The sequence below is a fragment of the Bacillus mycoides genome, assembly GCF_001757995.1.
Classification (GTDB): domain Bacteria; phylum Bacillota; class Bacilli; order Bacillales; family Bacillaceae_G; genus Bacillus_A; species Bacillus_A mycoides_B.
On record NZ_LXLV01000025.1, the window covers coordinates 1 to 57671 of the forward strand.

General features: G+C 33.5%; 63 protein-coding genes and 5 pseudogenes (1 of these 68 running past the window's edge). 59 read left to right on the forward strand and 9 right to left on the reverse strand.

The genetic code is table 11. The features are described from left to right. Nucleotides 1-5: 5 nt before the first annotated feature. The gene (locus tag BWGOE10_RS33965; RefSeq protein ID WP_367890491.1) at nucleotides 6-89 is read left to right on the forward strand and encodes a hypothetical protein; all 84 of its coding nucleotides are present in this window, start codon (nucleotides 6-8) and stop codon (nucleotides 87-89) included. A 63-nt stretch (nucleotides 90-152) separates the two neighbouring features. Here BWGOE10_RS33965 and BWGOE10_RS09750 read toward each other — a convergent pair whose 3' ends face one another. After that, nucleotides 153-1331, reverse strand: a complete 1179-nt coding sequence (locus BWGOE10_RS09750; RefSeq protein WP_070142094.1) for an MFS transporter — start codon at nucleotides 1329-1331, stop codon at nucleotides 153-155. Between the two features lie 305 nt (nucleotides 1332-1636). Between BWGOE10_RS09750 and BWGOE10_RS09755 the strand changes: the two genes are divergently transcribed. From BWGOE10_RS09755 to BWGOE10_RS09840, 19 genes and pseudogenes are all read left to right on the forward strand, one after another. Then, complete coding sequence (locus tag BWGOE10_RS09755) at nucleotides 1637-2065, forward strand: NfeD family protein (RefSeq protein ID WP_002012470.1); 429 nt, start codon at nucleotides 1637-1639, stop codon at nucleotides 2063-2065. Nucleotides 2066-2067: 2 nt separating this feature from the next. Continuing rightward, nucleotides 2068-3030, forward strand: coding sequence for an SPFH domain-containing protein (locus BWGOE10_RS09760; protein WP_070142077.1), 963 nt, complete (start codon nucleotides 2068-2070; stop codon nucleotides 3028-3030). Between the two features lie 193 nt (nucleotides 3031-3223). Further along, nucleotides 3224-3433, forward strand: a pseudogene (locus BWGOE10_RS29755) (stage II sporulation protein P); the annotation flags it as partial. A 172-nt stretch (nucleotides 3434-3605) separates the two neighbouring features. After that, nucleotides 3606-5078, forward strand: coding sequence for a 4-hydroxyphenylacetate 3-hydroxylase family protein (locus tag BWGOE10_RS09765; RefSeq protein ID WP_070142079.1), 1473 nt, complete (start codon nucleotides 3606-3608; stop codon nucleotides 5076-5078). A gap of 149 nt (nucleotides 5079-5227) precedes the next feature. Next, nucleotides 5228-5974: an IclR family transcriptional regulator gene (locus BWGOE10_RS09770; protein ID WP_070142080.1), complete on the forward strand. Its 747-nt coding sequence runs from the start codon at nucleotides 5228-5230 to the stop codon at nucleotides 5972-5974. A gap of 16 nt (nucleotides 5975-5990) precedes the next feature. Beyond that, on the forward strand, nucleotides 5991-6539 hold the full coding sequence (locus BWGOE10_RS09775) for an FAD synthetase family protein (RefSeq protein ID WP_070142082.1): 549 nt from the start codon (nucleotides 5991-5993) through the stop codon (nucleotides 6537-6539). A 28-nt stretch (nucleotides 6540-6567) separates the two neighbouring features. Continuing rightward, the gene (gene nbaC / locus BWGOE10_RS09780; RefSeq protein ID WP_070142084.1) at nucleotides 6568-7107 is read left to right on the forward strand and encodes a 3-hydroxyanthranilate 3,4-dioxygenase; all 540 of its coding nucleotides are present in this window, start codon (nucleotides 6568-6570) and stop codon (nucleotides 7105-7107) included. Next, nucleotides 7092-8129, forward strand: coding sequence for an amidohydrolase family protein (locus BWGOE10_RS09785; protein ID WP_070142086.1), 1038 nt, complete (start codon nucleotides 7092-7094; stop codon nucleotides 8127-8129). The genes nbaC and BWGOE10_RS09785 overlap by 16 nt, the downstream gene beginning before the upstream one ends. Beyond that, on the forward strand, nucleotides 8107-8565 hold the full coding sequence (locus BWGOE10_RS09790; protein ID WP_070142088.1) for a RidA family protein: 459 nt from the start codon (nucleotides 8107-8109) through the stop codon (nucleotides 8563-8565). Before BWGOE10_RS09785 ends, BWGOE10_RS09790 begins: the two co-directional genes overlap by 23 nt. 12 nt (nucleotides 8566-8577) lie before the next feature. Then, nucleotides 8578-10047, forward strand: a complete 1470-nt coding sequence (locus BWGOE10_RS09795) for an aldehyde dehydrogenase (protein WP_070142090.1) — start codon at nucleotides 8578-8580, stop codon at nucleotides 10045-10047. A gap of 127 nt (nucleotides 10048-10174) precedes the next feature. Continuing rightward, the gene (locus BWGOE10_RS09800) at nucleotides 10175-10948 is read left to right on the forward strand and encodes a 2-keto-4-pentenoate hydratase (RefSeq protein WP_070168323.1); all 774 of its coding nucleotides are present in this window, start codon (nucleotides 10175-10177) and stop codon (nucleotides 10946-10948) included. Nucleotides 10949-10977: 29 nt separating this feature from the next. Then, nucleotides 10978-11877, forward strand: coding sequence for an acetaldehyde dehydrogenase (acetylating) (locus BWGOE10_RS09805; protein WP_070142096.1), 900 nt, complete (start codon nucleotides 10978-10980; stop codon nucleotides 11875-11877). Then, nucleotides 11864-12889: a 4-hydroxy-2-oxovalerate aldolase gene (gene dmpG, locus BWGOE10_RS09810; RefSeq protein WP_070142098.1), complete on the forward strand. Its 1026-nt coding sequence runs from the start codon at nucleotides 11864-11866 to the stop codon at nucleotides 12887-12889. The genes BWGOE10_RS09805 and dmpG overlap by 14 nt, the downstream gene beginning before the upstream one ends. A gap of 3 nt (nucleotides 12890-12892) precedes the next feature. Then, entirely contained in the window at nucleotides 12893-13681 is a 789-nt protein-coding gene (locus tag BWGOE10_RS09815; RefSeq protein WP_070142100.1) for a 2-keto-4-pentenoate hydratase, read from the forward strand. A 21-nt stretch (nucleotides 13682-13702) separates the two neighbouring features. Then, nucleotides 13703-13897 carry a 4-oxalocrotonate tautomerase gene (locus BWGOE10_RS09820; RefSeq protein WP_070142102.1) on the forward strand — a complete coding sequence of 65 codons (195 nt, stop codon included), beginning with the start codon at nucleotides 13703-13705 and terminating at the stop codon, nucleotides 13895-13897. Nucleotides 13898-14015: 118 nt separating this feature from the next. Continuing rightward, a complete protein-coding gene (locus BWGOE10_RS09825; protein ID WP_070142104.1) occupies nucleotides 14016-14606 on the forward strand; it encodes a histidine phosphatase family protein in 591 nt (196 codons plus the stop codon). A gap of 12 nt (nucleotides 14607-14618) precedes the next feature. Then, nucleotides 14619-14852, forward strand: a pseudogene (locus tag BWGOE10_RS09830) (HAD-IIB family hydrolase); the annotation flags it as partial. Nucleotides 14853-14998: 146 nt separating this feature from the next. Next, on the forward strand, nucleotides 14999-15544 hold the full coding sequence (locus BWGOE10_RS09835; RefSeq protein WP_070142108.1) for a MarR family winged helix-turn-helix transcriptional regulator: 546 nt from the start codon (nucleotides 14999-15001) through the stop codon (nucleotides 15542-15544). Nucleotides 15545-15732: 188 nt separating this feature from the next. Beyond that, complete coding sequence (locus BWGOE10_RS09840; protein ID WP_070142110.1) at nucleotides 15733-16929, forward strand: MFS transporter; 1197 nt, start codon at nucleotides 15733-15735, stop codon at nucleotides 16927-16929. On the opposite strand, the gene BWGOE10_RS09845 is transcribed toward BWGOE10_RS09840, so the two are convergent. Further along, nucleotides 16898-17359: a DinB family protein gene (locus BWGOE10_RS09845; protein ID WP_070142111.1), complete on the reverse strand. Its 462-nt coding sequence runs from the start codon at nucleotides 17357-17359 to the stop codon at nucleotides 16898-16900. The two genes, BWGOE10_RS09840 and BWGOE10_RS09845, sit on opposite strands and share 32 nt — an antisense overlap. 171 nt (nucleotides 17360-17530) lie before the next feature. On the opposite strand from BWGOE10_RS09845, the gene alr reads away from it, so the two are divergent. Then, complete coding sequence (gene alr / locus BWGOE10_RS09850; protein ID WP_070142113.1) at nucleotides 17531-18706, forward strand: alanine racemase; 1176 nt, start codon at nucleotides 17531-17533, stop codon at nucleotides 18704-18706. Between the two features lie 31 nt (nucleotides 18707-18737). Here the strand turns inward: alr and BWGOE10_RS09855 are convergent, their stop codons facing one another. From BWGOE10_RS09855 to BWGOE10_RS09865, 3 genes are read right to left on the reverse strand one after another with little or no spacing between them, the layout of a single operon-like run. Beyond that, nucleotides 18738-19451 (reverse strand): class I SAM-dependent methyltransferase, encoded by a 714-nt coding sequence (locus BWGOE10_RS09855; RefSeq protein WP_070142114.1) that lies wholly within the window; start codon nucleotides 19449-19451, stop codon nucleotides 18738-18740. Then, nucleotides 19444-20331, reverse strand: a complete 888-nt coding sequence (locus BWGOE10_RS09860; RefSeq protein WP_070142116.1) for a GNAT family N-acetyltransferase — start codon at nucleotides 20329-20331, stop codon at nucleotides 19444-19446. The genes BWGOE10_RS09855 and BWGOE10_RS09860 overlap by 8 nt, the downstream gene beginning before the upstream one ends. A gap of 22 nt (nucleotides 20332-20353) precedes the next feature. Further along, nucleotides 20354-21232, reverse strand: coding sequence for a phosphotransferase (locus BWGOE10_RS09865; protein ID WP_070142118.1), 879 nt, complete (start codon nucleotides 21230-21232; stop codon nucleotides 20354-20356). 233 nt (nucleotides 21233-21465) lie between these two features. Between BWGOE10_RS09865 and BWGOE10_RS09870 the strand changes: the two genes are divergently transcribed. Further along, complete coding sequence (locus tag BWGOE10_RS09870) at nucleotides 21466-22323, forward strand: YitT family protein (RefSeq protein ID WP_070142120.1); 858 nt, start codon at nucleotides 21466-21468, stop codon at nucleotides 22321-22323. Nucleotides 22324-22369: 46 nt separating this feature from the next. Here the strand turns inward: BWGOE10_RS09870 and BWGOE10_RS09875 are convergent, their stop codons facing one another. Further along, nucleotides 22370-23770 carry a PLP-dependent aminotransferase family protein gene (locus tag BWGOE10_RS09875; protein ID WP_070142128.1) on the reverse strand — a complete coding sequence of 467 codons (1401 nt, stop codon included), beginning with the start codon at nucleotides 23768-23770 and terminating at the stop codon, nucleotides 22370-22372. Between the two features lie 131 nt (nucleotides 23771-23901). On the opposite strand from BWGOE10_RS09875, the gene BWGOE10_RS09880 reads away from it, so the two are divergent. Both BWGOE10_RS09880 and BWGOE10_RS09885 read left to right on the forward strand, forming a co-directional pair. Further along, nucleotides 23902-24324: a GNAT family N-acetyltransferase gene (locus tag BWGOE10_RS09880; protein WP_070142130.1), complete on the forward strand. Its 423-nt coding sequence runs from the start codon at nucleotides 23902-23904 to the stop codon at nucleotides 24322-24324. 150 nt (nucleotides 24325-24474) lie between these two features. Next, a complete protein-coding gene (locus BWGOE10_RS09885) occupies nucleotides 24475-25602 on the forward strand; it encodes a metallophosphoesterase (RefSeq protein ID WP_070142132.1) in 1128 nt (375 codons plus the stop codon). Between the two features lie 58 nt (nucleotides 25603-25660). Here BWGOE10_RS09885 and BWGOE10_RS09890 read toward each other — a convergent pair whose 3' ends face one another. Beyond that, complete coding sequence (locus BWGOE10_RS09890) at nucleotides 25661-26287, reverse strand: DUF1648 domain-containing protein (protein WP_070142134.1); 627 nt, start codon at nucleotides 26285-26287, stop codon at nucleotides 25661-25663. A gap of 136 nt (nucleotides 26288-26423) precedes the next feature. On the opposite strand from BWGOE10_RS09890, the gene BWGOE10_RS09895 reads away from it, so the two are divergent. From BWGOE10_RS09895 to BWGOE10_RS10025, 29 genes and pseudogenes are all read left to right on the forward strand, one after another. Continuing rightward, on the forward strand, nucleotides 26424-26990 hold the full coding sequence (locus BWGOE10_RS09895) for a GNAT family N-acetyltransferase (protein WP_070142136.1): 567 nt from the start codon (nucleotides 26424-26426) through the stop codon (nucleotides 26988-26990). A gap of 6 nt (nucleotides 26991-26996) precedes the next feature. After that, nucleotides 26997-27557 carry a 2'-5' RNA ligase family protein gene (locus tag BWGOE10_RS09900; protein WP_070142138.1) on the forward strand — a complete coding sequence of 187 codons (561 nt, stop codon included), beginning with the start codon at nucleotides 26997-26999 and terminating at the stop codon, nucleotides 27555-27557. Then, the gene (locus BWGOE10_RS09905) at nucleotides 27554-28039 is read left to right on the forward strand and encodes a GNAT family N-acetyltransferase (protein WP_070142140.1); all 486 of its coding nucleotides are present in this window, start codon (nucleotides 27554-27556) and stop codon (nucleotides 28037-28039) included. Before BWGOE10_RS09900 ends, BWGOE10_RS09905 begins: the two co-directional genes overlap by 4 nt. Nucleotides 28040-28051: 12 nt before the next feature. After that, a complete protein-coding gene (locus BWGOE10_RS09910; protein ID WP_070142142.1) occupies nucleotides 28052-28441 on the forward strand; it encodes a cupin in 390 nt (129 codons plus the stop codon). Next, the gene (locus BWGOE10_RS09915) at nucleotides 28422-28850 is read left to right on the forward strand and encodes a GNAT family N-acetyltransferase (RefSeq protein ID WP_070142144.1); all 429 of its coding nucleotides are present in this window, start codon (nucleotides 28422-28424) and stop codon (nucleotides 28848-28850) included. The genes BWGOE10_RS09910 and BWGOE10_RS09915 overlap by 20 nt, the downstream gene beginning before the upstream one ends. A gap of 309 nt (nucleotides 28851-29159) precedes the next feature. Next, on the forward strand, nucleotides 29160-29456 hold the full coding sequence (locus tag BWGOE10_RS09920; RefSeq protein WP_070142145.1) for a WXG100 family type VII secretion target: 297 nt from the start codon (nucleotides 29160-29162) through the stop codon (nucleotides 29454-29456). Nucleotides 29457-29582: 126 nt separating this feature from the next. Then, the gene (esaA, locus tag BWGOE10_RS09925; protein WP_100248246.1) at nucleotides 29583-33500 is read left to right on the forward strand and encodes a type VII secretion protein EsaA; all 3918 of its coding nucleotides are present in this window, start codon (nucleotides 29583-29585) and stop codon (nucleotides 33498-33500) included. Next, nucleotides 33472-33975, forward strand: a complete 504-nt coding sequence (essA, locus tag BWGOE10_RS09930; protein WP_016102148.1) for a type VII secretion protein EssA — start codon at nucleotides 33472-33474, stop codon at nucleotides 33973-33975. Before esaA ends, essA begins: the two co-directional genes overlap by 29 nt. Before the next feature lie 4 nt (nucleotides 33976-33979). Next, nucleotides 33980-34231 (forward strand): EsaB/YukD family protein, encoded by a 252-nt coding sequence (locus BWGOE10_RS09935; RefSeq protein WP_070142147.1) that lies wholly within the window; start codon nucleotides 33980-33982, stop codon nucleotides 34229-34231. Nucleotides 34232-34304: 73 nt separating this feature from the next. Continuing rightward, the gene (gene essB, locus BWGOE10_RS09940; RefSeq protein WP_070142149.1) at nucleotides 34305-35504 is read left to right on the forward strand and encodes a type VII secretion protein EssB; all 1200 of its coding nucleotides are present in this window, start codon (nucleotides 34305-34307) and stop codon (nucleotides 35502-35504) included. A gap of 61 nt (nucleotides 35505-35565) precedes the next feature. Further along, a complete protein-coding gene (gene essC / locus BWGOE10_RS09945; RefSeq protein ID WP_070142151.1) occupies nucleotides 35566-40053 on the forward strand; it encodes a type VII secretion protein EssC in 4488 nt (1495 codons plus the stop codon). Further along, entirely contained in the window at nucleotides 40050-40856 is an 807-nt protein-coding gene (locus BWGOE10_RS09950) for a DUF3952 domain-containing protein (RefSeq protein ID WP_070142153.1), read from the forward strand. The genes essC and BWGOE10_RS09950 overlap by 4 nt, the downstream gene beginning before the upstream one ends. Before the next feature lie 19 nt (nucleotides 40857-40875). Continuing rightward, nucleotides 40876-42428: pseudogene (locus tag BWGOE10_RS09955) on the forward strand (lipase family protein). A gap of 39 nt (nucleotides 42429-42467) precedes the next feature. Next, entirely contained in the window at nucleotides 42468-42728 is a 261-nt protein-coding gene (locus BWGOE10_RS09960) for a hypothetical protein (protein ID WP_000363098.1), read from the forward strand. 1 nt (nucleotide 42729) lies between these two features. Beyond that, on the forward strand, nucleotides 42730-43080 hold the full coding sequence (locus tag BWGOE10_RS09965; RefSeq protein ID WP_070142155.1) for a DUF4176 domain-containing protein: 351 nt from the start codon (nucleotides 42730-42732) through the stop codon (nucleotides 43078-43080). A gap of 75 nt (nucleotides 43081-43155) precedes the next feature. After that, nucleotides 43156-43323 (forward strand): annotated as a pseudogene (locus BWGOE10_RS32430) (DUF3952 domain-containing protein); the annotation flags it as partial. A gap of 225 nt (nucleotides 43324-43548) precedes the next feature. Further along, entirely contained in the window at nucleotides 43549-44331 is a 783-nt protein-coding gene (locus BWGOE10_RS09970; protein ID WP_070142156.1) for a hypothetical protein, read from the forward strand. 113 nt (nucleotides 44332-44444) lie between these two features. After that, nucleotides 44445-44906, forward strand: a complete 462-nt coding sequence (locus BWGOE10_RS09975) for a DUF5085 family protein (protein ID WP_002127051.1) — start codon at nucleotides 44445-44447, stop codon at nucleotides 44904-44906. Next, entirely contained in the window at nucleotides 44903-45346 is a 444-nt protein-coding gene (locus BWGOE10_RS09980; RefSeq protein ID WP_070142158.1) for a DUF5085 family protein, read from the forward strand. The genes BWGOE10_RS09975 and BWGOE10_RS09980 overlap by 4 nt, the downstream gene beginning before the upstream one ends. A gap of 133 nt (nucleotides 45347-45479) precedes the next feature. Beyond that, nucleotides 45480-45950 carry a hypothetical protein gene (locus BWGOE10_RS09985; RefSeq protein WP_070142161.1) on the forward strand — a complete coding sequence of 157 codons (471 nt, stop codon included), beginning with the start codon at nucleotides 45480-45482 and terminating at the stop codon, nucleotides 45948-45950. A gap of 110 nt (nucleotides 45951-46060) precedes the next feature. After that, a complete protein-coding gene (locus tag BWGOE10_RS09990) occupies nucleotides 46061-46831 on the forward strand; it encodes a hypothetical protein (protein ID WP_070142163.1) in 771 nt (256 codons plus the stop codon). A gap of 62 nt (nucleotides 46832-46893) precedes the next feature. After that, nucleotides 46894-47655, forward strand: coding sequence for a hypothetical protein (locus tag BWGOE10_RS09995; protein ID WP_070142165.1), 762 nt, complete (start codon nucleotides 46894-46896; stop codon nucleotides 47653-47655). Nucleotides 47656-47716: 61 nt separating this feature from the next. Further along, nucleotides 47717-48493 carry a hypothetical protein gene (locus tag BWGOE10_RS10000; protein WP_070142167.1) on the forward strand — a complete coding sequence of 259 codons (777 nt, stop codon included), beginning with the start codon at nucleotides 47717-47719 and terminating at the stop codon, nucleotides 48491-48493. 136 nt (nucleotides 48494-48629) lie between these two features. Then, nucleotides 48630-49091, forward strand: a complete 462-nt coding sequence (locus BWGOE10_RS10005) for a DUF5085 family protein (protein WP_070142169.1) — start codon at nucleotides 48630-48632, stop codon at nucleotides 49089-49091. Then, a complete protein-coding gene (locus tag BWGOE10_RS10010; RefSeq protein ID WP_070142171.1) occupies nucleotides 49088-49534 on the forward strand; it encodes a DUF5085 family protein in 447 nt (148 codons plus the stop codon). The genes BWGOE10_RS10005 and BWGOE10_RS10010 overlap by 4 nt, the downstream gene beginning before the upstream one ends. A gap of 280 nt (nucleotides 49535-49814) precedes the next feature. After that, nucleotides 49815-50056 (forward strand): annotated as a pseudogene (locus BWGOE10_RS33335) (hypothetical protein). Nucleotides 50057-50238: 182 nt separating this feature from the next. Beyond that, a complete protein-coding gene (locus BWGOE10_RS10015) occupies nucleotides 50239-51033 on the forward strand; it encodes a hypothetical protein (protein WP_070142173.1) in 795 nt (264 codons plus the stop codon). Between the two features lie 27 nt (nucleotides 51034-51060). Beyond that, a complete protein-coding gene (locus BWGOE10_RS10020) occupies nucleotides 51061-51834 on the forward strand; it encodes a hypothetical protein (RefSeq protein ID WP_070142175.1) in 774 nt (257 codons plus the stop codon). 161 nt (nucleotides 51835-51995) lie between these two features. Continuing rightward, a complete protein-coding gene (locus BWGOE10_RS10025) occupies nucleotides 51996-52823 on the forward strand; it encodes a DUF3952 domain-containing protein (RefSeq protein WP_070142430.1) in 828 nt (275 codons plus the stop codon). A 351-nt stretch (nucleotides 52824-53174) separates the two neighbouring features. Here BWGOE10_RS10025 and BWGOE10_RS10030 read toward each other — a convergent pair whose 3' ends face one another. Beyond that, a complete protein-coding gene (locus tag BWGOE10_RS10030; protein ID WP_070142177.1) occupies nucleotides 53175-53960 on the reverse strand; it encodes a GNAT family N-acetyltransferase in 786 nt (261 codons plus the stop codon). 131 nt (nucleotides 53961-54091) lie between these two features. On the opposite strand from BWGOE10_RS10030, the gene ytfJ reads away from it, so the two are divergent. The 4 genes from ytfJ (at nucleotide 54092) to BWGOE10_RS10050 (ending at nucleotide 56108) form a co-directional block, all read left to right on the forward strand. Continuing rightward, nucleotides 54092-54517 carry a GerW family sporulation protein gene (ytfJ, locus tag BWGOE10_RS10035; protein ID WP_070142179.1) on the forward strand — a complete coding sequence of 142 codons (426 nt, stop codon included), beginning with the start codon at nucleotides 54092-54094 and terminating at the stop codon, nucleotides 54515-54517. A gap of 160 nt (nucleotides 54518-54677) precedes the next feature. Beyond that, nucleotides 54678-55454, forward strand: a complete 777-nt coding sequence (locus BWGOE10_RS10040; protein WP_002085994.1) for a hypothetical protein — start codon at nucleotides 54678-54680, stop codon at nucleotides 55452-55454. 51 nt (nucleotides 55455-55505) lie between these two features. Then, complete coding sequence (locus BWGOE10_RS10045; protein ID WP_002118741.1) at nucleotides 55506-55826, forward strand: hypothetical protein; 321 nt, start codon at nucleotides 55506-55508, stop codon at nucleotides 55824-55826. A gap of 69 nt (nucleotides 55827-55895) precedes the next feature. Further along, complete coding sequence (locus BWGOE10_RS10050; protein ID WP_002012518.1) at nucleotides 55896-56108, forward strand: hypothetical protein; 213 nt, start codon at nucleotides 55896-55898, stop codon at nucleotides 56106-56108. 30 nt (nucleotides 56109-56138) lie between these two features. Here the strand turns inward: BWGOE10_RS10050 and BWGOE10_RS10055 are convergent, their stop codons facing one another. After that, nucleotides 56139-56477 carry a permease gene (locus BWGOE10_RS10055; protein WP_070142181.1) on the reverse strand — a complete coding sequence of 113 codons (339 nt, stop codon included), beginning with the start codon at nucleotides 56475-56477 and terminating at the stop codon, nucleotides 56139-56141. Nucleotides 56478-56818: 341 nt separating this feature from the next. Between BWGOE10_RS10055 and BWGOE10_RS10060 the strand changes: the two genes are divergently transcribed. Both BWGOE10_RS10060 and BWGOE10_RS10065 read left to right on the forward strand, forming a co-directional pair. Next, complete coding sequence (locus tag BWGOE10_RS10060; RefSeq protein ID WP_070142183.1) at nucleotides 56819-57499, forward strand: class I SAM-dependent methyltransferase; 681 nt, start codon at nucleotides 56819-56821, stop codon at nucleotides 57497-57499. Between the two features lie 94 nt (nucleotides 57500-57593). Beyond that, nucleotides 57594-57671, forward strand: partial view of a formate--tetrahydrofolate ligase gene (locus BWGOE10_RS10065; RefSeq protein ID WP_033710610.1) — the beginning only. The gene runs 1611 nt beyond the window's last position; 78 of the gene's 1689 nt are visible here — the first part of the coding sequence; the start codon lies at nucleotides 57594-57596; its stop codon lies off the right edge, out of view.

A 57671-nucleotide genomic window follows, 5' to 3' on the forward strand; every position in this document is an offset into this window, starting at 1 on the left:
CATACATCTATCATTATAACTACAAACGATTCCAAAAACGACTCAATCATCGAGCTCCGATCGAATATCGAATTTCGATGGCTGCATAGTCTTTTTTACAGTTGTCTACTTGACGGGGATAAGTCCAAACCCTGTCCTTTTGGCTTTATAGATTAAAATGAAATATCTTTCTTCTCTGTCTTCTGATATTTTAATAAGCTAAAAGACAAACAAGCAGAACATAAAATAAGAAAAGAAGCGATGATATAAATAGTACGAACACCGAAAGTATCAGTAATAATTCCAACGCTAAGCATAGAAAGGCCAGAAGCTGTCGAGAGAAGTGCACCATGGGCTGTATACATCTTTGATAATAAAGAAGGAGAGACACTTGATTGAAGGACTGTCGTTTGAGAAATATCTCTAATTTGATAACAAGGTCCCATTAGAATACAAAGAAATAGAGCAATAAATGAGTTGCTTGTAACGCCATATAGAAACGTAAGAATGCTAAACATAAGAGAGCCTAACGCCATGGATCGTATTAAATTGTTTTGAATATATGTACTCATTTTCCATGCTATTATCCCGCCAATTAATGTTCCGACATAATAACTTGTATTAATATATCCCCACCATTCTTCTCCCTTATGTAGAACAGTCGTTACATATGCCATCGTAATAGCACCGATCCATATTGTCCCTGCGAAAGTTTCAATTAAGTCCATAAGTGTAACGATGCGCAGAGACGGGTGTTGAAATAACAGTTTCCACCCTTCTAATAATGCAGTAGTTTTCGAAGAAGTGGGTTCTGCTACTCGTTCAGCTTGTATAGATTGTAATGAAAGGTGTAATGTAATACATCCGAAAATCATCAATATGTTATTAATCATGAGTGTCGAAGTAACGCCAATGAGAAGAACAATTATACTTGTAAATGAGTATGCGGCGGCTTGTATAATTTGTGTTGAAAAGGAAAAGACACTATTTACTTTTACTAATTTTTCTTGTGGTGTTAAGCGCGGGATAACGGCGTATAGTAGAGGAGCGCTCCATCCACTACATAATGAAATGAAAATAACAAAAGTTAAAAGAGCAGAAATGTTTGTTGATAGAATAGGAAATAATATCATTAACAATATTAAAAGAGCTGTTTTAATCCATTGCAGAGTATATAGCAATGAATAAGATGGAAACCGATTCATTATAAGTGGTGCAGAAGTGTTCGCGATAAGATTTGTGATCACTTGTAATAATGGAAAAAGAGCAGTAATTGTAGCTGATTTAGTTGTGATATAGATGTGAGTTGTAATAATCATTATGTATACAATATCAGCAAGGGTAATACACATTTTGGAGCCTAAATAGTAAGTAAGTGAACAATTCCGCAATAAAAATACCACCTTCCAAATCAATAATGCTTTTTTGATTATAATCAGAAAATTACGTTTTTGAAAGAATTAAATTTTTTGTCATTTTTTGAAAGGGATTTTCATGTATAATGAAGAATATATTAATATAGTATTTTATTAATGCTTGTTGTAACAGCGAATACATATAATAGCTTGTAGCAAACGCCCTCTGTGTGAATAGGGCGGATAAACCATTCTTTTCTTCATATACATATAGAAAATGAGAAAGAAAGTGAGGGTTGCATATGGCTGGATGGGTGATTTGGTTTATAATAGCGGGTATTTTATTTATTGCAGAAATGTTGTCGATTACGTTTTACATGCTTTGGCTTGGAATTGGAGCTGTTGTCGGAGGTCTTATTGCCTTATTTGCCCCTGATGCACTATTTTTACAAGTTGTCGTTGGTGCGATTGTAAGTTTAACATTGACTTTCTTTACGAAAAGAATTTCAAAAAACTTTCGAGAAGCAAAAGGTTTTACTGATACTGTAGATAAACTTGTTGGTAAAAAGGGAATCGTTATGCAAACGATTACAAGTGAAGTGAACGGTATTGTGAAAGTGGATGGAGATACTTGGACAGCTATTTCGGATACTCCTATTGATGCTGGAGAAAAAGTCGTTGTTATACAGAGGCATAGTACTATTTTACAAGTGAAAAAGGAGAGTGAATAAATATGGTAGCACTAACGTTAACGATTATTTTCGCATTGATTATCGTTGTATTTGTTGCATTGACAATTAAAATTATTTCTCAGCAAAAAGTTGGGGTCGTTGAAAGGTTTGGTAAATTTCAACGGATTATGCACCCAGGATTAAATATTTTAATCCCAATTGTAGACCGCGTTCGTGTATATCACGATTTACGTATTCAACAAACGAATGTACCACCACAAAAGGTAATAACGAAAGATAATGTACAAGTAGAAATTGATACAATTATTTTCTATCAAATTGTTGAACCAGAACTTGCGACATATGGTATTTCAAACTATGAATATGGTGTTCGTAATATTACATCTGCAACAATGCGTCAAATTATTGGTAAAATGGAGCTTGATGAAACATTATCAGGCCGTGAAAAAATTTCAACAGAAATTCGTTTAGCACTTGACGAAGCGACAGAAAAATGGGGCGTTCGTATTGAGCGTGTCGAAATAGTCGATATTAACCCACCAAAAGATGTGCAAGTATCAATGGAAAAACAAATGAAAGCAGAACGTAATAAACGTGCGATCATTTTAGAAGCTGAAGCAGCAAAACAAGATAAAGTCCTTCGTGCTGAAGGGGAAAAACAAAGTAAAATTTTAATGGCTGAAGGGGATAAAGAAGCGCGTATTCGTGAAGCGGAAGGTTTAAAAGAAGCAAAAGAATTAGAAGCGCAAGGGGAAGCAAGAGCGATTGAGGAAATTGCAAAAGCAGAACAAAACCGAATTGAATTACTTCGCGCAGCAGATTTAGATGAGCGCGTACTTGCTTATAAATCATTTGAATCATTGATTGAGGTTGCAAAAGGCCCAGCAAATAAAGTCTTTATTCCGTCTAATGCAATTGAAACACTGGGTACCCTTGGTGCAATTGGGGAAATCTTTAAAGAGAAACAAACGAAGAAATTACCTTCATCTGATACAGAAAAATAACTATAAGAATGAGGAAGAGAAATGGGATGCCATTTCTCTTTTTTTGTGCGTATATTACATAAGGCTTGTACATATCCATGTATAAAGAAACTAATCTCGTTACTCTTTCTATATGCACTAGTAGTAATTATTATTGCGTCGATTGTGACGTCACTTTTACATACAATTAAATCTTATTATATAAATATTTATTCAAAACTATTATGGATTAAGTAGAGGGATATTCCCAAAATATAAAAAAGACGGCGACGGTGTTTATAATCAAGACTTATCTAAAAACGCAATGTTAATTGAAGTTGGTGGTGTGGATAATATGTTAGATGAACTATATAATACGATTGATGTGTTAACGGAAGCGCTTAGTAAGTATTATTGGAACAATGCGGAGAAAGTGAATGGGTGAGGGACGGGAAACCGTTCTTTTTTGTGTTGCTTAAAAAATTATTAAGATTTCATAATGTGAAATAAGAGAGAAATTGTATCTATTAAAATTGATATAATGATTGAAAATTCAGTCATCTAATGAAGTTTCTAAACTTATTAGTATATTATTATGAGAAATTGGAGGGGAAAGAATGGCAATTAGAACAGGGGAACAGTATATTGAAGGATTAAGAAAAAGAAATCCTGAAATTTGGATTGGCGGGAGAAGAGTAACGGATGTAGTAAATGAAGATGTTTTTCGCGAACCTATTTTACAAATTGCTAACTTATATGATATGCAGCACAATCCAGAATATCAGGATAAGATTACTCATATATGCGAAGAGACAGGGGAAAGGGTCTCAAATGCCTTTTTAGTGCCAAAAAATTATGAGGACTTAAAAGCACGTCGTGAATTATTTGAAGTATGGGCAAAAGCTACCTTTGGTTTAATGGGAAGAACACCAGATTTTTTAAATGTAACAGTTACTTCAATGGCAAGTAATTCGTGGTTTTTTGAGAAGTTCAATTCAGAATGGGGAGCGAATATAAAAAATTATTATAAGCATATACGGGATAATGATTTGTTTTTAACACATGCGATTATTAATCCGCAAAATGATCGGAGTAAGGCTTCTCATCAACAAGAAGATGAAACGATGCATTTAGGTGTAGTAAGTGAAACAGCGGAAGGGATGTATGTTAGTGGTGCTAAAATGTTAGCGACACTTGCTCCGATTACAGACGAAGTAATTATATATTCTTATCCGAGTTTTAAACCAGGTGATGAACGTCATGCAGTCTCTTTTGCAGTTCCAATTGATGCACCAGGACTAAGAATTCTTTGTCGTGAGCCAATGCAAGATGGAAAACGTTCTCTATTTGATCATCCACTTGCATCAAGGTTTGAGGAAATGGATGCATTACTAGTATTTCATAATGTGTTTATCCCATGGGATAAAGTATTTATTTATCAAAATATAGAAGCTGGGAATCAATTGTATCCTAAAACCGGAATTGGTCATCAACCAGCGCATCAATCTGGGGTAAGAGGATTAGTTAAGCTTTCTTTCGCTGCTGAAGTAGCTATGAAATTAGCAGATTCGATAGGAGTAGATGGTTTTTTAAATGTTCAAAACCAGTTAGCAGAGCTTATGCAAGATGTAGAAACGATACGTGCGCTCTTACAAGTAGCTGAGTATGAATATGAAACGAATCCATATGGAGAAGTTGTTCCTGCAAGTTTGCCACTTGATACAATACGCAGTTTATTACCTAAAATGTATCCGCGTGCAATTGAGATTATTCAAACCATTGGTGCTGGTGGATTATTAATGTCACCGACAGGTGCAGATTTTATGAATCCCGAAATTCAAGACGATATGGAAAAATACTATATTGGGCGTGAAGGAGTATCTTCTGAAGAACGAGTTCGTTTATTTAAATTAGCATGGGATTTATGTGGAGAGGCTTTTGGACAACGATTATTACAATATGAGCGTTATTATTCTGGAGATCCGGTGCGCAAAATGGGAATGTTTTATAATGCGTACAAAAAACAACAAACGTTTTCTCTAGTGAACAATGCGTTGCAATCGAGTTCATCAGAAGGTGCTTTAAGCTAAATAAAAATGTTCGCGCTTACATTTTTATTTAGAAAAGGAAGGAGCAACAGATGATAACAAGAATTTTACTGTTAGGATGTAAATCTTCTTATATTTTTAAGAACATCTAAAACTAGAGAACTTTAACTGGAATAGGGGAGGTAAATGATTTGATCGCTTCTATCAGTAAAATTTGTAAAATTCTAAATTGTTTTACGAGTGATGAGCCTGTACTAGGAAATTCTGAAATAGCGGAAAAACTAAATATGAATGCAAGTACGGTTCATCACCTTGTTCGTACGTTGTGTGCAGAAGGAATGCTCATTCAAGATGAGCAAAGAAAATATAGACTAGGTTGGAAATTGTTAGAGTGGGGAAACCAAGTAATGTTTCAGCAAGAGATTTATAGTGGAGCAATTCCGCTTGTAGAAGAGCTTGTAAGAAATTTTAATGGAACTGTGCATATCGGTATGTTTGATCGTGGTGATGTCGTATTTATTTTGAAAGTGTCATCAAGGGAATCAGTTCAAATTTCAACACATGTTGGATCAAGAGAACCTGCATATTGTACAAGTACAGGGAAAGTACTGCTTTCATTTAATTCATCTCCCTTAGAATATACTTCAGAAAAAGGGCTTTTACCACGAGCGCCCAATACAATCACTTGCGTAAAACAATTTCAGACAGAGTTACAGATGATTCGTAAGCAAGGTTATTCAATTAGTGATAATGAAAATGAGCATGGATTGTATGGGATTGCAGCTCCTATTCGATCTTATACTGGGAGAACTATTGCGGCGCTTAATATTGTTGGACCTGTATCGTATATGCAGGGGAGAAATCGTGAAATCATAATTCAAAGTGTGATGAATACAGCAAATTTGATTTCAAAGGAATTTGGTTATTTAGAAATCTAACTCTAGAAGAAGAGAGATGAGAATCATTTATATACATGAGCAGTGTATACCTGAATTAACGAAATCAATTGTTTCAATTGGTGCTTTTGATGGTGTACATAAAGGCCATCAAACTGTTATTAAAAATGCGGTTGAGAAGGCAAAGGAATTAAAAATAACAAATGTTGTGTATACATTTGATCCACCACCACGTTCTTATTTTCAAGGGGCGCAAATATTAACACCCATTGAAGAGAAGGTGAAACGTCTTCAAAATCTCGGTGTTGAACATGTGATTGTAATTCGGTTTGATGAGTCATATATAACAAAAAGTGCGAGCTGTTTTGTTCAAGATTTAAAAAAGCTAAATCCTGTAGACATTTATATTGGTCAAGATTTTAGGTTCGGAAAAAATCGAGAAGGTAATATAGAGCTGCTAAGAGTACATTTCAATATTTCTATAGTGAAAGATGTTTGCTGTGAAGAAGGTGAGCGAATATCTTCAACGAGAATTAGAAATTATGTATGTCATGGAGAGGTGCAAAAGTCTAGATCTTTACTCGGTTGGTCTTTTAAAACGATATAAATAGAAGGAATAAAGAGGAGGAAATAATATGTCTAAAACATTGCAATCTTTTAATTTACTAAAATGGATTGATGAGAATAAGGAGTTATTGAAGCCGCCAGTAAATAACAAAGTTATTTGGAAAGATTCGGAATTTATCGCCATGATATTAGGTGGTCCAAATAGAAGACGTGATTTTCATGTGGATCCTTCAGATGAATTTTTCTATCAAATTAAAGGTGAATGTTATGTGGAATGTATTACAGAGGAAGGTAAGCGGGAAGTCGTCACAGTAAAAGAAGGGGATGTATTTATGCTACCAGCTATGGTACCACATTCACCACATCGCGTTGCTAACACATTTGGGCTAGTAATTGAAAGAAAACGTAGCCAAGGAGAACTTGAGGATTTCGTTTGGTTCTGTGACGAGTGTAATCATGAAATGCATCGTGTACGTGTTCAATTAAATGATATTGAAAAACAAGTAAAAGAAGCAATTCATAGTTTTAATTCAAATAAGGAAATTCGAGCATGTAAAAACTGCGGTCACATTATGCCAGAAGAAGTGGAGGAATGGAAGTGCGAATAGATTTTCATACACATATTATTCCTGAAACTTTTCCGGATTTTGAAGAGAAGTTTGGTGGCGGTCGTTGGCCAATATTAAATCGGACTTGTACATGTGGTGCAAGTATTATGGTTGGAGGTAAAAACTTTCGTGACGTGACAGACCAAGTATGGTGCCCTAAGAAAAGAATTGAAGATATGGACCGTGAAGGTGTAGATATTCAAGTTTTATCGCCAATCCCTGTTACATTTTCGTATTGGGCAAAACCAGAGGAAGCTGAAAGCATGGCACGTATTCAAAATGATTTTATTGCAGAAACAGTTTTAGCACATCCAGATCGTTTTGTAGGGTTAGGAACGGTTCCGATGCAAGATGGAGAAACTGCAATTCGTGAAATGGAGCGTTGTATAACGGAATTAAATTTACATGGTATTGAAATTGGCACAAACGTAAATGGGAAAAATTTAGATAATCCATCGTTTATTGAATTCTTTCGAATGGCCGAAAAGTGGCAAGTTCCGATTTTTATTCATCCATGGGAAACATTAGGGCGCGATAGAATGCCTCACCATAATTTTATGTATACAGTCGGGATGCCAAGTGAAACAGCACTTGCGGCAGCTACCCTAATATGCAGTGGGATAATGGAAAAGTTTCCACGGCTAAAGGTTTGTTTTGCGCATGGCGGCGGATCTTTTCCGTATATTTTGCCAAGATTAGATCAAGGCTGGAAAGTATGGCCTCATTTACGTTTGACTACACATCCTCCTAGTTATTATGCAAAGAAATTTTATTTTGATTCTTTAAATTATGATCCTATTAATTTGAAATATATGATTGAAAGATTTGGACATGAAAAGATTTTCATGGGTTCGGATTATCCATTTTTATTGCGAGAAATTGATCCAGGCAAAGTGATTGATGAAACAGTCGGTTTATCGGAGGAACAAAAGGCAGCAATGCTTGGGGGAAATGCAGCGGGATTTTTAAATATTGATATAAAAAAACGAGGTGTAGCATATGCAGAGAGTACAAACACCTGAGGACAAACTAAGTGAGTTAGGAATTACACTACCAGCTATTCGCCCAGCAGTTGGGAACTATGTTAGTTGTGTAAAAGTAGGTAATTTATTATTTACTGCTGGACAAGGTGTAGATGAGTATCACGGGAAATTAGGCAAGGATATTTCAATTGATGAAGGATATAAAGCAGCAAGACAATCAATGTTGAATTTATTAAGTGTTGTGAGAAACGAATTAGGTGATTTAAATAAGGTGAAACGAGTTGTAAAGCTGCTTGGTTTTGTAAATAGTACGGAAGATTTTATCAATCAGCCAAAAGTAATGAACGGGGCATCTGATTTATTAGTAGATATTTTTGGGGAAAAGGGAAAACATGCTCGCTCAGCAGTCGGTATGGCTCAATTACCTAATAACACAACAATTGAAATTGAGATGGTTTTAGAAATTGAGGAGTAGGAGGTAAGGAAGGTGAACAAAGAATTATTAGCTGACAAAATGAAAGTAAAAGATGCGAAATTGTTTATTGATGGACAATATGTGGATTCCATATCTGGCGAAACGTTTGATACGTTCAATCCAGCGACGAACAGAAAGCTAGCTTCTATTGCAAAGGCAAATGAAGAGGACACAAAAAGAGCAATTGATGTGGCAGAACGTACATTTAAAAGCGGTATTTGGAGTAAAATGCCTGTGGAAGAGCGATCGAATATTTTATGCAAAATGTCGGATTTGATTATGGAAAGAGTGGATGAACTAGCGTATATAGAAACTCTTGATGTTGGAAAACCAATTAAAGAAAGTAAAGGATTCGATATACCACGTTCGGCTCATAATTTTCGCTTCTTTGCTGAAATGGCTAAATATATGGTGCATGAGCATTATGACAAACATAACTTTATGTCATATGCAAAGTATGCTCCCGCGGGAGTGACTAGTTTAATCATTCCTTGGAATTTGCCATTTATGCAAATGACGTGGAAAGCATCAGCTGCACTTGCTTCTGGTAATACTGTTGTTGTCAAACCAGCCTCCTATACGCCTTTAAGTGCAGTTATGCTCGGTGAAATTGCAAATGATGCAGGACTACCTCCAGGTGTACTTAATATTATTACAGGTCCAGGAAATACTGTTGGGACACAAATGACAACACATCCAGCTGTAAGAAGAATTTCATTTGTTGGAGAAAGTAATACAGGAAAAACAATTATGCGTAATGCATCAGAAAACTTAATACCTGTTTCATTAGAATTAGGGGGTAAATCAGCAAATATCGTATTTGAAGATGCAGATTTAGATGAAGCGGTACAAGGATCGATTGAAGCTATTTATCGGAACCAAGGAGAAATTTGTTTAGCTGGTTCAAGATTACTTGTGCAAGAAAGTGTATATGAAAAGTTTTTAGAGAAATTTGTAGCGGCTGTAAAAAGAATAAAAGTTGGAGATCCTCTTTCTGAAGATACAGATATGGGAGCGCTTGTATCAAAATCTCATTTAGAAACAGTTGATCGTTACGTAGAAATAGGAATTTCGGAAGGTGCAAAATTAGCCTATGGTGGAAAAAGAGTTGAAAGTTTAATAGAAGGGAATTTTTATGAACCTACTATTCTATATGATGTCGATAATAGTATGCGCGTAGCGCAAGAAGAGATATTTGGCCCAGTTCTAGTTGTTATTCCATTTAAAACGGAAGAGGATGCAATTCGCATTGCGAATGATTCCATTTATGGACTAGCTGGAGTTGTTTGGACAAATGATCTTAGACGAGCGCAACGAGTGGTTTCACAAATCGATTCAGGCTTACTATGGATTAATTGTTGGTATGTTCGAGATTTACGTACTCCATTTGGCGGTTCGAAGGCGAGTGGGATTGGTAGAGAAGGTGGACGTCATAGTTTCGAATTTTATACGGAAGCTAAGACAGTTACGATGAAATTATAAAGGTGATGTTTTAACTTAAAGTTCAAAGCTCCCATCTGACATTTATGGAAATAAAATAGTTAGGTGGGGGCTAGTTATAATGTCATTGATTGGGGATATATAAATTTAAAAAATGAGGTGAAAGCAATTGTTAATTAAAGAATTAGTTGATGAACTATTACAAGCTGAAAATTCACGAGTAGGGATACCTCCTTTTACTGAGAGATATGCTAATTTATCTGTTGAGGATGCTTATAATATTCAGCTTGAAGTAGTAGAAAGAAAGTTGGAGAATGGGCGTTGTGTAATTGGAAAGAAAGTTGGACTTACGAGTGTTGCGATGCAGCAGATGCTTGGGGTAAATGAACCGGATTATGGACATTTACTAGATGATATGAAGATAGAAAATGGTAGTGAAATTTCAATAAGTTCCTTTGTATCTCCCAAAATAGAAGCAGAAATAGGGTTTGTTTTAGCAGAAGACTTAAATGGGCCTAGTATTACATATGTTGACGTACTAATGGCGACGAAATATGTAGTGCCTACACTTGAAATTATTGATAGTCGAATTGCTGATTGGAAAATTCGGCTTGCTGATACAGTGGCGGATAATGGATCATCGGCAAAAGTTGTAATTGGTGATACATTCTCTAGCGTTGATAAAGTAGATTTACGTACAACAGGAATGACACTTTATAAGAATAATAGTTTAATTGCAACGGGAGCTGGTGCGGCTGCATTAGGGCATCCTGCGCAAGCTGTTGCTTGGTTAGCTAATAAACTTCATGAATTTAATATTGGATTAAAAGCAGGGGAGTTAATTTTACCGGGTGCGTTATCTGGTGCAGTCTCAGTAAATAGTAAAGATAGTATTCAAGCTGATTTTGGTTCACTAGGTTCGGTTTCTGTTACCTTCATATAGATTAAAGGATTGAAAAAGGGGGGATAGATGTGGAGAAAGTAAAGGTAGCTATTATTGGATCAGGTAATATTGGCACGGATTTAATGTATAAATTAAGAAAAAGTGAAGTCATAGAGCTGAATGCCATGATTGGAATAGATTCGGAATCGGATGGTTTAAAGCGAGCAAAAGAAGCGGGGTACAAGGTTTTTGATAATGGAATACAAGCAATTATTGATAATCCAAGTTTAGCTGATATTGTATTTGATGCAACTTCAGCTAAAGCACATAGTTATCATGCAAAAGTATTAGGAGAGCTTGGAAAAATAGTAATCGACTTAACACCTGCTGCATGTGGGCCGTTCGTTTGCCCTGCTATACAAAATAATAATTTTGTAGATAAGCAAAACGTTAATATGATTACGTGCGGGGGACAAGCAACGATTCCGATTGTTCATGCTATTAATGAAGTAGCAAATGTTACATATGCAGAGATAGTTGCTACAATTTCAAGTTTAAGTGCAGGTCCAGGTACAAGGGCAAATATTGATGAATTTACAATTACAACGAGGCGTGGAATTGAAGAAATTGGAGGGGCAGATTACGGGAAAGCACTCATTATATTAAACCCTGCAGAGCCTCCTATATTAATGAGAGATACAGTATATTGTGAAGTTAAGTATATGGATGAGGCTTCTATCCAAGAAGCGATTCAAAAGATGGTTGAAGTAGTTAGGACGTATGTTCCAGGTTATTCTTTAAAACAAGAGCCGATGTTTGATGGGAATCGTGTAACTGTATTTTTAGAGGTTGAAGGAGCTGGAGATTATTTTCCTCCTTATGCCGGTAATTTAGATATTATGACAGCGGCGGCATTAAAAGTAGGTGAAGAATTTGCAGAGCAAATCATTTCGGAGAAGAAAAGAGGTGTAATGAATGAGGCGAAATAGTGAATTGCCAATTAAAATAACGGAAGTTTGTTTACGTGATGGAAGCCATGTAATGAAACACCAATTTACAGAAGAGCAAGTTCGATCTGTAACAAGGGCATTAGATGAGGCTGGTATGCATTATATCGAAGTAAGTCATGGAGACGGTTTAGGAGGCTCCACATTACAGTATGGAAAGTCGTTAGTTAACGAGATGAAGCTGATTGAAGCAGCGGTAGATGAGTGTAAGCAAGCTAAAGTAGCTGTTTTGTTAATTCCTGGTATTGGAACGATCCATGAATTAAAGCAAGCTGCAAATATTGGTGCGAAACTTGTTCGTGTAGCAACCCATGTAACAGAAGCGGATGTTTCAGCTCAACATATTCATTTTGCTCGAGAATTAGGTATGGAAGTGTGCGGTTTTTTAATGATGGCTCATTCTGCACCAGTTGAAAAACTAGTAGAACAAGCAAAGCTTATGGAGGAATATGGAGCTCAAGCGGTTTATGTAACAGACTCTGCGGGATCTTTATTACCCCATGAAGTACGTGAACGTATTCGTGCATTGCGAAAATCATTAAAGGTTGAAATTGGCTTTCATGGTCATAACAATCTTTCTGTCGCGGTAGCAAATACAGTTGCAGCAATTGAAGAGGGAGCAACACGTATTGATGGAAGCGTGCGGTGTCTTGGAGCAGGGGCGGGAAATGCTCAAACAGAAGTATTGCTCGCTGTTTTAGATCGTATGGGATATGAACTAGATATAGATTTGTATAAGATGATGGACTTAGCGGAAGAAGTTGTCGCTCCGTTATTGCCGGGACCGCAAGAAATTCAAAAAGGCAGTCTAGTAATGGGATATGCTGGGGTATATTCTAGCTTTTTATTACATGCTGAAAGAGCGGCAAAGCGCTTTAATGTAGACGCCCGTGATATTTTAATAGAACTCGGGAAAAGAAAAGTAGTTGGAGGACAAGAGGATATGATTTTAGATGTAGCAGCAGAATTAGCAAAAATAAAAACGGGGGTGTAAAAAATGAAGTTAGTAAAAGGGGCCGATATAGAAATTGTTGAATATTTACTTCAAGCCGAAAAGAATAGGAAGGAAGTAGTAAAAGTAACGGATAAGCATCCTGATTTAACGGTGGATGATGCTTATAGAGTGCAAAAATGTTTAATTGAACAAAAAATGAAGGAAGGTACTAAAAGAGTTGGTGTAAAACTTGGATTAACGAGTAAGGCAAAACAACAAATGATGGGTATTGATGAAGCGATTTACGGATATTTGTTGGATGATATGTTAGCGTTCGAATGGGAGCCCTTGCAATACGAAACATTGATTCATCCAAAAGTAGAGCCAGAGATCGCTTTTTTAATAGGAGAGGATTTACAAGGGACGAATGTTACAGCCGATGAGGTATTACAGGCAACAAAATATGTCGCTCCAGCTTTAGAGATTATTGATAGCAGGTATTTAAATTTTAAATTTACATTACCTGATGTAATAGCAGATAATTGTTCCTCTTCAAAGTTTTTATTAGGAAGTAAATGGATTGATGTTAAAGAAATAGAACTAGCTAATGTAGGGATGGTTATGTCGAAGAATGGTAAGATTGCTACGACTGGAACAGGAGCAGCTGTACTAGGACATCCAGCAGAGGCGATCGCATGGGCGGTAAATAAACTTGGTTTACAAAATGAAGGATTGAAAAAAGGTGATATCGTATTAAGTGGAGCATTATCAGAAGCTATTGTATTTAAAGCAGGAGATTCTATTATTGCACAATTTGATGGTTTAGGAAGTGTAGCGATGTTTTGTGAATAAATAGAAAAGAGAGAGATAGAAATGCCAATTATACAAATTCAAATTATAGAAGGTAGAAGACAAGAACAAATTCAAAATCTTATCTCGGGTGTTACAGAGGCAGTTGCAAAAAATTTAGATGTAGATGTTGGGCGTGTACGTGTTTTAGTAAATGAGATACCTAGTTCACATTGGGGAGTAGGAGGAAGACCGAAAGCTAGTTTAGATGAAAAATAGTTGGTAATAAAAGCAATGTTCATTCTTTTAGGAATGGAGATTGCTTTTATTATTTTGAAAAGTTTTAATAATATGTTAAAATTTAGTTTTGGTTTAAAGGAGATAAGGGGGAAGAAACATGCAAATACTACTAATACGCCACGGTGAATCAGAAGCTGATATCTTAAATGTACATGAAGGTCGAGCTGACTTTGAATTAACAGAAAAGGGAAGACAGCAAGTACAAAGACTTGTACAGAAAGTGAAAGCGGACTTTCCACCAGATTTTATTTGGGCAAGCACATTAAAACGTGCTCGAGAAACGGCTGAAACATTAGCGGAAGAAATCGGATGCCCAATTCAACTAGAAGAAGAATTAATGGAGTTTAATAATGGAGTACAAGCCGGTTTATCCTTTGAAGAAGCGAAAAAATATCCAGAGCCAAAATTTCTCCATGATCGTTTTGAAAACGGAGAATCATTTATTGAATTTCGAATGAGAATAGAAGGAATCTTTTCAAAAATCGTGACAGAGAATACATATGAACGAATTGCAATCGTTGCACACGGTGGTGTAATAAATAGTATTTTACGAGCGTTTTTCCAAATGCCAATTAGCATGGACTATTATTTTAAAATGGGAGATACGGGAATTAGTTTGATTGAACTTACGGATAAACAGAAAACTGTTCATTTTATAAATGATACAAATCATTTGGATGGAATGTAAGTAGCTATGTACAAAGTTGTGAAGCTAACTGCAATTCAAAAGGTATTGGAACATCTGAAAATTTGTAAATCAGAAGCAATTGCTTTTGGTGACGGTGGAAATGATGTTGAGATGTTACAGTATGTAGGACTGGGAATTGCGATGGGGAATGGCGGAGAAGAGTTAAAAACAAGAGCAGATTTCGTCACAAAGAAATCAAGTGAAGGCGGTATTGCTTTTGCTTTAAAAGAGTTTGGGATTATTTAAAAATAATAGCTAGTCAGTGTAGAGATCCTGTTTAATAACAGGATTTTTTTGTCTAATAATATTCTTGCAATAAAAGGAAGAATGTGAGTATAATGAAAAGTAGTTAGGTAAGCTAATTATTTAAGGGGAAAGGAGAGTGAAGATGAATGGATTCAAAAAAAGGTGCTCTTCCTTTAGGGATTGAGCCTTATGCAGAGTTAATAAAAAAGACAGCATCAGCGGATACGGATCCAATCGCAGCAAAAATCGGTTTGTTAATGTTATGGACGTCTGATAATGTTCTAGATGCAGTTGACGTAGATTTAGCTCCGCTTGGTATTTCGGAAAGTAAATTAGATTTTTTACTGTTGTTTATTTTGCGTGAAATGGAATCGAATGGGGAAGAAGTGAACATGAGTCCTTCGGATATTGCGAGTCGATTAGGGATTACACGTGCTTCTGTCACTGGCTTATTAGATTGGATGGAGAAACGAGAGTTAATCGTAAGATTCCATCATTCTGAAGATCGAAGAAGATTAAAGGTGAAAATTACTCCAAAAGGAAAAGAACTAGTTACGCATTCTTTACCAACTTTTTGGTCCTCATGTGCTTCATTAGTCGATGACTTTAATCAAGAAGAGCGTCAAGTTTTAGAGAAGCTATTAAATAAAATGCAAGTAACTATGCAGGTGAAATTAGGAGAAGGTAGATAAATAAGTTGATTGTGAGAGTCAACTTATTTATTTGAACATATAATTAGGTTACCTTATTATATGTCTAGCTAATTTGATGAGGGGGTAATAGTTTTTTTAATGCAAATAAATTAGATAAGAGTTGAAGAGAAATTATTTATAGGTTTTAAACATTATGAAAAAAATCGTATTAAAGGAGAGATTTTTTTATGGAACTATCAAAAGAAGTGAATCATGTTAGGAATTACACAGTAATGACAGCAGTCTTATGTTGGGCAGGTATGGTAGTTATGTCCAGCCTATATGTGACGATTCCTTTAAATGCTCTATTTTCAGACCTTTTTAAGGTTTCATTAGCGCAATCTGCGGCTACAGGCAGTATATTTTCTGTTGGCTTTGCTATAGGTTGTTTGTTATTTGGGGCAATCTCTGATAAATATGGGCGGAAGAAAGTGATTTTTATCGGATTACTTGCGCTGTCGATTGCTTCGTTTTTATTAGGGTTTGTCGATAGTTTATTTTGGCTTGTTATTCTTCGAGGATTACAGGGTATAGCAGCAGCTACATTTTCTCCAGTAGCGTTAGCTTACGTTGTAGAAATGTTTCCAGTAGAAAAAAAGGTTACAACAATAGGGTTTGTTAGTACTGGTTTTTTAGTAGCTGGAATTGCAGGGCAAGTAATAAGTACAGCTGTTAGTCAGCATTTTGGATGGCATATGGTGTTTTTTCTTCTTAGTATTGTCTATATCATTACTGCTATATGGGTTCATTATTCTCTTCCGAAAGGGGAAACGTCTCAATCCTATACTGATATTTTGGGACCAATTAAACAGATGGGTAAAGTTTTTACACATAAAAGCTTAGTATTGAGCTATATGATTGCATTTGTTTTATTAATGGCTTTTGTTAATATGTATACTGTTTTAGGGAATTATTTGAGCTCTCCTACTTACAATTTAACTGCAGAACAAATTCTTTATTTTCGCTTAGCAGGGCTATTTGCTATGTTGCTGTCACCACTTGCGGGTCGTTTAACAAAGAGGTTCGGAGTAAGGCAAGTTCTTCAGGGCGGATTGTTGGTCGCTATTTTTAGTCTAAGTTCAATGGGCTTTATTTCGAACCTGCCGCTACTTGTAATGATGAGCATCTGTTTTGTAATAGGTATTGCTATATCCGTTCCGTCTTTAGTTTCTCTTGTCGGCCAATTAGGAGGGAAATCAAGGGGAATAGCAGTTTCTATTTATACTTTCATTTTATTTTTAGGAACTAGTATAGGACCTATTATTTCTATTTATCTTATGAAAATAGGGGACTATGCTCAGACGTTTATTTTATTAGGATTGATACTCTTTATTGGTTTTGTTTCCACTCTTTTTATTCAAATAAAGGAATGCAAGGATCGTTAATATGCTCAACTAATAAAATATGAATTTGCCCGCGATGATGATGAAAATGTGCAACGATTTCAAGCAACCATTCGAATCGAGAGTAAGAAATACCCCAATAAGCAGTCATAATTTCCGCTAATTCTTCATTGGAATAGGATAAAAAAGTTTTAGAAAGTAAATCGTACCCTTGTATCATCGTTTGCTGTATTTGAGTAATTGTTTTTGGTGTTTGTTCTATATAAAAGGTATGCAAGTTTTTTTCCGTAATACCATTTAATATGAGTAAATCAGCATGGCAAATAAGGGAAAGATGTGTGCACATTTCAAATAATGACCGCTTTGATTCAATCGGCTTTATTTTCAAATCACTTTCAGTATATTGGTCCAGTATTTGAATGGAAGTATCGATAGCAATTTTAACTTGATTCAATGCAGATGGAACAAACATTGTAATTATTCTCGCCTCCGTATATAATAGTTTCTTAAGGGTATTATATCATACTCAAAATTCCGAAAATTCTAGTAGTTTGACTAGCATAGTGAAAAGTATTATATTGTAAAAGGTCATATGAAACGTGAAATAGAATGGAATGTAATTATTGAGTTAGGAGTTAGACCAATGAGCTTGAAATATGGAAGAGATACAATTGTTGAAGTTGACTTAAATGCTGTAAAACATAATGTAAAAGAATTTAAAAAACGTGTGAATGATGAAAATATTGCAATGATGGCTGCTGTAAAAGCGAATGGGTATGGTCATGGGGCAGTTGAAGTTGCCAAATCGGCTATTGAAGCAGGAATAAACCAACTTGCAGTTGCATTTGTAGACGAAGCAATTGAATTAAGAGAAGCTGGAATCACTGTACCTATTTTAATTTTAGGATATACACCAGTAGCAGCTGTAGAAGATGTAATTCAATATGACGTTATGATGACTGTTTATAGAGTAGAAGATTTACATGGTATAGATGAAGTTGCAAACCATCTTCAAAAGAAAGTGCGAATTCATGTGAAAATTGATACAGGAATGAGCCGTATCGGTTTACAGGAAGAAGAAGTTAAACCGTTTTTTGAAGAGTTAAAACGTATGCGATATGTAGAAGTAGTAGGGATGTTTACACATTACTCTACCGCTGATGAAATAGATAAAACTTATACAAATATGCAAACAAGTTTGTTTGAGAAAGCTGTAAATACGGCGGAAGAATTAGGAATTCATTTTCCATATATTCATAGTTCAAACAGTGCAGGATCAATGGAACTTAGTAACACATTTCAAAATATGGTTCGTGTCGGTATTGGAATTTACGGTATGTATCCTTCAAGAGAAGTGGATCATACAGTTGTTTCCTTACAGCCAGCGTTGTCTTTAAAATCAAAAGTAGCTCATGTTAAACATGCGAAGAAAAATCGTGGTGTTAGCTATGGAAATACGTATGTAACAACGGGTGAAGAATGGATTGCAACTGTACCAATTGGTTATGCTGATGGTTATAATCGTCAGTTATCTAATAAAGGGCATGCATTAATTAATGGAGTTAGAGTACCTGTTATTGGTCGTGTTTGTATGGATCAGCTTATGCTAGATGTTACAAATGCAATGCCAGTACAAGTAGGAGACGAAGTTGTATTCTACGGTAAACAAGGTGAAGAAGAGATTGCGGTAGAAGAAATAGCAGATATGCTAGGTACAATTAACTATGAAGTTACATGTATGTTAGATAGAAGAATTCCACGTGTGTATAAAGAAAATGATGAAACGACTGCTGTTGTAAATATATTAAGAAAAAAATAAGAAAAAACTGAATCGATATGATTCAGTTTTTTTATTTTTGACAAATGAAAAATGTTCTATTTGCACCATGTAGTTGAATGTTTTTAAATCCTACAGATTCCAACGAAGAAATTATTTCTTCATTGGAGTAACAGGCTTCCTCAAAAGAAAAGTCACTTCTTTTCCAACTATCATCTATGTCATGTTTAAATAGTATGAAGTGCATTTCTGCTCTGTTACTTTCACTATCATACGTGGAATCAATGGTACAAAGATATTCTCGTTCTGAAATATGAAACGAAGCACTCCAGTTTTCAAGAAATCCTTTTTCTGTATTCATATCAAATGCGAATGTACCCCCATCATATAATGCTAAATAAACATGATGAAAAGTGTTTTTTAGCTCATCTAATTTCATTATATGATTTAAGCTATCACCGGCTGAGATGACGTAGTGGAATTGCTCATTTATATTGAAATAGCGAGCATCATCGACGATGAAGGTTGCATCTGGTGCATTTTGACGTGCGTGTTCGATCATTTGAGCAGAACCATCTATACCAGTTACTATAAATTTATTATCAATTAGTTTCTTAGTAAGATGACCAGCCCCGCAGCAAAGGTCTAATATACGGGAGTGGAAAGCGGCATCTCGTAAAACGAATTTATGATAGGCTGGATAGGAGTGTTCTGCAAAATGTCCCCAATGCTTATTATAGATGTCTGCAAAAATATCATAATCAGAATAAATTAGTTTTTTAGACATATGTATTCTCCTCAAGATTCATTAAATTATAATAGTCATGCTTCGTTTTAATTTCAAAGCCACATTGTGTATATAGTTTTAAAGCATTGTTATTTTTCGTTTCGACGTCTAATTCAATTGTTGAAACTCCTTCTGTAATAAGTGTATGTACCATATAACTAAGAATATCTTTACCATATCCTTTACCTTGATAAGAAGGATGAACTGCAAATCCTGATAGTGTAGTAGATTGCTCTTGCTCAGTAACGGTAATAGTTCCAAATGCTTTTTCATTAATAAGAGCAATGTAAACTTGATGAGAAGGTGAAGTCATCATCTTTTGTAGCCATGTGGACGTATTTGCTGCCGAATCTCCAAAAGCTTCACTAGCGATTTCTATAAGATCAGGAAGTAATTCAGAAGATGCAACGGTAAGGTTAATATTATTTTTTATTGGTTTTTGTGCTTCGTTTGTTTTGAACTCCATACCGTACTCACTATATAAATAAGGTAAGTTCATTTGTTTTGCAAATGAGTTCCCTGAAGCAGAATCACCATTAATAATAAGAAGGGCTTCATCTGCTTCTCTTTTTTGTATTTCTTTGATGGCAGTTTGTAAGAGAGTAGTGCCTATATGTTGTTTCCTATAGTTCGGATGAACAAACCCTATTAACTCCATTTTTGTCGGTCTTTCAAAGTCGTACATACTTAAAGCACCAATCAATTGAGTATCATCATAAAATAGAAAATCATTTATCTCTTCTTTATTACGAGCAGTTAAAAAGTTTACATGTAAATCTGACGAGTAATCATTTTGATCGTGTTTTCCGCAAATATGAGCTAAATCTTTCATTTGCTGAATTTCGTTTGCTGTTAAAGATTTCTTTTTTTCAATATTCATTTCATAATCCCTCGCAATCGTTTTAAAAATAGGATGGGTGACATAACCACTTTTTTAATTCCACACTACCTTGAACAGATAATAATCGATATAAATATCGATAAGGCTGTCTACATTCTTCAAGACAAGGAATAGGCATAATGGTCTCATAACCTTGTTTAAAAGCAGGAGCCTCTTTTTCTGTAAGTACATATTCTAATCCAATAAAATCAAACTCTCGTGGGGCAATTGCATAAGCTTCTGTATCTACTAAACCAGTAATAGATTTTCCATCTGATAAAAACTGAGTAGGATCCATATCAATTAAAACTAGTGTAGATTCCTTCGGTGTCGGCAAGGAAGAGAGCTGTGACTCAAAAGTATGAAATGCGTTATGTATGCTCATATTATCGGAATAAAACATATTCACAAGGTCGCTACTTACTTTTAAAATATGTGACTTAAATTCTTCAAGTGGAACTTGGAAAGTACTTGATGGGTTTCCTATAAAGTTTGCTTGAAACGAATGAATTTCTGCTAGTCCTTTTCCAAGGCTGAATAAAATAGAATCAGGTTGCCCGAAAAATGATTGCAGCGTACTTCCGGTTAGTTTTTCGACGATAACATACTCTCGTCCATTTAAAACATGTTTTTGCAAAATAGTCGGGATGGGTAAGGTAGTATGCTTTTTCAATAATGCGTGTATTGTTTCTAAATGATGTACGTTCCTTGGATCAATTCCAAAAAGGTTTTTGCATCCCCACCAAAAATCATTGTTTGGCTCTTCAGTCATTTTTGAGGAACGAACAATAACTTCTTCAGCTTCTGTTTTAACAAGAAACACGTCGCTTGCATGGTCTTCATAGCCCGGATGTAGTGCTTGAACAGATATAATAGGTGAAGTGAAGAGTTGTTGTAGCATGAAATCCCTCCTTTTTCTGTGAATTCTATAAATTAAGTATGTAACACAATGTAACTAAGAGGTAAAAATTAGGAGGGTTATTATTTTTGTATATAGTGTATTAAAGTTTGAGATTCTACATAAGAATTACCAAAAAGGTGAAGAATGTGTGTGTATAAAGCAATTTCTTTGTATTTGCGAAAAAAATTAGTTATGATAATACTAAGAAAAAATATAAGTTTTGGGGGTAATGAATGAAAAAAGTATTTGAATACGTATTGTTAACTCTTGGGTCAATTATTGTGGCTGGTTCACTAGAGCTTATTTTAGCTCCTAATGGATTAGTAGATGGTGGAGTAACTGCGATTGCTATTATGGCAAATAAAGTTGCAGGATTACCTCTTTACGGAGTTTTTTTAGGACTTAATATTCCTATTTTACTATTTACTGCAAAAGTAATGGGAAAGAAGTTTTTTATCCGTACATCCTATGCAAATGTTGTTACAACACTCGGATTGATTTATTTAAAACCATTTCCAGCAATTACGACTTCTGAATTATTAATTGTACTTTACGGAGGAGTTCTATTTGGAGTTGGTGTTGGGATTGTTGTAAAAATGGGCGGAGCAATTGACGGATCAGAAATGTTAGCTGTTTGGATGAATAAGCATTTTAAAGTACCAATTAGTACATTTTTACTTGCTGTAAATGCAGTGATCTTTGTATTTGTTGCTATTTTATTTTCAATTGAGCAAGCGATGTTCTCATTAGCAATTTTCTATATTGTTACGAAAATGATTGATTTCATATTAGATGGTATTAATCAAGGAAAGAGCGTCATGATTATTTCGAATAAAAATAAAGAAATTGGCGAACTGCTTATGAAAGAATTACAACTGTCTGTTACGTATCTACATGGAGAAGGTGGTTTTTTAGGAGAGCACCAGAGAATTATTTATTGTATTACAAACCGTTTCATTTATCCGAAAATGAAAGATCTCGTTCTCTCTGTAGATCCAAGTGCTATAATTGAAGCTTCTTATTCAACAGAAACAACTGGTGTAAAGCGTCCAGGAAGGACAGCGAGATCAGGGCAAGTATCAGAAAAATAGTGAATGAAAATAACTCCACGTAAGTATAACTTGCGTGGAGTTATTTTTAGTTAGGGAACCAGACTCTTTTCAGTAATTTGACAACAGTTTCGATACAATTTTCTGGAATACTGCCAAAACCGAGTAATACATACGACGCCTCCCCTAAATTATGAACAGAATCGTATGTTGAGAGAGGGTACAACTTAATGCGTTTTTTCGCAGCGGCATGAATAAGTTCTTGTTCGTTCATCCCATTATGAACGTGAAGTACGATATGAAGTCCTGATTGTTCACCGAGTATATGCACATTAGCTCCCATTTCGTCCGTGATAGATTTAACTAATGAAATGTGCTTTCTTTTATATAACGTACGAATTCGATTTATATGACGTTCCCAATCACCTTTTTGAATAAAGGTGGCAAAAGCGAGTTGCTGCAGGGTAGAAACCGTTTGTTTAAACATGCCACCAAGTTCTTTATATGCTCTTAAAAGATGAGGTGGTAAAACGATATACCCCATTCGCAAAGAAGGTAAAAAGGATTTCGAGAAAGTGCCCATATAAATAACGCGTTCATTTGAATCTAGTCCCTGTAAAGAGGGGATAGGTTTTCCTACATAACGAAATTCCCCGTCGTAATCATCTTCAATAATATATCCTCCGCAATCATTGGCCCATCTTAATAATTCGAGCCTTCTAGATAATGGCATAATCATTCCAAGAGGAAATTGGTGTGATGGAGTGACGTATGCTACATTGGAACGTGATTCACGTAAATCTGAAATACGAATCCCTTTATCGTCTAATGAAATAGGGTGAACAGGAAGGCAAGAACTTTGAATCATAGCAGTTATACGGTGAAATCCAGGGTTTTCGATTCCGTATTCTTTTTTTGAACCAAGCAGTTGAAGTAGTAGCCAAAGAAGAGGCTGCGTACCGGCTCCGATAATAATTTGATCAGGTGAAGAATGTACCCCGCGGGCATGATATAAATATTTTGAAATATGCTCTCGTAGAACGAACTCACCTTGAAGATCTTCTTTAGCAAATAATTCATTTTCATACTGGAATAAAGTTTCTTGTAATGCTCTTTTCCAGTTTGTAATTGGAAAAGCTTTTTGATCAATCAGCCCTTGGCTACAATCATAGTCATATTGTTCTTTTTTTATATTGTTAGTGCTGTTTGACACAACTTGTTGTTTATTTTGAATGACATCAATATCAACTTCTGCAACAAAAATCCCACGTTTCGGTTTACTTTCTACATAACCTTCAGCTAGTAATTGTTGATAAGCAGATTCAACAGTAATACGGCTAACATTAAGTTGTACCGCTAAATTTCTGTGAGAAGGAAGGCGTGTACCGGCAGGTAGTAATCCCTGAGAGATTTCTCGTTTCATATATTCGTAAATTTGTAAGTAAATTGGTGTTTTACTTTCTAATTGCAATGGGATAGTAAGATCCATTTTATGAATTCTCCTTTAAAAACTGGCCATATAAAAAATAATTGAACTGTCACTTAAGTTAGGGGCAGTTACTTTTTATAATAATGATATAACATTTAGAGAATTTTATAAATAGTAAGGAGAGAATCATAATGAATATTAGAGAAGTAGTAACAGAAGCTGATTTACATGATGTATTCCCTGTATTACAGCAATTACGAACGAAACTTTCAAGGGAAGAAGCAAGTTCTTTATTTCAAAAAATGAAAGACGAAAATTATAAACTACTCTCGTTACAAAATGAAGATGACGAAGTTGTTAGTCTAGCTGGTGTAGCAATTTGTACGAATTTTTATAATGAGAAACATGTTTTCGTATATGACCTTGTAACTGCGGAAGCTCACAGATCAAAAGGGTATGGTAAGGTTCTGCTGTCATATGTAGAAAAATGGGGGAAAGAAAAAGGGTGCAGTTCTATCGTTCTTACATCAGCGTTTCCAAGAGTTGATGCCCATCGTTTTTATGAAAAAGAAGGCTATGATAAGGTAAGTTATTCTTTTTATAAAGAGTTATAATACTAAGTAGGTTCTATGTGAGATAACATATAGAACCTACTTTTATTTAGAAGTATAAGATGAAGAGGGTTAATTGCTTATTTTGCCGAATAGCTTTTTTATAATTGAGACGATAATATTGAATTTAAAGAAGGTTAGGGGAGTTTATACTTGGAAAAAATTCAGAAACTATTAATCCCAAAAGGTGTAAGAGTTATCGTAATATCTGATATTCATGGCGAATTAAATCTTTTAAAGGAATTATTACATAAAGTTAATTTTAAAGATGATGATTATTTAATTATAAATGGCGACCTTTGTGAGAAGGGGAACGATAGTATTGGTGTCGTAAACTATGTGATGGATCTAGTAGTTAGCAAGGCAAATGTTCATGTAGTTGAAGGGAATTGTGAAGTTGTAGTTGAAGCACTTGTAAATGAAAATCCTGCGCTAATAAATTATTTATGTACGCGAAAAAATACAATTTTTAATGAATGGTTAGAGCAATTGAACGTTACCATTAATGAAGAAAGTGATATTTGTGAAGTGAAAAACATATTGATGAACCATTTTTCTAAAGAAATAAAGTGGCTAACAGAATTGCCAACTGCTATTGAAACAGAGGATTATATCTTTGTACATGCTGGCCTTGAAGATAGAGAAGATTGGAAAGAAACAGAACGAAAAAATGCGATAGCAATGCCGGAGTTTTATAATAAATCACATAAAGTAAATAAGTATGTAATAGTGGGGCATTGGCCTGTTGTGAACTATTCTGATGAAGCCCCGTCTAACAATCCAGTTATTGATAAGGAGAAAAAGATTATTGCAATTGACGGCGGAAATGCGATTAAAGAGGCAGGGCAATTAAACGCATTTATCATTCAGAGAACAAGTGCAAGTGATACGTTTTCTTATACATATGTAGACTATTTTCCAGAATATGAAGTGATAGTAGATTTTAATGCGAACTCAGAAATGCAGGGCGGGGTTACCTATCCATATTATTACATAGTGCCGATGGAGAAGGTGCAAGATTATACAATATGTAAGCAAAAGGAAACGAATAAATTGCTATCTGTGAAAAATGAATATATTAGCCAACTTGATTCAGGTGAATACACAGTGAAAACCGATATTTCTTGTGCACAAATAAGCGTAAGAAAAGGGGATATTGTTTCTCTCATTGATGGTAGCTGTTCAGGATATGATTTAATTAAAAGAGATGGAGTAGAGGGCTGGATAGAGAAAGGGATTCTGCTTGAGATGAAAAAGAAGCAAAGCAAAATATTGAGTTGAAATAGGAGGCATATAACCTCCTATTTTTTATTAACTATTTTACAATCTCGTATTCTAATTACCTTTTTAAATTAGTAGACTGTTTGCTGTCTTTAATAAACAAATAAATTGTACTCGGCAGAATGACAAGAATCATTCCAGAAATAATTGCTAGTATGCCATAACCTCTATAGGGAGCAGAAACGATAAAAGGAAGTATCGCTAAAAAAATACCTGCTATCATCATTGAAATACTACAAATATTTGAAGCTCTCTTTTCAAGGTGCTTATCATTCCATTCCAATGAAACTGTTGATTTAGTCGTATCAATTTTGGAACTGAAATAGCCTATTAATATAAATAAAAACCCTAATGCTAAAAATATTAAATGATCAAGAGGAAGTGAGAAGCCAAGAGCAATGAGGGCAATGACAATATCAACAAAAAATAAGAATAGTAAAATTGTATTGCCGGTCCAAAGGAGAAATTTCTGGTTATTCGCCGCTTTAGATAAAGCTAAAAATAGAAAGAATAAGAAGGAACATATAATTATATTTACGATAACAAAAGTGCTTTTATCCATTGTTGATGTAGGAGTTCCATTGAAGTCCCATTTCGTTACAATACTTGATGGTAAGAAGAAATAGAGAATAATATTTGTCGTAATAAGAGTAATAAAAAGACCGATGCTAAATCGATTATTCATCGAATCACCTGCTTTCTACATAAATAATTCGTATCTTATAACAAAATTATACAATATAATAAATGATATTTGTTTTGATTTTTCTGAAAAAATATTATAATTATATATGAAATAAAGAGGAATGTAGGAGGAAATTATGCAAAACGTTATATTAAAGGGGAACAAAGTTACAATTCGTACAATAGAAGAATCAGATATAAAAACATTATGGAATCTCGTATTTAAAGAAGAAAATCCAGAGTGGAAAAAATGGGATGCACCGTATTTTCCGTTTTCAATGCAAGAATACCCGTCTTATAAAGAGAAGATGCAAACTCGTTTAAAAGAAGAACCTCTATCCAATTTAATTATAGAAAATAACGGTCAAATTATAGGGACAGTCGGATTTTATTGGGAACATAAACCGACGCGTTGGTTAGAGATGGGAATCGTAATTTATGACCCAGCATACTGGAATGGTGGCTATGGTACAGAAGCATTAACACTATATAGAGATTTACTATTTGAAAATATGGAGATTGGTAGAGTAGGGCTCACGACTTGGTCTGGTAATGAACGAATGATGAAAGTAGCAGAAAAAATAGGAATGAGCTTAGAAGGAAGAATGCGAAAATGCAGATATTATAACGGAACATACTATGATTCTATTCGAATGGGAATGATTCGTGAAGAGTGGGAAGTGCTATGTGCAACGAAGGGGTGAGGACGTGTGTACGCTATTATTGCTACATTTGATTGTGTGTTTGTTAATAAAGTTAGAAAATTGCAAAATGAATTAATGAATATAATCGGAACAAACCAACTAGCTGGAGTAGAACCCCATATTACATTGGCTGATTATAATGAGTTAGATGTTAATTTATATACGGAGAAATTAAAGGAGTTTGTAGCTTTTCAAGAGAACATTGCTGCTGCAACTTTTCCTTCTGTTAGGACTTTTCCTACTAACAGAACTATCTTTCTAGCACCGACCATTACCGATGAATTATTAAGATTTCATCATTCTTATCATGATTATTTCAAAACTTTTCATGATAATTCGAATTCATATTACGTACCAGGAAAATGGGTTCCGCATTGCACGATTGCTAATGGATTAAATTCAAATCAGTTTTTAAGTGTAATGGAATATATATATGAAAAAATTGATGTTACAATAGCTTCGATTGAGAAGTTAAAATTAATTAAGGTAAATTATGAAAATGGTTCCGCCATTTCTTCTAGTATATTAGCAGAATATAATTTAAAGAGAATGGAGACAGCGAGATGACATATGTAATTAGAGAAATGAAGCAAGAAGATATTCATGCTGTACAAAACGTAGCAAAAATAGCTTGGCATGATACTTACGAAGAAATTATTCCAAGAGAGATTCAAGATAGTTTTTTAGATGAAGCATATTCTGATGAAAAAATGAAATATCGTCTTAAAAATACACATTTATTCGTTGCAGAAGAAGAGGGAGAAGTAATTGGATTTGCGAATTTTTCACCTGTTAGACTGCAAAATGAAGCAGAATTAGGTGCGATTTATTTGTTACCAGATCAGCAAGGAAAAGGGATAGGAAGTGCTTTATTACAAAAAGGGATTAAGGCATTGAAAGGAATACGGAAACTGTACATACATGTAGAAGCAGCAAATGAAAAGGGAAAGCGCTTTTATGAAGCGAAAGGTTTTGCGGAATTAGAGCAATTTGAAGAAGATTTTGAAGGGCATTTGATGCAGACAGTAAGGATGGTTTTATACATATAAGGAGGATCAGAAATGAGAATATTTGATTTCAGTGAAAAAGTAGGGAAGCACATATCAGCATTTCAATCTAACTTTATAATGTCAAAAATATTAAATCATCAAGGGAATATACATATCGGTGCCATGCATTTACAAGAGAATGGGATCATAGGATATCAAGAAGCAGTTGTATCTCAACTGCTTCTTATTGTGGACGGGGCAGGATATGTATGTGGGGCAAATAAAGAAAAGGTAAAGATAGAGGTGGGACAAGCTGTTTTTTGGGAAAAGGGTGAATTTCATGAAACGAGTACAGAAAATGGATTGATGGCAATAGTAATTGAGTCAGACGGTCTTGAAGATAGTATGTCAATAATGATTAGAGGTCAGGAGGGAGAAAGGAATGATTACAAAAGCGAATGAGGAAGAAACGAAACAAATATTAAATTATGCAGCTCAATCTCTTTTCGAAGGAACAAAGGGGAATTGTCAGGTAAGTACAGAAAAAGCGATTGAAATTACAAAACCTTTAGTAGAAAAAGGGGCATATTATATAGTTGCAAAGGAAGAAAATAAAGTAGTAGGATGGATACTAATAGGAGAAAATGTGGACTATTTCTCTCGTGAAAAACTCGGTTTTATTTATGAATTGTATGTTTTTTCAGAGTATCGCGGGAGAGGATTATCACGAAAACTAATGAAAGCTGGGATCAAGGAACTACAAGAAAAGTATTCAGAAATTCGCTTGAATGTATTTGCAGGGAACTTTGCAAAAGAAATGTACGAAGATTTTGGCTTCGTTGAAAGACAAGTAATCATGACTTTGAAGTGAGAAAACGATTTTAAGTGGGCGAAGAAACAAGAAAAAGAAAATGAGTATGTAATTTGTAAAGGTTATATTCTGAATTTTGGGTAAAAAAAGTTTTCTTTTTATTATTAAATAGAGGTAGAAACGCTTAGTAGTCCTTTTTAAAAAAACAATAACATTATATTATATAATATAATGTTATTATATTGAAAGAGAAATTTTGGAAAAATATCATTTTTTTGTTTAGAAATTTTTAAATTATTGATATAATCAATTTGTAGAATTGATTTTGGGTTAATTTTACTATTTTTAAATTTTAAGGGGGATTTAATAATGGCAGGACAAATTCGTATGTCACCAGAGGAGCTTAAATCAAAAGCGACTCGATATGGACAAGGTGCAAATCAAATTGAGGACATTTTACGTCAGTTACAAAACTTACAAAATGAATTAAGAGTAGAATGGGAAGGTCGTGCTTTCGAAGGTTTTGATCAACAGTTCAATCAATTAAAACCAAAAGTACAAAACTTCGCACAGCTATTACAAGAAATTAATATGCAGCTTAATAAAACTGCAGAGGCTGTTTCTAGACACGACGAAGATCTTTCTCGTAATTTCGGTCTACAATAAAAACGGGTAAAAAGAAACATGTAATTTAGCCATGCAACTTTCGTTGTATGGCTAAATTACTTTAAAACTAGAGTAAGATAAGGAGTCCTTAACTTAATAGACTCGCAGCCGCAGGAGTGATAAGTAGTGAAAAAGTTTAAGTGGAGCATCTTGTTGTTTATTATTTTAGCTCTTGTGCTATCAATAGGAGTCTCCTATTTAGCATTAAATCAAAATGTTAAGAAAGCTAATGAGAATAGCACGCCAAAAATGACAGTTGCATTAGTAAATGAAGATCAAGGAACTGTATTTGAAGGGAATAAAATAGCGTTTGGAGATCAATTTGTTAAAAATGTAAATAAAAATACGAAACAAGAATGGTACGTAGTTAGTCGCGGAGTAGCAGAAAATGGTTTGAAAAATAATAATTACAATATGATGATTGTTATACCAAATGATTTTTCTAGGAAAGCAGTTGCGATTGATTCAGAACTACCAGAGAAATTAACGTTAAACTACAAAGTAAATGCAACTGGGAATAAAGATTTGAAAGCTGAGGCTGAAAATACGGCGTCTACAATTTTAGAGGATTTCAATAAGCAAATCATCGACGTTTATTTTGCAAGTATTATTGGTAAGTTGCAAGGTGCACAAGATAATATAGGTAAAATAATTGAAAAAGGAAACGTTCAAACAACTATGTACAAAAAAGATGTACACAGTCCTTTGGCAAATTACACAAATCAATTTAAAATAGTGCAAGATTATACTGGGGTTTCTGTTAATAGTTTTAAAGGATTTCAGGATGTATTAAAAGGTTTCGGTCAAGTGTTAGATGAAGGGAATAAATCTAACAATACTTACTTAGAAGGCTTTAATAACTTCCAAAAAATGCAATCTGATAATAATCTGTTAGCGAATAATTTTACGAATCAATTTAATCAATACATGAGTGATATGAATACAGGCGATGTTTTAAAGCAGTTAAGTGCATTGGAATCCGCTAATAAAGTTATTACAAATCAATTTACGCTTTCAGAGAAAGAACCAAATATTTTAGCTGATGCTTCAGCAATTCAAAAATATTTAACAGATGTAAAAAAACAAGTGTCAGAATATGATACAGAACTTGCAGGAAAGTTAGAAAGTGATATTCAAGAGACGATAATTAAAAAGTTAAAGCAATCTATGTCGAACGATGGAAAGCAAGAAATCTTTATAAATACATTAATGAAACAACCAGATGTTCGAATAAAGAAACAAATCGAAAATTTAATTGTAAAATTACCTAGTTTAAACATGGAAGAAATCGTTCAAAGTGATTTGCCAGATGCAACGAAATTACAACTGCAAAATGTAATTCAATTTACAAATAAATATAATAAAGAAAATAATTTTTATTATGACCCTGTAAATAAAATATCTTTAGGAAACGCCATTAAAGAAGTAAAGGATAGTCTTTATAAGGATGGAATTACATTTAGCGATACAGCGAAAGTAATTAAAATGGAATCTTCACAAACTATGAACATAAATATTCCAGAAGGTTTTGAACTATATGGAAGTACCGAAGCTTTGTATATTGATGATGTGGATTACACAAGTATGTTTCTGGAGAAAAACGGAGAAATTATTATACCACCTCGTAATGAAGGGGATATAAAGATTAACCTGCATGTGAAGTTAAAAGATCCAAACATCAATATAGATGTTTTCTCTCCTGTAATGTGGGACTGGAAATTGAGTGGGAGCTATGAAAAAGAAGAACCTAGTAAAGAAGAACCTAGTAAAGAAGAACCTAGTAAAGAAGAACCTAGTAAAGAAGAACCTAGTAAAGAAGAACCTAGTAAAGAAGAACCTAGTAAAGAAGAACCTAGTAAAGAAGAACCTAGTAAAGAAGAACCTAGTAAAGAAGAACCTAGTAAAGAAGAACCTAGTAAAGAAGAACCTAGTAAAGAAGAACCTAATAAAGAAGAACCTAATAAAGAAGAACCTAATAAAGAAGATAAAGGAACACAAACTGAAAACAGCAAGGTGGAAAACGTAGTTAATAAAACGCAGTTTGGAATTATGCCGCTAGTATACAATGGTCAAAAACCTATTATTCAAAAAACAGAACAGGGTAATAATGGTGGCAGTGTAAAGCCTGATGTAGGAGGAAAACCTGATGCAGGAGGAAATCCAGACACAGGAGGAAAACCTGATGTAGGAGGAAAACCAGACACAGGAGGAAAACCTGATGCAGGAGGAAAACCAGACACAGGAGGAAAACCAGACACAGGAGGAAAACCAGACACAGGAGGAAAACCAGACACAGGAGGAAAACCAGACACAGGAGGAAAACCAGACACAGGAGGAAAACCAGACACGGGAGGAAAACCAGACACAGGAGGAAAACCTGATACAGGAGGAAAACCAGACACAGGAGGAAAACCTGATACAGGAGGGAATCCAGACACAGGAGGAAAACCTGACACAGGAGAGAAACCAGACACAGGAGGAAAACCTGACACAGGAGGAAAACCTGACACAGGAGAGAAACCAGACACTGGAACAGATAACGGTGGAAAATCAAAAGTTATTGAACGAACGACGAATCAAGTTGTACATCAAAAATCAGAAGAATTAACAAAAAATATATCTAGTGTATTAATAAAAGAAGCAGTAGATACAGTTGAAAGTTATCAAGGTTTAATTAGTCTGTACGAAATGTATTATGGGATTGATTTAAGAACGAAAGATGTAGGTCCTAAGCTAGAAGAGGGAAGTTTAGATGCAATTGCAACTGAACAATCTTTGTACTACGTATTAAATAAACAAAGCTTAATTGATTTAATTTCAAACCTTGTTTCATCTAGTATTACGACAGAAGTTAAGCAAGATATGACAGGTTTAAAACAAAAAATAGACTCTTATCAACAATTCATTACTAGTGCGGATCAAAATTCAATGCTACTAGCGGAGAAATTAAATGTAACGACTCAGCAAGCAACTAGTATGAATGAAAATTTAGGAGAATATTTAAAAGGTTTAGCGAAATGGCGTGAAAGTAGCTTAAAGCTAGTTGAAGAACAGCAAGTGCTAACAACAAATAATACTGGTGAGCAAACAGCTGTTTTATCGTTAGATTCTGGTATTAAATCATTAATGATGCAAAGTCAGTCATTGGTCGAGAGTTCGAAGCATAGTTTAACAACATCAGACGATGTATATAAAACATTTGATCAAATTAATGGACAAGCAAAAGAAATTCAAGACAGCGGAACGACAATTGTTTCAAAGGCTGATTCATTATTAAATGACTTTACAAAGAAAATGGAAGATGATAAATCATTCTCCAAAAACTTTACTGAAATTTTGGCTAATAGCCGAATTGGTGATCGCCAAAATGAAATGTTATACCAATTTTTATCTAGTCCAGTTCAGAAACAAAATGATGGAGTAATTGTAGCTGGTAATGCTTTTACACCATATTTAATCGTATTAACTTGTTTTATTGTTGCATTATTTACAGCATACGCAATTGCGAATCAAGAAAAGAAACGAACGCAATCAGATCATTTTGAAGAGAAGTTCTCATTAATTGATATGAATGTACCAACTACAGTAGTGGCATTCGGTATATCAATTGTGGAAGGAATTAGTATAGGTATCATTTCTGGACGTCTTTTACAGTTCGGTCAAGATCAAAGTTTACTATGGATTGCGTTTATCACAATCATTATGATGGCGTTTGTATTGGTCTCAACATACTTATTACGACAAATAAAAATGGTAGGGATGTTTATACTATTAGTATTTTTAAGTATGTACCTATTTTTAACTGAAGCAGTTGGAAGTAAAGTAGATCAAATGTCGTCTGTTGGAAAGGTACGTCAATTCTCACCGCTTCAGTATATAGAAAGTTTTCTAAATGATTTTATTAGCGGTAAAGATACTGGAAAAGTTATTTTCATCGTGTTGTTTGTAATTGCCATTATCGGATTAGTTAGTAATCTATTTGTATGGCATAAGAAATGGGAGGAAAAAGAAGTAAATGATCAAACAATGGAGCATAGTGGCTAAGTTATCATTTCTCTCTATCCTTTTACTGTTTGTCGCGCTACCGATAAGGAGCGCGGCTGACAGTTATCTTGGTGATGATGGGAAGATTAAGTTTAAAGTGGATCGACTTGAAGAAAGCGACCAAGAAAAAAATAAAAAGGAACATAAGGAAACGGAATTAGATAAAGCATCGATTGAGTTATTTAATAAAGAAATAGAAGAAGAAATTCAGAAAAAGAAAAAGAAAGAACAAAAAGATATGGAAGCTTTACGAGATTCTCTTTTTATAAAACAAAAAGAAATAAATAGTGTTAAAGATACGAAAAATAGTTTGTTTAGCAGTGAATACGTTGTGAGAAAAAGTGCAGATGAAGTAGCGAGTAATGAAACAATGAATGAAAAGCCAATTAGTACAACAATAATAATATTATTTGGAGGTGGCATTGTACTTATTTGCATCGGTATTTATACAGTTCTTCGCAAAAGTTGGAGGTAAAGTAATGGCAATACAAACACATATTAATGTAACGGTAGATTTTAGTAAATGGAATGGAAATACATATGATTTGTGTATTCCAAATCATCAATCTATTAAATATTTATTGAAAAATTTATTAGATACGCTAAAGATTGATAATCATGAAGGTTCACATTTTGTAATTAAAGTGAAAAATAAGTCAATTGTTTTAACGGATAATGATCGTTTAATTGATCACCAAATAACAGATGGAGATATTTTACAAGTTTTATAAAGAATATTTTTTACTTTTAGTTATTTGAAAATAAGTTATTACGGGTTATAAAGAAAAGGAGAAGAGGATAAAAATGACGGAAAAAACAATTCAAATTGATGCAATGAACTATCAATTTCAAATAGAAAAAGAAAATTGGAAATTGGAGATGACCAAATCTCAAACACGTATAAAAGACTTCCGTCAATTCGATATAATTACGGGCGCATCATCTGAGTTTGTACCATTAACGATAGAAGAAACGGATGATATGTTTACTTTTATATTTCAAGTGGATAAAAAATTATATAAGTGGGACGATCTTAGCCGTTTTGGAAGAAATGAGAAATTAAGACTGCTTCGAAATGTTGCGCAGTTTCGTAAATATTTAAATAAACGAATCACGTTCTTTTTACATCCGGACAATATAGTTTTTAATGCTAATTTAATACCAAGTATTATACATAGAGGAATTAGAGATATTGTTCCACCAACCCCGTTGTTAGAAGAGCAATTTTTAACACAATATAAGTGTCTAATTATTGCTTTATTCTCCCAAAAGCACAATTTTGATGATTTGTATGCTGGGTTACTAAAAGATGCAAAAGAAACAACATTTGAACAAACCGTTGCTCAAATGGAAAGTTTAGAGGCATTACTGCAGTTTCTGGATGACAGCTTTGAGAAGGAACAAACAAAAACAGAAAAAAATATGCAGTTAGTACATAAAAAGAGCTACAAATCATTTAAATATTTAGCTTTTTCCTTCATAGCGGCGACAGTTGTTTTAGTTGCTCCTTTAATATATTTCACTTTTATAAAATTTCCTTATCAAAATAAATTATTAGAAGCAAATGCGAGTTTCATAGCAACTGATTATGACAAAGTAATTACTCAATTAAGTGAAGAGGAATTTGAATCATTACCGATTGCATCTAAATATGAGTTAGCATTTGCATACATTACAGCTGAAAAACTAGGTGAAGATCAAAAAAAATCGATTATGAAAAATATTAGTTTGAAAAGTGATGAAAAGTATTTGCTGTATTGGATGTATAACGGAAAAGGTGATTTTGATAAATCATTAGATTTAGCTAAGACACTTGATGATCCGCAGCTTATTATGTACGGCCTTGTTAAACAAATTGAATCGCTGAAAAATAATCCGGACTTGTCAGGAGAAGAGCGTGATCAAAAGTTAAAAACATATGAGCAACAATTAGATGAGTATAAAAAGAAATATGGCAATTCATCAAGCGATAAAGACTTGTCGGACACAGAGAAAAAAGAGTAAGCAAGCACTTGATGAGACAGTTGAAAAGGAGCAGTGAACACGGATGGAGTAACTATTAGTATTGACTTATGGAGACAAAATATATAAGTGCACATTACATCCAAATGAGCAATCAATAGTGTCGATTGGAAAAGAGTGGACAAATGATATTACGAATCCAAGTTTAGAAAAAGAAATAGAGTTAAACTGGAATAATGAAGTAAACGCTTGGATGGTAGAAGATCAATTAATAGAATTCAATAAGGAATTTGAGATTGGAAAAACGAAAGACGTGAGCTTGAAAATCTTTATATCTATTATTGGCACAACTAAAGTGTTTGATATAGGAACGAAACATTCTCTTACAATCAGTCAAAATAGTTATGATGATATCGCTATTACAGGGAGTAGCGTAGATTTAATACTCTCTCGTGAAACATTGTATGATTCTTTTAAAGTGAACGTATATGACGGGGATGTATTTCATAATTATACGAAGCTAAATGATAGCGTTATGTTAGAAGCGGGAGACCAATTATATTTTGATGGTGTTTTGATGGAGATTGGCAGTGAAGATATTCAAGTATTGTCCTCAGAAGACAACGTGAAATCTACATTACCTATTTTAGTAGAATCAGAAACGAATTATCAAAGTGGTTATCCAGACTATCATCGTTCACCACGTATTATTTATCGTGAACCAGAAGAGAAAATGACAGTTGCGAAACCATCAAGTAAGCCGGCAAAACCAACTGAGCATTTAGCAAGAATAATCGCACCTTCTCTTGTCATGATTGTCGTAACAGTATTACTTGCTATTTTTATGAAATATGGAATGTTTATTATTGCATCGATTGCGATGACATTAGTAACGATCATTGTTTCCGTCACATCATATATAAAAAATTTAAAGCAATATAAAATCGACATTGTTGAACGTGATAAAAGTTATAGAGAGTATATAAAACAAAAAACGAAAGATTTACATGCAGAAAGTGAAAAGCAGCGTCATGCATTACATTATCACAATCCAAATGTTGAAGTAATACGTAATATGGCTGTTCAAGTAAATCCTCGTATTTATGAAAAAACAATGCAACATCATGATTTCTTAACATTTAGCGTTGGGACAGGACAAGCTAATACGAGTTTTGAAATTCAATTTAATGAAGAAGAATTTAGTCAAACGAAAGATGAATTAATTGATATAGCACGTGAACTAAGACAGCGTTATCTTTCATTGGAAGATGTACCAGTTGTTACAGATTTAATGAATGGACCAGTTGGCTATATTGGACAACGCTCTTTAGTGTTAGAACAATTACAATTATTGGTTGTACAAGCGGCTTTATTCCATAGTTATTATGACTTGCAGTTTATTACTATTTTTCCTGAAGAAGAAAAAGAGAAATGGGATTGGATGCGCTGGTTACCTCATGGAAGTGTTCGCGATATAAATGTACGTGGATTTGTATACCATGATCGTAGCCGTGATCAAGTGTTAAATAGTTTGTATCAAATATTGAAAGAACGAAAATTAAAACTAGATGAAAAAAGTTCAACTAATGAAAAAATGTACTTTGCACCGCACTATGTCGTACTTATTACAGATGAAAAACTAATTTTGGATCATGTTGTTATGGAATTTTTCAATGATGATCCGAGTCAATTAGGTGTATCACTTGTATTTGTACAAGATGTTATGCAAAGTTTACCAGAGCATGTGAAAACGGTAATAGATATAAGAGATGCAAAACAAGGGAACATCATCTTAGAACAAGGAGAGCTTGTTAATCGTCAATTTAAATTGAATCATGTACCGAAAGGGTTTAATTTAGAAGATGTTTCACGAGCATTAGCACCGTTAAATCATTTGCAAAACTTAAAAAATAGTATTCCAGAAAGCGTAACATTCCTAGAAATGTACGGGGTTGAAAAAATAAAAGAGTTAAATATCACAAATCGCTGGCAGAAAAATGCAGCACATAAATCTTTAGCTGTACCACTTGGATTACGTGGTAAAGAAGATATTGTAAACTTAAATTTACATGAAAAAGCACACGGACCACACGGATTAATAGCTGGTACAACTGGTTCAGGTAAGTCGGAAATTATACAATCTTATATTTTATCTCTAGCAGTCAATTTCCATCCTTACGAAGTTGCCTTTCTACTTATTGACTATAAAGGCGGCGGTATGGCGAATTTATTTAAAAACTTACCGCATTTATTAGGAACAATTACAAACTTAGATGGAGCGCAAAGTATGAGAGCGCTCGCATCAATTAAAGCTGAATTACAAAAAAGACAACGATTATTTGGAGAAAATGATGTAAACCATATTAATCAGTATCAAAAACTGTATAAAGAAGGCTTAGTAAGTGAACCGATGCCACATCTATTTTTAATTAGTGATGAATTCGCGGAACTGAAGTCAGAACAGCCAGAATTCATGAAAGAGTTAGTTTCAACAGCGCGTATTGGACGTTCACTCGGAATCCATTTAATATTAGCTACGCAAAAACCGAGCGGTGTTGTAGATGATCAAATTTGGAGTAACTCGAAATTCAAACTAGCACTGAAAGTTCAAAATACGTCAGATAGTAATGAAATTTTAAAAACACCAGATGCTGCTGAAATTACATTGCCAGGACGTGCCTATTTACAAGTTGGGAATAATGAAATTTACGAACTATTCCAATCGGCATGGAGCGGGGCGGATTATGTAGAAAACAAAGAGGATAAAGAACATTTAGACGCAACGATATATGCAATAAACGATCTAGGACAATATGAAATATTAAGTGAAGACTTAAGTGGACTTGGTAGCAGTAAAGACGTAATAAGCGTACCGTCTGAACTGGATGCTGTTATTGACTACATTCACGATTACGCAGAAGTAAATGAAATTGAAGCGTTGGCTAGACCGTGGTTACCACCACTTCCAGAAAGTGTATATTCACAAGACTTACACGCTATTCAGTTCAAAGAAGCATGGACGAAAGAAAAGAAACCATTAAAAGCAACAGTTGGTCTATTAGATCAGCCTGAATTACAATCACAGACGCCGTTAACATTAGATATTAGTAAAGACGGACACGTAGCAGTCTTCTCAAGTCCGGGTTACGGAAAATCAACATTCTTACAATCAGTCATTATGGATGTAGCTCGTCAGCATAGTCCGGAGCATTTGCATGTGTATTTAGTGGACCTTGGAACAAATGGTCTTCTACCTTTAAAAGGATTACCTCATGTAGCGGATACGATTACAATTGACGAATCTGAAAAATGTTTAAAGTTTGTTGAAAGATTAACTCAAGAAATGAAAAATCGTAAACGATTATTAAGTGAATATGACGTTGCAAATATTGAAATGTATGAAAAGGCAAGCGGGAAAGAAATACCACATATTATTATTGCAATCGACAATTATGATGCAGTAAAAGAAGCGAAGTTCTATGAAATCTTTGAAATGCTAATTATGCAAATTGTCCGAGATGGTGCAAGTTTAGGAATTCATACCTTAATTAGTGCAGGACGACAAAACGCACTTAGAATTCAATTGTACAATAATATTAAAATCCAAACTTGCCTATATATGATTGATCAAAGTGAAGTAGCTAGTATTGTAGGGAGATCTGATATAAAAGTGGAAGAAACAGCAGGAAGAGCGTTAATAAAACTAGAATCTCCTACATTATTCCAGGCTGCATTGCCTACGAAAGCAGAAGATGAACTACAACAAATTCAATTATTACAACAAGAAGCAAATGATATGGACCGAGAATGGGATGGAGAACGTCCGAAGGCAATTCCAATGATGCCAGAAATTATTGATATTGCTACTTATCGTAAAAATAAAGACGTTACAAAAGCTCTACAAGCAGCAAGAATTCCAATGGGGCTTGATTTTGCAAACGTAGAAGTTGTAGCTCATGATATTGCGGTGAATGATCATTTAATGATTTATAGTGTAGATGATAGTATGAGAAAACAAATTGTAACTAGTATCCTATCTCAATTGAATAAAGATTATTTTGAAAGTGTGACGTTGGTGGATACAGCAGAGTATAGTTTCGTTCAATATAAAGGCAATGTGACACATTACATTGTAGACGAAAATGAAATAAATATGCATGCGAAGTATTGGATGGAAGTAATTCGCGAACGAGCTCTTGAATTAGCACAAGCAAGACAAGAAGATAGAGAAATTCCTACATTCACAAAACAACTCATTATCATGACAAATGTTGAAGAGTTTAGCAAATTTGTTTATTTAGAAATAGAGGATGCAGCAACTTTAATTGATCTATCTCGTACAGTAGGTATTTACTTTGTATTAGCAGGTCACCACGACTATATGGACCGAAATCGTGAAGCTCTACCTATGAAAATGAGAAGTAAACTAACAGCAGCAGTTATCGCAATGCCATTAAATGATCAAAGTATCTTCAACATAAAATATATAAGCAACGAAGCACCATTAGGTAAAGATGAAGTGTATTACTACCAAAAAGGGAACATAATGAAACTAAAAATGCCTAGAGTAACTAATGAGGTGACAGTATGAAATTAAAGAAGAAAGCTAAGGGGATGATAGTCGTGTCGATAGTGGCAAGTTTATTAAGTGGATGTGGTTTTGGAGAGACAAAGATAGAGTATGAGAAATTAGTAAGGGCATTGGATGAAGGGGATATGAAGACAGTTATGTCTGCGAGTGATGATGGGTATGCGTATGTGAAAGAAAGAAGCATATATGGGACTTTTGAGGAAAAAGAAGACGGTACTCATAGTAAAACAATCTATCAAACAACAGAGGGGATTTATAATACCGATGAGAAAAAATTATTTGGAGAAACAACGGAGGAAATAGCTACGAATATTAAAAATGAAAAAGAAAAGGCGGATAATAGTAATTACAAAGAAGAGGGAATTTATCATACTAATATAATGTATGAAGGTGGGGAAGTGAAGACGGTAAAAACGGTATTTGATGTGTCCTCTGTTAAATTAATTATGGATCGCTTACAGGGAATAAAAGATTTAAAAACGTCAGAAGATACAAAAGGATTCGATGAACCGAATATTGTTAGTTATAGTCTAACAGAATCTCAGTTTCAAAAATTATTAAACGATAAATTAAAGTTAGAATATGATGAATTTATTGGTAGCTCAATTGGATTACACTTTAATGCTATAAAAGACTCAAAGAAAGGATCTATGGGACTATTAGAAATAAGAATAGCTGTAAGTGTAAAGAAAGAAAATGTTTTAAAACAACAGCAATTATTTGTAAGCTTTAATGATAAAAAAGGTAATGACAGAGTAAAAGAAGATTATGTAAATTATCAAAGAAAATATCAAGGCAAATGAATGAAAGGAAGGACCTTTTATGGATAAGAGGCTTAATTTATCATCGGATCAGGGGAAGTTAAAATTAGCAGCTGTTGATATTTACAAATTTAATAATGAAGAGGATATATATAATTTACCTAAAGAGGATAGAGAAAAATTATTAGAAGGAAATTTTAATGCAACATTAATAGATTCTAAAGTAGATGAAAAAACCGGTTTTGCAGCCTATGCATTTAAAGATAATAAAACAGGAGAAGTTATTATTTCATATGTTGGGACGCAACCTGGAAAAGATAATAATAGTGATGTAGTAGTAGATGCAGAGATAGGTGTTCACAATTTAACAAATGCAAATAAATTAGCATTTAGTAATTGGGAACATGAATTAAAAGTGAAACAATATGACCAAGGAGAGGCATTTTATGAAAAAATGAAACAATATGCTAATGGTAAAACTATTAGTATAACAGGACATTCTTTGGGCGGAGGTATTGCAAATACAGTAGCATTAAGGCATCAAAAAGACGATATTGATGTTTTAACACTAAATCCAGCTCCAGTTTTAAATCGAGATGTAGATAAATTCGGTAATGGGTTTGATATGAAAAATGTTCGAAATATCATTAATAAGAATGATCCTCTACATATTGGGATAAAGGCAGCAGACTTCACACTTCCGGGAAGAATGTATAAAATTCCGAATCAAGCAGGACACTCATATGCTTTTACAGAGAAGGATTATGATGAGAATGGACATCTAATATGGATTGATAAACTAACAAGTGATAATGACACGGGGGGGATGTTATCCCGGGGTTTCTGGAATTTTCTCAATCTGCTGGGGCTATATACACAGGAACTATACATGATGTATTTCATAGAAAAGTTTCTATACAGGAAGAAAAGGTAGCTGGAATTGCACTTAATTTGATATTAAGTGCAACGCCAATTTCTACTATTATAAACGGAATATTAGGTTACTCGGACATTGTACAAGGTAGCAAGCAGCTTGAAAAGCTAAACGATAAAGTTCAAGAAGGTCTTTCTAGATTAAATACAAAGTATGAAGGACTAAAGTCTCAAATTACAGCAGAAGCAATCCAATTTAGTATAATGGCTACAGTTGAAATTAAAGGGGCAGTAGATACCGCTGTAGAGTGGATTGAAACAACTTTAGCGAAATGTAAGGAAAAAGTTTTAGAAGTATTAGAGTCTGTATTTAATACTGCTATAAATTTTTTAGCTGGAAGTGTTGTAGTATATTTAGCTACAAGTGAAATTTTAGAAATTGCAAAAGAAGTTGCAGCTTCTTACGTGCAAGATTTACTAGATTTGTTTAAAGGAGATTTTGTAGTTGATACAAATGTAGCTGCAATTGTATCTGAACATATATTAAGTCATCGTCACTCATTGTTAAATCTCTTTATGAATGACAACAGCAGGGGGATAAACCGTTCTTTATTAGGTGAAATTGCTAAAGATGTGAAGGAGTTATCGAAAGATTTAAAGCAATTAAACGACGATGTTTCAGAAGCTGTATTTTCTATGTTTGCAAAAGACGAAGAATTAGGAGCAGTTTCATATTATTAAAACTCCAAGTTTATAAATTTAAAAGAGAGGGGTATGAAAGTGGATTTACATACAATAATGTCAAGAGTTCATAGTACATTTCCAGCTAGTGGTGGACGAGAACAAATTATAAACGTTGTAGTGCAATTGGAAAAAGCAGCTGCATCTTTAACGGGGGATATTAGAAGGTTAGAGAGTAGTATTGATAGTACATTACAAGGAAAAACACGTGAGGCATTTATTGATCGTATCCGTCAATTAGAGAAAAAAAGACAAAAAATAGAAGAGAAAATTAGCGTACTAAAAGGGACAGTGAATTAATATGAAAGATTATATGGATAAAGTATTACCTTTAGGCAGTGTTGTGAGATTGGGTCTTAAAGAAGAGGAAAATGTAGAGTATGTAATCACTACGAGAGGTTTATTACTTGATGAAAACACATTCTATGATTATGGCGGAGTGTTGCATCCAGTGGGTTTAACCGAAGAGACATATAAATTATTTAACCACGCGGATATTGCAGAGGTTAAATTTGAAGGGTATCGAAATAAAATTGAAGGTCAATTTGCAGCTAAATTTAAAATGTGGCGGAATGAGTTTGTTGAAAAAGTAATTGAAAAAAATAAAAAGAAACAAAAAGCACAAGAGTTAGAAATAAAGGGAAAAAAATAAATTAAAAAGGAAATAAGCTTTCCTCTTCCAAAATGGAAAGAGGGAAGCTTATTTTGATTGAATAAGGGTGTCAGTATGAAGTTAAAGAAGAAAGTTAAGATGATGATAGTTATGCCAATAACAACAAATTTATTAAGTGTATGTGGTTTTGGGGAGACGAAGATAGAATATGAGAGAGTAGTAAAGGCATTGGATGAAGGTGATATGAATACGCTTATGTCTACAAGTGATGAGGGATATGCTTAAGTGAAAGAGAGAAGAATATTTGGAACTTTTGAGGAGAAAGAAGACTATTTGAACTATCAAAAGGCATTCTGATTATGTACGGTAATTAATGTAGTGATGATATACATAAAAGATTATCTAAATTTAGTTACACAAAGATGAATGTACTTAAAAAAATTAGGAATGTAATGGGATTTTAGTGAATGGAAATTACTTAAACTGTATAGAAGGTGAAAAATCAGGATGTGGAAAATAAAAGAAGAAGATTTAGAACAATTTAGAATAACATGCAGAAGGCGTTTAAGTCCTGAGGGTGCAACAGGGTTTATGCTAGGAACGATAATTTTTGATTCATTAGTGATGTTTTTTATTATTTTAGCATTAACTAAAACAGGGTGGGATTTCTATTCAAAACCTTTTGAGAAAGTAATTGTTAGTATGGAGCTTGTATTGTACAGCCTTCAACTAATTTTTTTAATACTATATTTATTTCCAAAAGCTCGTTTTAAATTTCAAAAACTACAGGCGCTTGTCGTATTATTATACGCATTTCAACTTGGTACTATAGGATGGACGGTTTTTATTCTTCCAGGGATGAGCGATTATTCAATTAATTCTAATACACTTATTTTTGTAAGTTTATTATTGTTAGGAGCAGTTGTTTTTCATATTGTCACAACAATTGATACATTTAAACAGGCAAGTAAAGGTGCGTTTAGTATGGATGAAAGAGCTACTTCATTTTTCAGTGAAACAAAATTGAATGTGCTCAAAGGAACTGTAATTTATGTGTTAAGTCTACTTATTTTAATTTATGTAAATAGTTCTTACTCATTAGATACAATGTTTGGCTATTTAATATTTACAGTGATTATGTATGCAGTAGCTATTGGTGCAGCTGAATTCCAATTGTTGGTGTACTGTAGATTTAAATTTAAATCATTTAATATGACATGGGAAGAGAATGAGAGAGAACGACAGAAATTTAGAAAATATAATAAAAAAAACAAATCGAAAAGTAGATAATAAAAGAAATGAATTTTTGCTATAGCATAAATTGTTAATTTATGTGTATGAAATGAGAAATTGCACATTTCTATTCGAAATAGAAAGAAATAAAGATAAGGGGAGTAGATGTTGTGAAAGTTCAATATAAAGCATTATCACTATTAAATTTAATTAGTATTACTCAAGTCGTCAAAAAAGAAGATTGGTTACTACCTGCTATTGCGCTGAGAAATCAAGTTATTCGTAATGGGATTTATGCAGTAGGACCGGTTCTCTTTAAATATAAACCACTTGAAAATGAACCAGCATATGGTGAATATACATATTGTGTTCCGGTAAATGAACGTGTGGAACTGGGGGAAGATTCTGCATATGAATACATTGATGGCTTAATAATTGAAGATGCTTTAAGTGTGCGTTTTACGGATGAAGATGGTGATATTGAAGATGTGTATAATTTAATACACGAGGTGGCAAATCAAAACCATATTAAATTAGATAGTAGTTTTTATCATGTATGCTTAGATGTATACGGTGATACATGGTTAGATATTTATGCTCCTATTATAGAAGTGGGTGAAACCGTAAAATGATTATAGAAGGGCAAAGTATTGCATATGCAAATGTTGTTTCAAAAGAATACTATATTCATTATACTTATATGAAAGATTCGATTGATGATTTTATGCTAGAAATAGAAAAAGCGAACTTAACAGCAAAAGGTCCACTATTTTATACATTGAAAAATGTTCCTTCAGATGAAAATATGTATATTGAATTATTTATGCCGATATATGAGGATAAAGTTCCACCATTAGAAACAATGAAATTTAGAAGCTATTACTATGTAGATGACATGCTTGTGAAACGATTGATAGGAGAGTATGAAACATTAACCGAGTATGCGTATGCTGAGATGCTTCAGTATATGGAAGATAATGAACTCGATATGATTTCACCTATTTATCATATTTTTAGCGGTGATGAAGAGCTACAGTATGTTGAAATAAAAATTGCAGTGGATACACAATAATAATTTAGTGTACTTTTAGTAATAGAGATATGAAAAGTAAAAGCTTGATTTTAGTTTCGTTTTATAGAAGAAGATAAAGGTATTCTTGAATTAAGAGTTCTAATTGTTGTTTTTAGTAGGAAGGGGTCTACATATGTGGTTATTTTCAAAAGAAAAAACTGTGTATTTTCAACAAGAGTGTGAGGATAAAACAGGGGAATTAATTAAGCAACAAATATTGGAGAAAGTATCAGTAGATGATTGCATAATAGCTGCTGAAATGATTGATGTATTGTTTATATACCCTGAAATTGCAGAAGAACTTGCAAGGATTTTATATATGAGTAATAAAGAATTATTCCGAACGGTTGCTATGTTTGTTGGTACATTTGAAATTTTTGTACAAGTCTCAAAAACAACGAAAGTTATTATTCAATGTATTCCGGTAGATGAAGAAATGGAAGAAGAAGTGTTTTCGGATATGAAAGTGATTGGTTTTAAATATAAGAAAAAGTCCACTGATGAAGAGATAGAAGAAATAGCAGAGTGGATGCTGGAATATAAAAAGATGTGTAAAAAAATAGCAGAGCACTATGAAACAGCTCAAAAAGAATCATTATTATAGTAGAAGAATGTCTGAGGATTAATAAAACCTTCTCTTTTCATCAAAATGAGAAGGTTTTTATTTTTAATCTACATGATTTAAGTGAATGTAGTTAAAGGTGGAACAATTGGATGTGGAATATAAAAGAAGAAGATTTAGATAAGTTTCGAATGACATGTAGCAGGCGTTTAAGCCCTGAAGGTGCAATGGTTTTCTTTATTGGAGGGATAGTTTATACTTCAGTATTTATGTTTTTTATTTTTATGGGGGGCTTGGAGTATTATAATACTTTCTTTGACAAAACAATTGTTAAAATTGAGATTGTGTTATATAGCTTACAAATAATGTTTTTAATTCTATATTCATTTCCAAAAGTGTGTTTTAAATTACAAAAACTACAAACTTTTGTAATATTATTATATGCATTTCAATTAGGTACTATAACATTCACAGCGTTGATTCTTCCTGGAATTTCTGAGGATTCAATTGACAGAATTACATTAATATATGTAGGTATGTTATTCCTAGGAGCAGTCATTGTTCACATTGTGACAACTATCGATACGTTTAAACAAGCGAGTGAAGGTGCGTTTAGTAAGGATGAAAGATCCATCTCATTTTTTAGTAAAAGAAAAGGAGATGTGATGAAGTGGGCTACAATATATGCGCTAATCCTGTTTATTTTGATATGTTTTCATAATGATTATGGAATTGATGTTTTAGTTCTTTATGCGGTAGGTATTGTTTTACTGTATACAGTAGCAATCGGAGCAGCAGAATTCCAGCTATTAGTGTACTGTAGATTCAAATTCAAGTCATTTAATATGACGTGGGAAGAGAATGAGAGAATGCGTGGGAGATTTCGGAAACAAAATAAGAAATTTAAAACGAAAAATAAATAATATATTAATAGAAACTTAGTGTTCGAAAAATAATTGAAACGTATAGAAGGTGAAAAAGCTGAATGTGGAATATAAAAGAAGAGGATTTAGATAAATTTAGGGTGACATGTCAAAGTCGTTTAAGCCCTGAAGGTGCGACGGGGTTTATGCTTGGAACGATATTTTATATTTCGATATTTATGTTCGTTATTTTTGTAGGAGGTTTGGATTACTATAACAATCTTTTTGATAGAATAATTGTTAAAACTGAAATTGTATTATACATTGTACAAATTATATTTTTAATTATATATCTATTTCCGAAAGTTTGTTTTAAATTTCAAAAGTTACAAACGCTAATCATATTATTATATGCATTTCAACTTGGAACAATATTATTTTCGGTTTCGGTTGTTTCTGAAATGGCTGATAATTCAATTGCTAGGATATATACAGGGCTATTATTTTTAGGGGCAGTCATAGTACATATTGTGGCGACAATGGATACATTTAAACAAGCAAGTGAAGGTGCGTTTAGTAGTGATGAAAGATCCACTTCATTTTTTAGTAAGACAAAAGGAGCTATGATAAAGGGAGCTATAATATATGTATTAATACTAATTATTTTGATGTATTTTCAAAATGATTATTCGATTGATTTTTTTGTTATGTATGGAGTAGGAACTGTTTTAATTTATGCGGTTGCAATTGGAGCGGCAGAATTCCAACTATTGGCGTACTGTAGATTCAAATTCAAGTCATTTAATATGACATGGGAAGAGAATGAGAGAATGCGTGGGAGATTTCGAAAACAAAATAAGAAATTCAAAACGAAAAATAAATAATATGTTAATAGAATTTTAGTGTTCGAAAAATAATTGAAACGTATAGAAGGTGAAAAACTGAATGTGGAACATAAAAGAAGAAGATTTAGATAAGTTTAGAATGACATGTCAAGGTCGTTTAAGTCCAGAAGGTGCTGCGGGTTTTATGTTTGGAGGAATACTTTATAGTTCAATAGCCGTTTTTTCTATTATTGTATCAGGTGATTGGGATTACTGTATGGTTGGCCTTAATATAGGAATTGTTAAGCTGGAAGTGTTGTTATATGCTCTGCAAGTAATTTTTTTCATTCTATATTTATTTCCAAAAGCTCAATTTAAATTTCAAAAGCTACAAACACTTGTCGTATTATTAAATGCATTTCAAATGGCAATAATATTACTCGTAGTTTTGATTGGTACTAAAATGGCTAATAATTCAATTGATCAGATTACATTACTGTATGCAGGATTGTTATTTTTAGGAGCAGTTGTTGTTCATATTGTGACAACGATTGATACGTTTAAACAGGCAAGTGAAGGTGCGTTTAGTATGGATGAAAGATCCGCTTCCTTTTTTAGTAAAACAAAAGGAACTATGATGAAAGTTGCTTCAATATACGCATTAATTCTTCTTATTTTGATTTATTTTCATAATGATTATGCGTTTGATACTTTTATTGGATATGTAATAGGTACTGTTTTAATGTATACGATAGCCATTGGTGCAGCTGAATTTCAACTATTAGCGTATTGTAGATTTAAATTCCCTTCATTTAACATATCATGGGAGCAACATAAAAGAGAAACTCCAAGATATCAAAAGAAAAATAAAAAAGGTAAATCGAAACGTAAGGCGTAAAGGAAATGAGTATAGTAGGTTTAAATGTTCACTATTTAATAAAATGTGGAAGGAACATGAAAAAGAGCGGAAGTGCCATTTGAAGAAACAAAAAAATATATAGCCGAGAGAAAGAATAGTAAAAGGAGTAGGTATTATGAAAATTCAATATAAAGCATTATCACTCTTAAATTTAATTAGCATTACCCAAATTGTAAAAAAAGAAGATTGGTTATTACCTGCTATCGCACTGAGAAATCAAGTTGTTCATAATGGAATATATGCAGTAGGTCCCGTTCTTTTCAAATATCAGCCATTGGACAATGAACCAGAGTACGGCGAATATACGTATTCTGTTCCAGTAAATGAACGTGTTAAATTAGGGGAGAATTCTGCATATGAATACGTTGATGGATTAATTATTGAAGAGGAATTAAGTGTTCGATTTACAGATGAAGATGGTGACATTGAGGAGGCTTATAATTTAATACATGAGTTTGCTGAACAGTATCATATTAAATTAGATAGCGGTTTTTATCACGTATGTTTAGACGTATACGGTGAAATGTGGCTAGATATTTATGCACCTATTATAGAAGTAGGTGAAACAATAAAATGATAATTGAAGGACAAAGTATTGCATATACAAATGTTGTTTCGAAAGAGTACTATTTTCATTACGAAGATATGGAAGAAGCGATTGAACATTTTATGTCAGAAATTGCAACAGCGAATTTAACAGTAAAAGGTCCGATGTTTTATGCTTTGAAAAATATACCATCTGATGAAAATATGTACGTTGAATTATTTATGCCAGTAAATGAAGATAAAATTCCAGCATCAGAAACACTTCAATTTAGAAGCTATTATTATGTTGATGAGATGCTCATGAAACGATATACGGGAGATTATGAAAAATTAACAGAGCATGTGTATGGTGAAATGCTTCAGTATATGGAGGATAATAATTTAAATTTAGCTTCACCAATTTATCATGTGTTTAGCGGTAATGAGTCTTTACAGTATGTTGAAGTGAAAATCGCGGTATATAGTGAAGTATAATATTTGAGGCTTGTGATTTTTAAAATATGGAAACATCATGAAAGAGACAGTTTTGAATCGTATTTGGGGATATGACATAAATAAAACCTTCTCTTCTCGTTAGAATGAGGAGGTTTTTCATTCTCAAATCTATACGTAATTGATTTAATATTTCGACATGAGATTTTTCAGTTGGACCATTCTATATTGGTAGTAGTTACGTTCTATAGTTCGCTTTGTTGCTATTTTGAAGGGGAAAATTCATTCGAAAGTCAATTTGTAAAGAGGGGAAGGTGTTACTTTGAACAAGGATCGAAATGTTTTGAAAACAGAGAAAAGTTTTTTTGAAAGGACAATAGTATCTATAAAGCATTAGAATTTATAATGAAATATACAATGATTCTAATAATAATAATGTCAATATTTGTGATAATTGCTGCTGTTTATTTTAAAATATATGAGGGTATAGGGGCGGTTGTATTCCTCTTAATCTCGTCATTATTTGCATATTTGGTGTTTTTTAAAAAAAGTAAAAATGCCTAAATTAATAGCGAAAATAAAATTTCAAAGATTAACAACTATAATACGTTATTTGAAGAGAGAAAGTTTTGAATATGGCATGAATGTATAACAGCAAGAAAACCTTCTCTTTTCGTTAAAATGAGAAGGTTTTTATATTTAATCTACATGATTTAAGTGAATGTGGTTAAAGGTGGGACAATTGGATGTGGAGTATAAAAGAAGAAGAATTAGATGAATTTAGAATTACGTGTAGAAAGCGTTTAAGTCCTGAAAGAGCTATGTTGTTTATGTTTGGTGGAATGGTTTATAGTTCGTTATTAATGCTTTTTATTTTTGGAGCATTAATTAAATTTGGCTGGGATTACTATCCGACTCTTTTTGACACAGTAATAGTCAGGATGGAATTGTTGTTATATAGCCTACAAGTAATCTTTTTTATTATATATCTGATCCCTAAGGTACGTTTTAAATTTCAAAAGTTCCAGACATTGGTGATATTATTATATGCGTTTCAGTTAGGTACTATAGGTCTTACGGCATTTGTTCTTCCAGGGATGAGTAATTATTCTATTAATTTTATTACGCTTATTTATGTAGGTTTACTAGTATTAGGAGCAATACTTGTTCATGGTGTAACAACAATTGATACTTTTAAACAAGCAAGTAAAGGTGCATTTAGTATGGGAGAAAGATCTACTTCATTTTTTAATAAGGCAAAGAAAAATGTAATGTTTGGTGTGGCAATTTATGTACTAATTCTTCTTGTTTTAATTTATGTACAAAATAATTACCCATTGAGCATAATGTTTGGTTACTTTATATTTACGTTCATCATGTACGCGGTAGCCATAGGTGCAGCTGAGTTCCAATTATTAGCCTATTGTAGATTTAAATTTCCATCATTTTATATTTCGTGGGAGGAACATGAAAGGGAACGTCAGAAAAGACTAAAGCTTTATAAAGAGAAGGAAAAAAAGAAAACTAAAGAAATAAAATAAGTTTTGCGTCGAAATGAGGAAAGATGAATGCTCAAAATAAAAGAAGAAGATTTAGATAAATTTCGAATGACATGTAGAAGTCGTTTAAGTCCTGAAGGTGCTACGGGATTTATGCTCGGAACGATATTTTATACTTCATTATTTATGGTTATTATTTTTGTGGGAGGAATGGATTATTATACCAGCTTGTTTGATAAAGTAATTGTTAGTATTGAATTAGTGTTATATGGTTTGCAAGTAATGTTTTTAATTTTATATTTATTCCCCAAAGCGCGTTTTAAATTTCAAAAATTACAAACGCTTGTTATATTATTATATGCATTTCAACTTGGAACTGTAGGATGCACGTTATTTGTTCTTTCTGGGATGATCGAGTATTCAATTGATTACATTACACGTATTTATGTAGGTTTATTAGTATTAGGAGGAGTTATTGTTCATATTGCGACAACAGTTGATACCTTTAAACAAGCAAGTGAAGGTGCATTTAGTAGGGGAGACAAGTCAGCTTCGTTTTTTAGTAAAACAAAGGGAAATGTAATACGAGGTGCTGTAATTTATGTGTTAATTCTTCTTGTTTTGATTTATGTAAATAATAATTACTCATTAAATACAATGTTTGGTTATTTTATGTGTAATGTTGTTATGTATGCAGTGGCCATAGGTGCAGCTGAATTTCAGCTATTAGCGTATTGCAGGTTTAAATTTCCGTCATTTAATATATCATGGGAGCAACATAAAAGAGAAACTCCAAGATACCAAAAGAGAAATAAAAAAAGTAAATCGAAACGTAAGGCGTAAAGGAAATGCGTATTGTAGATTCAAATTTCCTTCATTCAATATATCTTGAGAAGAGCATGAGAGACAGCGGAAGCTATATATAAGAAGCGGAAATAAAAGTGTGTTTAGAAGAAAACAAGGTTATTAATTTATAAAGGAAAGATGTGTTTTTATTTGTGAAAATGAAAATTTCAATACATAAGTTAATTATTTTGGTGCTAGTCATTAGTTTGATGAGTGGGTGTAGTTTTGGAGAGAAGAAGGTAGATTATGAGCCGTTTGTCAAATCTTTAGATGAAGGGGATATGAGAAAGGTTATGTCTGCGAGTGATGATGGATATGCGTATGTGAAAGAACGAGTTGTTGATTTTACTATAGAAACAAATGGTGATGAAAACCATTATAATACGCTATATCAAACTACTGAAGGTATATATAATTTGAAAGAAAAACTGTTATATGGAATAACGTCTCAAACAATAACAAGTAAAACAAAAAATGAAGAGGATAGACATAAGGATATTAATTATAAAGAAGAAGAAAAATATAATACAAACTTTATGTATCAAAACGGAAAAGGTCAAGGATCTGATTCGAATTTGGATGTTTCTCCTGTGAAATTGATATTTAATAGATTACAAGGTGTAGGGAATTTAAAATTGAAAGCAGGTGGTAATAGAAAAAAATTTAATGAACCAAATTCAGTTGGATTTACTATAACAGAAGCAAAATTTCAAGAAATAATTAACGATAAATTAAAATTGCAATATGATAAATTTGAAAATGCATCAATTGTACTTAACTTTAATGATTCAATAGATAATGAAAAACACCCAATGCAAATAACAGAATTAACAATTTCAATTGACTATAAGAAGCAAAATGATGAAGGTAAAATATTAACACATAGTCAGCAAATATATGTGTATTTTAGTAGTAAAAAAGATAACAATCAAGACGCTAAGAAAGAGTATGTAAATTATAAAAAGCAATATGAAAATAATAAATGATTAAATAAGTGATTGAAAGGCCGAAAGTTGAGGAGGATTTAGGCGATAAAAATTACTTCTGGTTGTATTATGATGGAATATTTAGAGAGAATAGTATGGTGAATGTTTCATAATTATTTCTAGTTGTAGTGGAAAGAATTTGAGAATAAACATGTAGCCCCAATTGTTAGACTGTATGTAACAATGGGGGCCGTTCATCTGTCTAAATTTAGCTTGAATACATAACATACTTTAGTTAGAGTCATGGCTTTACAAGTAGTTTCTCCATCTTTATAATAAAGTTATTAAATTTTTGTATAATTTGCTTTTATTGCTAATTTACAACTATTTCCGTATAAAGAGTAGCCCTTATTATCGATACATCGTCCACATTCCAATATCTTTAAACCCTAGTCGTTTATAAATACGTCCAGCAGCTGGATTGTTATAAAATAAACAAAGTGTTCGGCCCTCTTTCGTAAAGTCCTGAATCATTTTTTGTAATATGAGTGATGCATATCCGTTTCCGCGGTAGTTCGGATGCGTACATACACCAACTACCATTGCGGATAATGAATTTTCAGCGGAAGTTGAGGCGGATGCGATGATTGCACCGTCTTTTTCAATATAATATGTACGTCCTGTATTTGTTTCGATAGCTTGTCTTAACATTTTCTCTGATTCATTAGCAGTCGGGAATTCAGCGATGTTGCTTCGTAAATGCATAATTCGCTCTATATCATCTAGTGAGGCAAGTTTAATTGTTTCATGAATAGGTGTGCCAGGTAAGTTATTGTCATCTAGACATTCGCAAAAATGCATTTCATTTTTGGCACCTAGTTGTACATTTGGAGCAGTTTCAAATCTTTCTACTATTGTTGACTTGCCAGAGAGTTTAAGCGGCTTATATGCGGAAAGAAGTACCTCATAGTCAGAGACAACAAAATCTTCTTTACTGTACGGTATAAATGCATCATGGAAGCGGAGTAAAATTGATTTTAATGTTCCGTTCTCTTTGAATGTTCCCCATAATTCTTGAAAAGCTGTATCATAACCGAAAGCTTCAATATCTCCAATAATAAATAAATTCATTGCTGCTTCTTCTTTTAGAAAAGAAAGTACTTGTTCATGATCATTTTGAGTTAATTTTTTGAGCACAGTAAATTGACCTCTTTTTTATTTTTCTAAATATTACAACTTTTATTTTTTGAAATCAATATAAAATTTTATGTTTAGTTCACAAACTTTCGGAAAAACTAGGAAAGATATGACAAAGGAGGTTATGAACGGTGGATCATCCAATTCAAGGATTAATGAAAGCAGCAATGGAAAATTTGAAGGAAATGGTCGATGTAAATACGATTGTTGGAGAGCCTGTTCAAACGGCTGACGGTGGTGTAGTGTTAACGGTTTCTAAAGTGGCGTTCGGTTTTGGAGCTGGAGGATCTGACTTCCAGACAAATGATGGACAAAGAGCGAACGGTACCCCTGCATTTGGTGGTGGTAGTGCGGGTGGTGTTTCAATTACACCAGTAGCATTTCTAGTCGTGAATAAAGATGGGGTAAATATTCTTCATTTACAAAATGCGACACATTTAGCAGAAAAAATAATTGAATTAGCTCCACAAACAATCGATAAAATCCAATCGATGTTCCAAAAAGATGAAAAAAAAGAGGGGAATCATCACCCTCAAAATCCAGATGATATCCTTTAAAAACGCCTGCTTATGAGCAGGCGTTTTTTCTTGTAATCAGTATGTAATAAAACACATGAAATTGTAAATAGTTTTTGAAGTTTTCTCTATGTTTCTAAAATTTTTCATGTTAAAATATGCTATAGAATTGAAACATACAAAACGAAGGTGGCTAGGTGCTTTGTCTGGAGGATCTGACCAAGTAAACAATATGATATATATTAATGGTAATCGTCGGGGTCATTGTTTTATTACATCTGGAATTACGTTTAAAGAGTTTGCAAGTAACATCCCTTCACCGCTTCATCAAGTATTGCTTTTAAAGCATAATTTTGAGTGGACAGATTTTCATTATCATACTTTATTTGAATATGTTGAGGAAGAAAACATACATAAACTCATTCAAGCAGAGATTGATGAATTTGATGAATTTTGTTGGGTAGATTTCGATGATGCAAGCGATTTAGATGAATTAGAGCCAAAAGAAATTGCAGAATTATTATATTTGGCTCACAAAAAAGAACCACTTGGAAGAACGTTCTTCCCGTTGCTGAAAAATAGATTCGTTTATTTTTCACATGATGACGGTTGGTACAACAAAGTGTATTACCGTAGAATCGGTGATTTTGTAGGAATGCTAAGTAAAGTGATTCCATATAAACTCGGTTCGTTTGGAAAGAAACGTTTTACTTTCTTCCAAAAATCAAAAATTTTCCCAGCAATTTCAAAGGAAGTTATCCTTGGGCTTATGCCGTTAATGGAAGATGGGTTATACATTGATTTAGCGGGGAAAATTGAGTCGAGAAGAGGTCTTGAAATTCCGGTATATGTAGTAGGATCATTCGAAAGTACGGATGAGGTACTAGATAATATCGATGAATTGAAAGCGGAAGCAACAGAAACGGGTTGGCTCATTTTTGATAAGAAAGAACAAGAGTGGCAATGGGTTGTAGACTAAGAAAACTTGGCGCATGAAGTCAAGTTTTCTTGTCTTTTGAAAGGAGAACAAATGAAGAAATATTATACAATTGTGGGTATTGTAAGTATTATTCTCGTGGCGATATTACTTATAACTTGTCCGAAAGAATCAGATTTTAAATTGTATTTAGAGGATAAGTATGCATTGAAATGTGACGAGAGTAGCTTTGAATGCACGCAAAATGTAGATGAAAAAAAAGAGAAATTACAGTTTGAAAGTATTGATGCACGAAATGGTGTTTTCTTTATGACTGTAAAGCAAACGTATAAAACAGAAGCTGGTGTTACGAAAGAATATAGCGGAGTAGGTATATTCGGTACATTTCTTTTTGTTTCAGAGAAGACTTTCTAGTAATAGAAGGTCTATTTTTTATGCTTATGTTCATATAGATGAAGTAAGACAAGCATAGGAGGGGTATTGATGAAGAAGGGATGTATCGTTTGTGGTGGTGAGGAGTTTTTTTCTTCAACATTATATGCACGTACGAAACAAGATTGGGCATATGCGCCAAACATGTACCGATTTGAAAAGGTGTTTATTGAGCATAGAGATGAAGAGAATTATCCAGTTTTTCAAGAAATTACAGCGAAGCATTGTTGTGGATGCGGTCATATCATGTTGTATCATGAATGAACACACCAAGTATAACTTGGTGTGTTTTTTTTAAAACGCTGATAAAGCAAGCGGATATAGTAAAGTAAATAAAACAGAAAAACTGCCAAAACCAATTGCGGTATATCCAAGTGTTCTTGCTCCAAAATTGACAGCTAATAAACCAACTAAAATAGCTAGGGAGCCAAGTGTAACAGGATAAAAAGCAATGGAGAATAACGAAAGAAATAATGCGACATAGCCGATCATTGCACCGGTATTTGTACCTTCTATTTCATCTGCAATTTCTTTGCGCTCATGTCTAATCGGAATACCAGCTGGAGATATTTCAGCTGCATACTCTTCTTTTTTTTCACCACTTTTAAAATGATGATTTCTCTTTCTTCGCATGTACATCCCTCTCTTTCAATTGGGTGTATCTATAGTATCTTTCATAAGGAACAGAACATGAGTATGAGTTAAACCCAAGTAAAGCAAAAATTGGAGAAAATAGATTCCGTTGTTAACCTATTCATCTCCTTATGAAGATAAAGTGAAACTTTAATCAGTGGGGGTTTGTCCATCCCTCACTGATTATCAGCCCTCACCAATCGGGCTTTTACGGGCAGTTATCTCCCAGCTAACTTCCTCGCATTCGCCGAATTCTTCTGCCCATTAATGCGGGATAAACAGGGATTTTGGAAAATGATGTAGAATGAAATGAATGATAATAACTGAAGGTAGGGGAATGTATGGCGAAGTTTAATTGGCATGAATCGGCAGAGAAAAAATGGGATAACAATGCAGAGTTTTGGAATCAAAATAGTCAAGAAATGTGGGATAGCGGGAGCAGGAGTACAATCATTCCATTTTTTGAGCAGTACGTGGAAAAGGAAGTACAAGTGTTAGATGTTGGCTGTGGTGATGGGTATGGTACATATAAATTAAGTCTTACTGGGTACAAAGCGGTTGGGGTGGACTTATCGGAAGTTATGATTCAAAAGGGTAAGGAACGCGGAGAAGGTCCCAATTTATCTTTTATAAAAGGTGATCTTTCTTCATTACCATTTGAAAATGAGCAATTTGAAGCAATTATGGCAATTAATTCTTTAGAATGGACCGAGGAGCCATTGCAAGCATTAAATGAAATAAAGCGTGTTTTAAAGAAAGATGGATACGCATGTATTGCAATTTTAGGACCGACAGCAAAACCGAGAGAAAATAGTTATCCTCGCCTATACGGCAAAGATGTTGTTTGCAATACGATGATGCCTTGGGAATTTGAACAGTTAGCGAAAGAACAAGGTTTTGAAGTTGTAGATGGAACCGGCGTATATAAGCGCGGAGTAAATGAGAAGATGTTAGGTCAACTACCTACAGAGTTACAACAAGCATTAACATTTTTATGGGTATTTATGTTAAAAAACGTATAACGAAATCAAAGAATTTTTAGGAGGTAAATAAGTGCAGAAAATACAAAAAACTGATACAATATCATCAGAACCAATTAAAGGGGGACTAGGGTATATGACAACTACTACAACAGTTAAATCTGATATTGAAATCGCACAAGAAGCAAGTATGAAGAAGATTCAAGAAATTGCA

Excerpts from the sequence above, each read along its gene's own strand:
- nbaC (WP_070142084.1), top strand. The coding sequence starts at position 6,568 with ATGTCTAAAACATTGCAATCTTTTAATTTACTAAAATGGATTGATGAG.
- BWGOE10_RS09880 (WP_070142130.1), top strand. The coding sequence starts at position 23,902 with ATGAATATTAGAGAAGTAGTAACAGAAGCTGATTTACATGATGTATTC.
- BWGOE10_RS09840 (WP_070142110.1), top strand. The coding sequence starts at position 15,733 with ATGGAACTATCAAAAGAAGTGAATCATGTTAGGAATTACACAGTAATG.
- BWGOE10_RS09865 (WP_070142118.1), bottom strand. The coding sequence starts at position 21,232 with ATGCTACAACAACTCTTCACTTCACCTATTATATCTGTTCAAGCACTA.
- BWGOE10_RS09990 (WP_070142163.1), top strand. The coding sequence starts at position 46,061 with ATGTGGAATATAAAAGAAGAAGATTTAGATAAGTTTCGAATGACATGT.
- BWGOE10_RS09870 (WP_070142120.1), top strand. The coding sequence starts at position 21,466 with ATGAAAAAAGTATTTGAATACGTATTGTTAACTCTTGGGTCAATTATT.
- dmpG (WP_070142098.1), top strand. The coding sequence starts at position 11,864 with ATGAGGCGAAATAGTGAATTGCCAATTAAAATAACGGAAGTTTGTTTA.
- BWGOE10_RS09845 (WP_070142111.1), bottom strand. The coding sequence starts at position 17,359 with ATGTTTGTTCCATCTGCATTGAATCAAGTTAAAATTGCTATCGATACT.
- BWGOE10_RS09775 (WP_070142082.1), top strand. The coding sequence starts at position 5,991 with ATGAGAATCATTTATATACATGAGCAGTGTATACCTGAATTAACGAAA.
- BWGOE10_RS09785 (WP_070142086.1), top strand. The coding sequence starts at position 7,092 with ATGGAAGTGCGAATAGATTTTCATACACATATTATTCCTGAAACTTTT.
- BWGOE10_RS09765 (WP_070142079.1), top strand. The coding sequence starts at position 3,606 with ATGGCAATTAGAACAGGGGAACAGTATATTGAAGGATTAAGAAAAAGA.
- BWGOE10_RS09895 (WP_070142136.1), top strand. The coding sequence starts at position 26,424 with ATGCAAAACGTTATATTAAAGGGGAACAAAGTTACAATTCGTACAATA.
- BWGOE10_RS10060 (WP_070142183.1), top strand. The coding sequence starts at position 56,819 with ATGGCGAAGTTTAATTGGCATGAATCGGCAGAGAAAAAATGGGATAAC.
- BWGOE10_RS09995 (WP_070142165.1), top strand. The coding sequence starts at position 46,894 with ATGTGGAATATAAAAGAAGAGGATTTAGATAAATTTAGGGTGACATGT.
- BWGOE10_RS09815 (WP_070142100.1), top strand. The coding sequence starts at position 12,893 with ATGAAGTTAGTAAAAGGGGCCGATATAGAAATTGTTGAATATTTACTT.
- BWGOE10_RS10025 (WP_070142430.1), top strand. The coding sequence starts at position 51,996 with ATGAAAATTTCAATACATAAGTTAATTATTTTGGTGCTAGTCATTAGT.
- BWGOE10_RS10005 (WP_070142169.1), top strand. The coding sequence starts at position 48,630 with ATGAAAATTCAATATAAAGCATTATCACTCTTAAATTTAATTAGCATT.
- BWGOE10_RS09750 (WP_070142094.1), bottom strand. The coding sequence starts at position 1,331 with ATGTGTATTACCCTTGCTGATATTGTATACATAATGATTATTACAACT.
- BWGOE10_RS09790 (WP_070142088.1), top strand. The coding sequence starts at position 8,107 with ATGCAGAGAGTACAAACACCTGAGGACAAACTAAGTGAGTTAGGAATT.
- BWGOE10_RS09820 (WP_070142102.1), top strand. The coding sequence starts at position 13,703 with ATGCCAATTATACAAATTCAAATTATAGAAGGTAGAAGACAAGAACAA.
- BWGOE10_RS09985 (WP_070142161.1), top strand. The coding sequence starts at position 45,480 with ATGTGGTTATTTTCAAAAGAAAAAACTGTGTATTTTCAACAAGAGTGT.
- BWGOE10_RS09915 (WP_070142144.1), top strand. The coding sequence starts at position 28,422 with ATGATTACAAAAGCGAATGAGGAAGAAACGAAACAAATATTAAATTAT.
- BWGOE10_RS10010 (WP_070142171.1), top strand. The coding sequence starts at position 49,088 with ATGATAATTGAAGGACAAAGTATTGCATATACAAATGTTGTTTCGAAA.
- BWGOE10_RS09980 (WP_070142158.1), top strand. The coding sequence starts at position 44,903 with ATGATTATAGAAGGGCAAAGTATTGCATATGCAAATGTTGTTTCAAAA.
- BWGOE10_RS09835 (WP_070142108.1), top strand. The coding sequence starts at position 14,999 with ATGGATTCAAAAAAAGGTGCTCTTCCTTTAGGGATTGAGCCTTATGCA.
- alr (WP_070142113.1), top strand. The coding sequence starts at position 17,531 with ATGAGCTTGAAATATGGAAGAGATACAATTGTTGAAGTTGACTTAAAT.
- BWGOE10_RS09890 (WP_070142134.1), bottom strand. The coding sequence starts at position 26,287 with ATGAATAATCGATTTAGCATCGGTCTTTTTATTACTCTTATTACGACA.
- BWGOE10_RS10045 (WP_002118741.1), top strand. The coding sequence starts at position 55,506 with ATGAAGAAATATTATACAATTGTGGGTATTGTAAGTATTATTCTCGTG.
- BWGOE10_RS09905 (WP_070142140.1), top strand. The coding sequence starts at position 27,554 with ATGACATATGTAATTAGAGAAATGAAGCAAGAAGATATTCATGCTGTA.
- essB (WP_070142149.1), top strand. The coding sequence starts at position 34,305 with ATGACGGAAAAAACAATTCAAATTGATGCAATGAACTATCAATTTCAA.
- essA (WP_016102148.1), top strand. The coding sequence starts at position 33,472 with ATGATCAAACAATGGAGCATAGTGGCTAAGTTATCATTTCTCTCTATC.
- BWGOE10_RS09855 (WP_070142114.1), bottom strand. The coding sequence starts at position 19,451 with ATGTCTAAAAAACTAATTTATTCTGATTATGATATTTTTGCAGACATC.
- BWGOE10_RS09910 (WP_070142142.1), top strand. The coding sequence starts at position 28,052 with ATGAGAATATTTGATTTCAGTGAAAAAGTAGGGAAGCACATATCAGCA.
- BWGOE10_RS09760 (WP_070142077.1), top strand. The coding sequence starts at position 2,068 with ATGGTAGCACTAACGTTAACGATTATTTTCGCATTGATTATCGTTGTA.
- BWGOE10_RS10055 (WP_070142181.1), bottom strand. The coding sequence starts at position 56,477 with ATGCGAAGAAAGAGAAATCATCATTTTAAAAGTGGTGAAAAAAAAGAA.
- BWGOE10_RS09825 (WP_070142104.1), top strand. The coding sequence starts at position 14,016 with ATGCAAATACTACTAATACGCCACGGTGAATCAGAAGCTGATATCTTA.
- BWGOE10_RS09920 (WP_070142145.1), top strand. The coding sequence starts at position 29,160 with ATGGCAGGACAAATTCGTATGTCACCAGAGGAGCTTAAATCAAAAGCG.
- BWGOE10_RS09950 (WP_070142153.1), top strand. The coding sequence starts at position 40,050 with ATGAAATTAAAGAAGAAAGCTAAGGGGATGATAGTCGTGTCGATAGTG.
- BWGOE10_RS09875 (WP_070142128.1), bottom strand. The coding sequence starts at position 23,770 with ATGGATCTTACTATCCCATTGCAATTAGAAAGTAAAACACCAATTTAC.
- BWGOE10_RS10000 (WP_070142167.1), top strand. The coding sequence starts at position 47,717 with ATGTGGAACATAAAAGAAGAAGATTTAGATAAGTTTAGAATGACATGT.
- BWGOE10_RS09860 (WP_070142116.1), bottom strand. The coding sequence starts at position 20,331 with ATGAATATTGAAAAAAAGAAATCTTTAACAGCAAACGAAATTCAGCAA.
- BWGOE10_RS09970 (WP_070142156.1), top strand. The coding sequence starts at position 43,549 with ATGTGGAAAATAAAAGAAGAAGATTTAGAACAATTTAGAATAACATGC.
- BWGOE10_RS09965 (WP_070142155.1), top strand. The coding sequence starts at position 42,730 with ATGAAAGATTATATGGATAAAGTATTACCTTTAGGCAGTGTTGTGAGA.
- BWGOE10_RS10020 (WP_070142175.1), top strand. The coding sequence starts at position 51,061 with ATGCTCAAAATAAAAGAAGAAGATTTAGATAAATTTCGAATGACATGT.
- BWGOE10_RS10050 (WP_002012518.1), top strand. The coding sequence starts at position 55,896 with ATGAAGAAGGGATGTATCGTTTGTGGTGGTGAGGAGTTTTTTTCTTCA.
- BWGOE10_RS10015 (WP_070142173.1), top strand. The coding sequence starts at position 50,239 with ATGTGGAGTATAAAAGAAGAAGAATTAGATGAATTTAGAATTACGTGT.
- BWGOE10_RS09755 (WP_002012470.1), top strand. The coding sequence starts at position 1,637 with ATGGCTGGATGGGTGATTTGGTTTATAATAGCGGGTATTTTATTTATT.
- BWGOE10_RS09935 (WP_070142147.1), top strand. The coding sequence starts at position 33,980 with ATGGCAATACAAACACATATTAATGTAACGGTAGATTTTAGTAAATGG.